Source organism: Streptomyces sp. VRA16 Mangrove soil (genome assembly GCF_017377775.1).
Lineage (GTDB): Bacteria > Actinomycetota > Actinomycetes > Streptomycetales > Streptomycetaceae > Streptomyces.
The window spans coordinates 398052-454528 of sequence record NZ_JAFVLN010000007.1; the positions used below are offsets into that span (position 1 = coordinate 398052).

53 protein-coding genes (2 of these 53 cut by a window edge) are annotated in these 56477 nt (G+C 72.0%); 26 read left to right on the plus strand and 27 right to left on the minus strand.

The annotated features are described in order from the left end of the window. The 6 genes from J3486_RS21705 to J3486_RS21730 form a co-directional block, all read right to left on the minus strand. On the minus strand, window positions 1–451 hold the 5' portion of the coding sequence (locus J3486_RS21705; RefSeq protein WP_207822628.1) for a DUF3180 domain-containing protein. 47 nt of this gene lie to the left of the window's left edge; the window shows 451 of its 498 coding nt (coding positions 1–451); its start codon is at window positions 449–451; its stop codon lies off the left edge, out of view. 83 nt (window positions 452–534) lie between these two features. Continuing rightward, window positions 535–1134 carry a 2-amino-4-hydroxy-6-hydroxymethyldihydropteridine diphosphokinase gene (folK, locus tag J3486_RS21710; protein WP_207822630.1) on the minus strand — a complete coding sequence of 200 codons (600 nt, stop codon included), beginning with the start codon at window positions 1132–1134 and terminating at the stop codon, window positions 535–537. Next, window positions 1131–1490, minus strand: a complete 360-nt coding sequence (gene folB, locus J3486_RS21715; RefSeq protein WP_207822632.1) for a dihydroneopterin aldolase — start codon at window positions 1488–1490, stop codon at window positions 1131–1133. Before folB ends, folK begins: the two co-directional genes overlap by 4 nt. Window positions 1491–1701: 211 nt before the next feature. After that, a complete protein-coding gene (locus tag J3486_RS21720) occupies window positions 1702–2223 on the minus strand; it encodes a nuclear transport factor 2 family protein (RefSeq protein WP_207822634.1) in 522 nt (173 codons plus the stop codon). Then, window positions 2220–3083, minus strand: a complete 864-nt coding sequence (folP, locus tag J3486_RS21725) for a dihydropteroate synthase (protein ID WP_207822635.1) — start codon at window positions 3081–3083, stop codon at window positions 2220–2222. The genes J3486_RS21720 and folP overlap by 4 nt, the downstream gene beginning before the upstream one ends. Before the next feature lie 60 nt (window positions 3084–3143). Then, entirely contained in the window at window positions 3144–4940 is a 1797-nt protein-coding gene (locus J3486_RS21730) for a phosphatidylglycerol lysyltransferase domain-containing protein (protein WP_207822637.1), read from the minus strand. A 230-nt stretch (window positions 4941–5170) separates the two neighbouring features. On the opposite strand from J3486_RS21730, the gene J3486_RS21735 reads away from it, so the two are divergent. Beyond that, window positions 5171–6280 (plus strand): esterase family protein, encoded by a 1110-nt coding sequence (locus tag J3486_RS21735; RefSeq protein WP_207822639.1) that lies wholly within the window; start codon window positions 5171–5173, stop codon window positions 6278–6280. A 15-nt stretch (window positions 6281–6295) separates the two neighbouring features. Here J3486_RS21735 and J3486_RS21740 read toward each other — a convergent pair whose 3' ends face one another. Beyond that, the gene (locus tag J3486_RS21740) at window positions 6296–7459 is read right to left on the minus strand and encodes an ABC transporter ATP-binding protein (protein WP_207822641.1); all 1164 of its coding nucleotides are present in this window, start codon (window positions 7457–7459) and stop codon (window positions 6296–6298) included. Window positions 7460–7655: 196 nt separating this feature from the next. On the opposite strand from J3486_RS21740, the gene J3486_RS21745 reads away from it, so the two are divergent. The 4 genes from J3486_RS21745 (at window position 7656) to J3486_RS21760 (ending at window position 11119) form a co-directional block, all read left to right on the plus strand. After that, window positions 7656–8381: an ABC transporter permease gene (locus J3486_RS21745; protein ID WP_207822643.1), complete on the plus strand. Its 726-nt coding sequence runs from the start codon at window positions 7656–7658 to the stop codon at window positions 8379–8381. Further along, window positions 8378–9046 (plus strand): ABC transporter permease, encoded by a 669-nt coding sequence (locus J3486_RS21750; protein WP_207822645.1) that lies wholly within the window; start codon window positions 8378–8380, stop codon window positions 9044–9046. The genes J3486_RS21745 and J3486_RS21750 overlap by 4 nt, the downstream gene beginning before the upstream one ends. A 75-nt stretch (window positions 9047–9121) precedes the next feature. After that, window positions 9122–10102: an ABC transporter substrate-binding protein gene (locus J3486_RS21755; RefSeq protein WP_207822647.1), complete on the plus strand. Its 981-nt coding sequence runs from the start codon at window positions 9122–9124 to the stop codon at window positions 10100–10102. A 126-nt stretch (window positions 10103–10228) separates the two neighbouring features. Continuing rightward, window positions 10229–11119, plus strand: coding sequence for a hypothetical protein (locus J3486_RS21760; protein ID WP_207822650.1), 891 nt, complete (start codon window positions 10229–10231; stop codon window positions 11117–11119). 95 nt (window positions 11120–11214) lie between these two features. Here J3486_RS21760 and J3486_RS21765 read toward each other — a convergent pair whose 3' ends face one another. Continuing rightward, entirely contained in the window at window positions 11215–12579 is a 1365-nt protein-coding gene (locus J3486_RS21765) for a PH domain-containing protein (RefSeq protein WP_207822652.1), read from the minus strand. After that, on the minus strand, window positions 12576–13088 hold the full coding sequence (locus J3486_RS21770) for a PH domain-containing protein (protein ID WP_207822654.1): 513 nt from the start codon (window positions 13086–13088) through the stop codon (window positions 12576–12578). The genes J3486_RS21765 and J3486_RS21770 overlap by 4 nt, the downstream gene beginning before the upstream one ends. A 31-nt stretch (window positions 13089–13119) precedes the next feature. Here J3486_RS21770 and J3486_RS21775 point away from each other — a divergent pair, with 31 nt between their 5' ends. Further along, complete coding sequence (locus J3486_RS21775) at window positions 13120–14289, plus strand: NADH-quinone oxidoreductase subunit D (RefSeq protein ID WP_207822656.1); 1170 nt, start codon at window positions 13120–13122, stop codon at window positions 14287–14289. Here J3486_RS21775 and J3486_RS21780 read toward each other — a convergent pair. Next, on the minus strand, window positions 14254–15291 hold the full coding sequence (locus J3486_RS21780) for an SAM-dependent methyltransferase (RefSeq protein ID WP_207822658.1): 1038 nt from the start codon (window positions 15289–15291) through the stop codon (window positions 14254–14256). The two genes, J3486_RS21775 and J3486_RS21780, sit on opposite strands and share 36 nt — an antisense overlap. A 174-nt stretch (window positions 15292–15465) precedes the next feature. Here J3486_RS21780 and J3486_RS21785 point away from each other — a divergent pair, with 174 nt between their 5' ends. Together J3486_RS21785 and J3486_RS21790 are read left to right on the plus strand one after the other, a co-directional pair. Next, window positions 15466–16668: a sensor histidine kinase gene (locus tag J3486_RS21785; RefSeq protein ID WP_207822660.1), complete on the plus strand. Its 1203-nt coding sequence runs from the start codon at window positions 15466–15468 to the stop codon at window positions 16666–16668. A 41-nt stretch (window positions 16669–16709) separates the two neighbouring features. Continuing rightward, the gene (locus J3486_RS21790; RefSeq protein ID WP_207822662.1) at window positions 16710–17381 is read left to right on the plus strand and encodes a response regulator transcription factor; all 672 of its coding nucleotides are present in this window, start codon (window positions 16710–16712) and stop codon (window positions 17379–17381) included. Window positions 17382–17388: 7 nt separating this feature from the next. On the opposite strand, the gene J3486_RS21795 is transcribed toward J3486_RS21790, so the two are convergent. Continuing rightward, window positions 17389–18495, minus strand: a complete 1107-nt coding sequence (locus tag J3486_RS21795) for a DUF5937 family protein (RefSeq protein WP_207822665.1) — start codon at window positions 18493–18495, stop codon at window positions 17389–17391. A 228-nt stretch (window positions 18496–18723) separates the two neighbouring features. Between J3486_RS21795 and J3486_RS21800 the strand changes: the two genes are divergently transcribed. Beyond that, on the plus strand, window positions 18724–18963 hold the full coding sequence (locus J3486_RS21800; protein WP_374194753.1) for a hypothetical protein: 240 nt from the start codon (window positions 18724–18726) through the stop codon (window positions 18961–18963). Between the two features lie 10 nt (window positions 18964–18973). Here J3486_RS21800 and J3486_RS21805 read toward each other — a convergent pair whose 3' ends face one another. Further along, entirely contained in the window at window positions 18974–20164 is a 1191-nt protein-coding gene (locus J3486_RS21805; RefSeq protein WP_207822667.1) for a low specificity L-threonine aldolase, read from the minus strand. Between the two features lie 170 nt (window positions 20165–20334). Here J3486_RS21805 and J3486_RS21810 point away from each other — a divergent pair, with 170 nt between their 5' ends. From J3486_RS21810 to J3486_RS21855, 10 genes are all read left to right on the plus strand, one after another. Beyond that, window positions 20335–21273 carry a Rossmann-like and DUF2520 domain-containing protein gene (locus J3486_RS21810; RefSeq protein ID WP_207822669.1) on the plus strand — a complete coding sequence of 313 codons (939 nt, stop codon included), beginning with the start codon at window positions 20335–20337 and terminating at the stop codon, window positions 21271–21273. After that, window positions 21270–22265, plus strand: coding sequence for a pantoate--beta-alanine ligase (gene panC / locus J3486_RS21815; RefSeq protein ID WP_207822671.1), 996 nt, complete (start codon window positions 21270–21272; stop codon window positions 22263–22265). Before J3486_RS21810 ends, panC begins: the two co-directional genes overlap by 4 nt. Continuing rightward, window positions 22262–24052: an L-aspartate oxidase gene (locus tag J3486_RS21820; protein ID WP_207822673.1), complete on the plus strand. Its 1791-nt coding sequence runs from the start codon at window positions 22262–22264 to the stop codon at window positions 24050–24052. The genes panC and J3486_RS21820 overlap by 4 nt, the downstream gene beginning before the upstream one ends. Then, a complete protein-coding gene (gene nadC, locus J3486_RS21825; RefSeq protein WP_207822675.1) occupies window positions 24049–25056 on the plus strand; it encodes a carboxylating nicotinate-nucleotide diphosphorylase in 1008 nt (335 codons plus the stop codon). The genes J3486_RS21820 and nadC overlap by 4 nt, the downstream gene beginning before the upstream one ends. Further along, window positions 25056–25853, plus strand: a complete 798-nt coding sequence (locus tag J3486_RS21830; protein WP_207822677.1) for a type III pantothenate kinase — start codon at window positions 25056–25058, stop codon at window positions 25851–25853. Before nadC ends, J3486_RS21830 begins: the two co-directional genes overlap by 1 nt. A 147-nt stretch (window positions 25854–26000) precedes the next feature. Beyond that, on the plus strand, window positions 26001–26597 hold the full coding sequence (locus J3486_RS21835; RefSeq protein WP_207822681.1) for a hypothetical protein: 597 nt from the start codon (window positions 26001–26003) through the stop codon (window positions 26595–26597). Between the two features lie 13 nt (window positions 26598–26610). Continuing rightward, entirely contained in the window at window positions 26611–26781 is a 171-nt protein-coding gene (locus J3486_RS21840; protein ID WP_207822683.1) for a hypothetical protein, read from the plus strand. 118 nt (window positions 26782–26899) lie between these two features. Beyond that, window positions 26900–27373, plus strand: a complete 474-nt coding sequence (locus tag J3486_RS21845) for a BlaI/MecI/CopY family transcriptional regulator (RefSeq protein ID WP_207822685.1) — start codon at window positions 26900–26902, stop codon at window positions 27371–27373. 9 nt (window positions 27374–27382) lie between these two features. Continuing rightward, window positions 27383–27943, plus strand: a complete 561-nt coding sequence (locus tag J3486_RS21850; RefSeq protein WP_207822687.1) for an amino-acid N-acetyltransferase — start codon at window positions 27383–27385, stop codon at window positions 27941–27943. 275 nt (window positions 27944–28218) lie between these two features. Beyond that, a complete protein-coding gene (locus J3486_RS21855) occupies window positions 28219–28557 on the plus strand; it encodes an Lsr2 family protein (protein ID WP_207822689.1) in 339 nt (112 codons plus the stop codon). On the opposite strand, the gene J3486_RS21860 is transcribed toward J3486_RS21855, so the two are convergent. Then, on the minus strand, window positions 28536–29141 hold the full coding sequence (locus J3486_RS21860) for an SCO3374 family protein (RefSeq protein WP_207822691.1): 606 nt from the start codon (window positions 29139–29141) through the stop codon (window positions 28536–28538). The genes J3486_RS21855 and J3486_RS21860 overlap by 22 nt on opposite strands. A 430-nt stretch (window positions 29142–29571) precedes the next feature. Between J3486_RS21860 and J3486_RS21865 the strand changes: the two genes are divergently transcribed. Further along, window positions 29572–32100, plus strand: a complete 2529-nt coding sequence (locus J3486_RS21865) for an ATP-dependent Clp protease ATP-binding subunit (RefSeq protein WP_207822694.1) — start codon at window positions 29572–29574, stop codon at window positions 32098–32100. Window positions 32101–32215: 115 nt separating this feature from the next. On the opposite strand, the gene J3486_RS21870 is transcribed toward J3486_RS21865, so the two are convergent. From J3486_RS21870 to J3486_RS21880, 3 genes are all read right to left on the minus strand, one after another. Then, the gene (locus J3486_RS21870) at window positions 32216–32851 is read right to left on the minus strand and encodes an HAD family acid phosphatase (protein WP_207822696.1); all 636 of its coding nucleotides are present in this window, start codon (window positions 32849–32851) and stop codon (window positions 32216–32218) included. Window positions 32852–32938: 87 nt separating this feature from the next. Further along, entirely contained in the window at window positions 32939–36139 is a 3201-nt protein-coding gene (locus J3486_RS21875) for an NACHT domain-containing NTPase (protein ID WP_207822698.1), read from the minus strand. Between the two features lie 45 nt (window positions 36140–36184). Beyond that, window positions 36185–39196 carry an NACHT domain-containing NTPase gene (locus tag J3486_RS21880; protein ID WP_207822700.1) on the minus strand — a complete coding sequence of 1004 codons (3012 nt, stop codon included), beginning with the start codon at window positions 39194–39196 and terminating at the stop codon, window positions 36185–36187. A 431-nt stretch (window positions 39197–39627) separates the two neighbouring features. Here J3486_RS21880 and J3486_RS21885 point away from each other — a divergent pair, with 431 nt between their 5' ends. After that, entirely contained in the window at window positions 39628–40278 is a 651-nt protein-coding gene (locus tag J3486_RS21885) for a M23 family metallopeptidase (protein WP_207822701.1), read from the plus strand. 19 nt (window positions 40279–40297) lie between these two features. Here J3486_RS21885 and J3486_RS21890 read toward each other — a convergent pair whose 3' ends face one another. Further along, complete coding sequence (locus J3486_RS21890; RefSeq protein ID WP_207822704.1) at window positions 40298–40885, minus strand: TetR/AcrR family transcriptional regulator; 588 nt, start codon at window positions 40883–40885, stop codon at window positions 40298–40300. A gap of 155 nt (window positions 40886–41040) precedes the next feature. On the opposite strand from J3486_RS21890, the gene J3486_RS21895 reads away from it, so the two are divergent. Continuing rightward, complete coding sequence (locus tag J3486_RS21895; protein WP_207822705.1) at window positions 41041–42627, plus strand: MDR family MFS transporter; 1587 nt, start codon at window positions 41041–41043, stop codon at window positions 42625–42627. A gap of 180 nt (window positions 42628–42807) precedes the next feature. Here J3486_RS21895 and J3486_RS21900 read toward each other — a convergent pair whose 3' ends face one another. Both J3486_RS21900 and J3486_RS21905 read right to left on the minus strand, forming a co-directional pair. After that, entirely contained in the window at window positions 42808–43971 is a 1164-nt protein-coding gene (locus J3486_RS21900; protein WP_207822708.1) for a low temperature requirement protein A, read from the minus strand. A 30-nt stretch (window positions 43972–44001) separates the two neighbouring features. Then, window positions 44002–44745, minus strand: a complete 744-nt coding sequence (locus J3486_RS21905; RefSeq protein WP_207822710.1) for an SDR family oxidoreductase — start codon at window positions 44743–44745, stop codon at window positions 44002–44004. Window positions 44746–44996: 251 nt separating this feature from the next. Here J3486_RS21905 and J3486_RS21910 point away from each other — a divergent pair, with 251 nt between their 5' ends. After that, window positions 44997–45578: a TetR/AcrR family transcriptional regulator gene (locus J3486_RS21910; protein WP_207822711.1), complete on the plus strand. Its 582-nt coding sequence runs from the start codon at window positions 44997–44999 to the stop codon at window positions 45576–45578. Between the two features lie 12 nt (window positions 45579–45590). Here J3486_RS21910 and cseC read toward each other — a convergent pair whose 3' ends face one another. From cseC to J3486_RS21935, 5 genes are all read right to left on the minus strand, one after another. Beyond that, window positions 45591–46973, minus strand: coding sequence for a two-component system sensor histidine kinase CseC (cseC, locus tag J3486_RS21915; protein ID WP_229378350.1), 1383 nt, complete (start codon window positions 46971–46973; stop codon window positions 45591–45593). Between the two features lie 13 nt (window positions 46974–46986). Continuing rightward, a complete protein-coding gene (cseB, locus tag J3486_RS21920) occupies window positions 46987–47721 on the minus strand; it encodes a two-component system response regulator CseB (protein ID WP_207822713.1) in 735 nt (244 codons plus the stop codon). Between the two features lie 36 nt (window positions 47722–47757). Beyond that, window positions 47758–48444 carry a hypothetical protein gene (locus J3486_RS21925; protein ID WP_229378351.1) on the minus strand — a complete coding sequence of 229 codons (687 nt, stop codon included), beginning with the start codon at window positions 48442–48444 and terminating at the stop codon, window positions 47758–47760. Window positions 48445–48479: 35 nt separating this feature from the next. Further along, on the minus strand, window positions 48480–49034 hold the full coding sequence (locus J3486_RS21930) for a SigE family RNA polymerase sigma factor (protein WP_374194755.1): 555 nt from the start codon (window positions 49032–49034) through the stop codon (window positions 48480–48482). A gap of 244 nt (window positions 49035–49278) precedes the next feature. Beyond that, complete coding sequence (locus tag J3486_RS21935) at window positions 49279–50193, minus strand: A/G-specific adenine glycosylase (RefSeq protein ID WP_229378352.1); 915 nt, start codon at window positions 50191–50193, stop codon at window positions 49279–49281. A 460-nt stretch (window positions 50194–50653) separates the two neighbouring features. On the opposite strand from J3486_RS21935, the gene J3486_RS21940 reads away from it, so the two are divergent. Continuing rightward, window positions 50654–52249, plus strand: a complete 1596-nt coding sequence (locus J3486_RS21940) for a sensor histidine kinase (protein ID WP_207822717.1) — start codon at window positions 50654–50656, stop codon at window positions 52247–52249. Further along, a complete protein-coding gene (locus J3486_RS21945; protein ID WP_207822719.1) occupies window positions 52237–52914 on the plus strand; it encodes a response regulator transcription factor in 678 nt (225 codons plus the stop codon). Before J3486_RS21940 ends, J3486_RS21945 begins: the two co-directional genes overlap by 13 nt. Before the next feature lie 60 nt (window positions 52915–52974). Here J3486_RS21945 and J3486_RS21950 read toward each other — a convergent pair whose 3' ends face one another. Further along, window positions 52975–53631 (minus strand): phosphatase PAP2 family protein, encoded by a 657-nt coding sequence (locus J3486_RS21950; protein ID WP_207822721.1) that lies wholly within the window; start codon window positions 53629–53631, stop codon window positions 52975–52977. Between the two features lie 199 nt (window positions 53632–53830). Here J3486_RS21950 and J3486_RS21955 point away from each other — a divergent pair, with 199 nt between their 5' ends. Beyond that, window positions 53831–54649: a hypothetical protein gene (locus tag J3486_RS21955; RefSeq protein ID WP_207822723.1), complete on the plus strand. Its 819-nt coding sequence runs from the start codon at window positions 53831–53833 to the stop codon at window positions 54647–54649. Window positions 54650–54686: 37 nt separating this feature from the next. On the opposite strand, the gene disA is transcribed toward J3486_RS21955, so the two are convergent. Together disA and radA are read right to left on the minus strand one after the other, a co-directional pair. After that, a complete protein-coding gene (disA, locus tag J3486_RS21960; RefSeq protein ID WP_207822726.1) occupies window positions 54687–55811 on the minus strand; it encodes a DNA integrity scanning diadenylate cyclase DisA in 1125 nt (374 codons plus the stop codon). 124 nt (window positions 55812–55935) lie between these two features. Further along, on the minus strand, window positions 55936–56477 hold the end of the coding sequence (gene radA, locus J3486_RS21965) for a DNA repair protein RadA (protein ID WP_207822728.1). Its footprint extends 868 nt past the window's final position; the window shows 542 of its 1410 coding nt (coding positions 869–1410); its start codon lies off the right edge, out of view; the stop codon is at window positions 55936–55938.

The window sequence follows — 56477 nt, forward strand, 5'->3', positions numbered from 1 at the left end:
GGTCGTCCGGGAGCTTGCAGACGCGCTCCAGGAACAGGGCCGCCGTGATGACGGCGATGCCCGCGAGGACCGAGAAACCGGCGTAGATGGCCTGGTCGCGGCGGGCCGGGATGTCGAGCTGTTCGAGCAGGAAGACGCCCGTGCCGCCGTACATGCCCGCGACCAGGGCGGCGACCAGCGCGCTCGCCTGGCCGAAGACGAGGGCGCGGGCCGCCATCATCGGGTCGACGCCCTTGGCGCCGGGGCGGCGCTCGCGCTGGGCGCGCAGCCGGGCGCGGATGGAGAGCGCCGTGGCGAGCAGCACGACGGCGATCACCGCGAGCACGATGGGCGCGGCCAGCGGCACGCTGGGCAGGGTGCCCACCGAGTTCCACAGGCGGGCGCCGGCCCAGGACAGCACTCCCGCGGCCAGGAAGAGGCCGGCCAGAGTCCTGATGCGCAGTTGCTTCATCGCGGTTGCTTCATCCCCGTCGCTCGCCCGTCCTGTGCCGCGCGCTGACTGGCGCACGGCTCTGCCCCTGAGAACCCTAACGATTACTCGGGCAGCCGGAGTTCCAGGTCGGCGCGCGGGGCCACGCCCTCGAGGGTCACGCCGGCGAGCAGCTCGGTGACCGGCCCGCGGCCGGGCAGCTGCGCCTCGGGGTCCACGTCGTGCCAGGGCGCGAGCACGAAGGCGCGCTCGTGGGCCCGGGGGTGGGGGAGGGTCAGGACCGGGTCGTCGGAGACCACGTCCGCGTACGCGACGATGTCGACGTCGATGGTGCGCGGGCCCCAGCGCTCCTCGCGGACGCGGTGGAAGGCCTCCTCGACGGCGTGCGCGCGCTCCAGGAGGGAGGAGGGCGGCAGGGTCGTCTTGAGGACCACCACGGCGTTGAAGTACGAGGGCTGGCTGCCGGGCTCGACGCCCCAGGGCTCCGTCTCGTAGACGGGCGAGACAGCCTTGATGCGGACGCCGGGGGTGTCCTCCAGGGCGTCGATGGCGCCCTGGAGCGTCTCCAGGCGGTTGCCCAGGTTCGAGCCGAGGGAGACCACGGCGACCTTGGGGTTGGAGAGGGTGGTGTCGGCGGCGTCGACCTGCTCCATCACAGCGGTCGGCACCGGCTGAACGGTCGGGTCGAACGGAGTTTTGTTCATACTCGGCTCCGGGTGATGGTGACGGTCACGTCGTCGAAAGGCACGGTGATCGGGGCGTCCGGCTTGTGGACGCAGACCTCGACCTCCTGCACCCCCTCGTGCTTCAGGCAGGCGTCGGCGATGCGCTGGGCGAGCGTCTCGATGAGGTCGACGGGCTCGCCCTCGACGACGGCCACGACCTCCTCCGCCACGATCCCGTAGTGCACGGTCTTCGCCAGGTCGTCGTCGGCAGCCGCCGGTCGGGTGTCGATGCCCAGCACCAGGTCCACGATGAAGGTCTGGCCCTCCTCGCGCTCCTTCTGGAAGACGCCATGGTGCCCGCGGGCCTTAAGGCCGCGCAGCGCGACACGATCCACGCGAATCACTCCTGCAGTCGTCGGTAGGGCCGGTCCCGTCGATGTGCGGTCGACTCACCGGCCTCGATCGAATCTACCTGCGAGCACTGACATCGCTCGCCCGCGGGGGCTATGGACAGAAGGGCTCGAGGCTGGTAGCCGCCCATACCCAGAAGATCGCGAAACCAACCCCTGGGCCGGGATTCCGGCTCTTTCGGGGGCGCCTACCCACTCAGGCGGGTGATCCGTCGTCGTCCGCGCTGCCTTCGAGGCCGGATTCGTCGTCCGACTCCGCGAGGACCGGCGAGGCGTGGTGCGACCAGAGCTTCCAGCCGTCGCGGGTGCGCCGGAACACGTTCGTGGCGACGACGCGCTGGCCGACCAGCGGGCCGAGCTCGTCGCCGGCGTCGGGGGCGGGGCCGCCGCTGAGGATGTTCTCCGTGCACGTCACCAGGGCGGTGTCGCCGACCACGCTGATGTGCAGGTCGGTCAGGAAGAACTGGATGTACTCGGTGTTCGCCATGATCAGCGCGTAACTGCGCAGCACCTCGCCGCGCCCGGTGAGCACCGGCCAGCCGGGGTGGACGCAGCTGATCGAGGTGTCCTCGGCGTCGTCCGGGTCGGCGTCCTCGGCGTAGCTGACGTCCTCGGGGGCCAGCCACAGCGAGGTGAGCTCCTCGAAGTCGCCGCGTTCCTGGGCTTCGTAGAAGGAGCGGTTGACCGCGTCGACGGCCTGGGCGTCGGTGCCGGTCACTGGGCTCCTTCGACGGCGCGGGCGACGCGGACGGCGTCGGCGGTGGCCCGCACCTCGTGGACGCGGACCGCCCAGGCGCCGGCCTGTGCGGCGAGCGCGGAGACGGCGGCGGTGGCGGCGTCGCGCTCGCGGGCGGGCGGCGGCGCGCCCTGGTCGCCGGCGAGTACGTGGCCGAGGAACCGCTTGCGGGAGGCCGCGACCAGGACCGGGTGGCCCAGCGCGCGCAGCTCGTCGAGGTGGGCGAGGAGGGCGAGGTCGTGGTCGGCGTCCTTGGAGAAACCGAGGCCGGGGTCGACGACGATGCGGTCGGGGGCGATGCCGCCCTCGACGACGGCCTGCACGCGCGCGTGCAGTTCCTCGACGACCTCGGTGACGACGTTCTCGTAGGTGCCCCGGACGGCGGAGCCTTCGAGGAGGCCGCGCCAGTGCATGACGACGAAGGGGGCGCCCGCGGCGGCGACGACCGGGACCATCGCGGGGTCGGCGAGGCCGCCGCTGACGTCGTTGACCAGGGCGGCGCCCGCGGCCAGCGACTGCTCGGCGACACAGGCGCGCATGGTGTCGACGGAGACGGTGACGCCCTCGGCGGCCAGGCCGCGGACGACGGGGATGACGCGCTTGAGCTCCTCGTCCTCGTCGACCCGGGTGGCGCCGGGGCGGGTGGACTCGCCGCCGACGTCCACCAGGTCGGCGCCCTGGCCGACCAGGTCGAGGCCGTGTTTGATCGCCGCGGTCGTGTCGAACCAGCGGCCGCCGTCCGAGAAGGAGTCTGGGGTCACATTGACGACTCCCATGACCGCGCAGCGGTCCCATACGGGGAGATGGGATACGTGGCCCCGGCGGACCTGCGACGTGCTCATGGCTTCCAGCCTAGAGCCGATCGGGGAGTGCCCCGTGCCCGGCGGCCCCCGGGCCCCTCGTCAGGCGGCGTGCGCCTCCTCCCGCTCCTGGTGGGTGTGGGCGCAGGGGCGCGGCTCGGGCGCCCGGCGCCGCAGCACGCCCGGCATGCGCATGTTCACGAACCCCTCCGCCTGCAGGGCGGCCCAGCCGATCCGCGGGAGGTCCTTCGAGGAGCGGTAGACCACGAAGCGGGGCTCCCAGCGGGGGCGGAACTTGGCGTTGAACCGGTAGAGCGACTCGATCTGGAACCAGCGCGACAGGAAGACGAGCAGGCCGCGCCAGGCGCGCAGGACCGGGCCCGCGCCGATCTTCTCGCCGCGCGCGAGCGCCGAGCGGAACATCGCGAAGTTCAGTGAGACCCGCTCGATGCCGAGCTGCGGGGCGGCCTGGAGGGCGGCCACGATGAGCAGCTCGTTCATCCCCGGGTCGGCCGAGCGGTCGCGGCGCATCAGGTCGAGGGAGACGCCCGTGCCGCCCCAGGGGACGAAGTGGAGGACGGCTTTCAGGTCTCCGTAGGGGCCCGCTTCGGACGCTTCGCTCTTGTGGGCCGTCGCGATCAGGCACTCCCCGTCGGCGGCGTCCCCGATCCGGCCGAGCGCCATGGAGAAGCCGCGCTCGGTGTCGGTGCCGCGCCAGTCGTCGGCGGCGCGGCGGATGCGGTCGAGCTCGGCGGGGGCGAGGTCACGCACCCGCCTCACCCGTGTCTCGTAACCGAGGCGCTCGATCCTCTTGACCATCTGGCGTACGTTGCGCATCGCACGCCCGGTCAGGGAGAAATCCGCGACGTCCACCACCGCCTCGTCGCCCAGTTCCAGCGCGTCCAGGCCCGTCTCGCGGGTCCACACCTCGCCGCCGGTCTCGGAGCAGCCCATGACGGCCGGGGTCCACGAGTGGGCGCGTGCCTCGTCCATGAAGCGCTCGATGGCGCCGGGCCAGGCCTCCACGTCGCCGATGGGGTCGCCGCCGGCGAGCATCACGCCGGAGACGACGCGGTAGCAGACCGCGGCCTTGCCGCTGGGCGAGAACACCACCCCCTTGTCGCGGCGGAGCGCGAAGTGGCCGAGGGAGTCGCGGGCGCCGTGCTGGGCGAGCAGGGCGCGCAGCCGGGTCTCGTCGTCCTCGGTGAGGCGGGCCGCGGGGTGCTCGGGCCGGAAGGCGAAGTAGACGGTGGTGAGCGTCGTGAGCATGCCGAGGGCGCCGAGCGAGAACGCCACGGTGTACGAGGTGCGGCCGGCGTACTCCAGCGGTCCGTCGATCCCGAACAGGCCGTACAGGACGTGCTGGAGGCGGTCGGCGAGGCTCGGGTCGCCCTGGAGGCGGTGCGGGTGGGCGCTGACGATGGTGAGGCCGATGAGGATGGAACCGGCGCCCATCACCACGAAGTTGGCCAGGGCCCGCCAGCGGCTGCGTGGGTCGGGCAGGGCGTCGAACTGCTCGCGGTGCTTGGCCAGCAGCCACAGGAGCACGAGCGGGATGACGACGCCCACGAGCGAGTGCCGGTACGCGAACTGGGCGCAGGCGCCGAACGGCAGCAGCACCACGGCCGCCCGCCAGGCCCGCCGCTTGCGGCGCCGCAGTCCGTGCGCGAGCAGGAGCAGCAGGACGCCGCTGCTGAGGGCGAGGGCGGCGGCGAAGGGGCCGAGCATGCCGGGGAGGACTTCCGCGAGGGTGTGCATCCGGCTGTGCCGGAACCGCGGGAACACGCCGGCGCAGACGTCCAGGAGCCCGACCAGGATGCAGGCTCTGGCGATCAGGGTCGGTACGGCCTCCGGGCGGGGGCCGCGCAGCACGCGCATCATCCGGCCCGGAACCCCCATCGGTGCTTCTGCATCTTCCCTGACGAACATGGCAATCCCGTAGTTAAGGGAGAAACGTGAACGCGGCGCCAAATCCGGCATCCTGCGACTTGCGCTCTCTAGGACGGCGGGAGAGAGGAGCCGGTTCACTCCCGACCGGAAAACCACCGCAAAGGGTGCGACAAAGGTAGGAACGGCCAGGTGACCCCCGTGTCATCCGTCCTGGCCAACTCGTAGGCAGGAAACGACCGATGGGGCTGACGAGCCATAAAGTCCTCGCACTCGCCGTGCTGTTCGCCGCAGGGCTCTTCCTCGGTACGGTGCTTCTCTGGCCGCGTCTGGCCCATCGGTCCTGGCGGTCGGTCTCGGGGCGGGTGGGCCTGCTGCTCGGCACCCAGCTGGCGATCTTCGCGGCGGTGGGCCTCGCCGTGAACCAGGCCTTCGGCTTCTACGCGACCTGGGCCGACCTCTTCGGCCAGGAGCAGGGCCAGGGTGTGGTCACCGACCACATGGCGGGCGGGAACGCCGGGCCGGTGCAGGTCGTGTCCACCCAGGGGGTGGCCGTGACCGGCGGGGAGCGGCCCGTGGTCGGCGGCCAGATCCAGAAGATCGACATCACGGGGCGTACGTCGCACATCCGGACGCCGGCCTACGTCTATCTGCCGCCGGAGTACTTCCAGCCCCCGTACGCCCGCCGCACGTTCCCGGCGTCAGTCGTCCTGACCGGTTATCCCGGTACGGCGGAGGCGCTCATCAAGGGGCTGCACTATCCGCAGACCGGTCACCGGCTGGCGGCCTCCGGGAGGATGCAGCCGATGATCCTGGTGATGCTGCGGCCGACCGTGGCGCCGCCGCGCGACACCGAGTGCGTGAACGTGCCGGGCGGTCCGCAGACGGAGACGTTCTTCGCCAAGGACCTTCCGGACGAGCTGGGAGCCCACTACCGGACGGCGCGGCAGTGGGGTGTCGTCGGTGACTCGACGGGTGGCTACTGCGCCCTGAAGCTGGCCGTGCACCACCCGTCCGTCTACACGGCGGGGGCCGGCCTCTCGCCGTACTACAGCGCGCCCACCGATCCCACGACCGGTGATCTCTTCCACCAGGAAGCGCGGTTGAAGGAACTGGCCGACCTGAAGTGGTACCTGAACCACATGCCGCCGCCCGCCACCTCGCTCCTGGTCACCAGCAGCAAAGTGGGGGAGCACAACTACAAGGCCACGCTGGCCTTCATCAAGATGGTGAAGCCGCCGACGCGCATGTCGTCGATCATCTTGGCCAGCGGCGGGCACAACTTCAACACGTGGCGGCGCGAGATCCCGGCGACGCTGGAGTGGCTGAGCCAGCGGCTGTCCGACCGGTAGGGCGGCACGCGCGCGTCACGCGAGGTGGGGCGTGACGGTCTCCAGGTCGACCTCTGCGCGGGTGATGTCCTGCGCGTCGGCGGCCGTGGAGCGCCGCAACGCCTCGTGGAGGCGGGCCGGGGTGAGCACGCCCAGGAAGCGGCCTTCGCTGCGCTCGTCGATGACCGCGATCCAGCCCGCGTCGTGCTGCAGCATCGTGGCGAACGCCTGCTTGAGGGAGGCGCCGACGGGCAGCCACGCCTCCATGCGGCGGGCCCGGTCGCTCACGGTGGCGCCCTTCGCGAAGCCCTCGCGCGCGTGCTCGGCGGAGATCCAGCCGTGCAGGTTGTTGTCGTGGTCGAGGACGACGGCCCAGCGGGCGTCGAGTTCCCTGGGCAGCGGGTCGTCGAGGTGGACGACGGGCGGCTGCTCCAGGTCGCCCTCCTCGATGGGGGTGACGGACAGCCGCTTCAGACCCCGGTCGGCGCCGACGAAGTCCGCCACGTAGGGGGTGGCGGGGGCGCCGAGGACGGCGGAGGGGGTGTCGTACTGCTCGATGCGGCCCTGTCCGTAGACGGCGATGCGGTCGCCGAGGCGGACGGCCTCCTCGATGTCGTGCGTGACGAACAGGACGGTCTTGTTGAGGGTCTGCTGCAGGCGCAGGAACTCGGTCTGGAGATGGTCGCGGACCACCGGGTCGACGGCGCCGAACGGCTCGTCCATCAGCAGCACCGGCGGGTCGGCCGCCAACGCCCGGGCCACGCCGACCCGTTGCCGCTGCCCGCCGGAGAGCTGCTCGGGGTAGCGGTCGCCGAAGACCTTCGGGTCCAGGCCCACCAGGTCGAGGAGTTCGGCGGCGCGCTCGCGGGCCTTGGCGCGCTTGGTGCCGAGCAGATGCGGCACGGTCGCCGTGTTGTCGAGGACCGTCTTGTGCGGGAAGAGGCCGACCTGCTGGATCACATAGCCGATGCGGCGCCGCAACTGGACCGGGTCGATGCCGGATATGTCGTCGCCGCCCAGGAGGATCCGGCCCGCGGTGGGTTCGATGAGCCGGTTCACCATCTTCATCGTCGTGGTCTTGCCGCAGCCCGACGGGCCGACGAGCGTGACCAGTTCGCCCTCGTTCACCTCGAAGGAGAGGTCGTCGACGGCAGTGGTGCCGTCCGCGTACTTCTTGCTGACGTGCTCGAACCGGATCATGGGACCCCATTCTGCCGGGGCGGGGCCGTGTGCGGGCCGCCCGTGCACGTCAGTTGTGTGAAGGCGGTGTTGCGGCCCGGGGTCGGGTATCGGCCATTGTCAGTGGTGGCCGCTAGGGTCGTCGACAGTCGAAAACGTACGTGCGCAGGTGCGGACGACTGACATACGTTCGGGGAATCGGGGGAGGCGGGGCGGGGTGAGCGAGCAGAACTGCCTGGTGGCCAATGACTGGGTGTGCGGGGAGTATCTGCGCACCCGCAGCCAGGAACTGATCGACGCGACGGTGCAGCACATAGGCATCACCGTGGCGTCCGTGGCGATCGGCGTGCTGGTCTCCTTCCCGCTGGCGCTGCTCGCGCGGCGCGGAAAGGCGTTCGCGGGCCCGGTCCTCGGCGTGACCACGGTCCTCTACTCGATCCCGTCGCTGGCGATGTTCTCGCTGCTGCTGCCGCTGTTCGGGCTCTCGGTCTCGCTGGTGATCACGGGCCTGGTGCTCTACTCGCTGACGATCCTCGTGCGCAACATAGTGGCGGGCCTGCAGGCCGTGCCGGAGGAGGCCAGAGAGGCCGCGCGCGGGATGGGGTACGGGCCGCTGCGGCTGCTGTGGGAGGTCGAACTGCCACTGGCGCTTCCTGCGTTGCTGGCCGGCGTGCGCATCGCCACGGTCTCCACGGTGGCGCTGACCACGGTCGGCGCGATCGTCGACTACGGCGGCCTGGGCACGCTGATCCTGGACGGCCTCGACAGTGACTTCAAGGCCCAGGTGCTCACGGCCTCCGTGCTGTGCGTGCTGCTCGCGGTCCTCGCGGATCTGCTGCTGCTCGGCGTGCAGCGATGGCTGACGCCGTGGACACGGGCCACCGCCGTCCGCGGGCGGGGCTCTCGAATACGGACGCCGCAGAGCCCGGAGAAGGTCGCATGAACGCGTTGTCGGGGGCCTGGGACTGGCTGGGCACGAGCGCCAACTGGCAGGGCGAGAAGGGGGTGTGGCACCGGCTGTCCGAGCACCTGTACTTCAGCGGGGTCTCCCTCGGCGTCGCCTGTCTGATCGCGCTCCCGCTGGCCCTGTGGCTCGGGCACATCGGCCGGGGCGGCGCGCTCGCGGTCAACCTCTCGAACGTGGGGCGGGCGGTGCCCACGCTGGCCGTCCTGGTGCTGCTCACGCTCACCCCGCTCGGCCGGCACGGCGACGTTCCGACGCTGATCGCGCTGGTGCTGTTCGCGGTGCCGCCGCTGCTGACGAACGCGTACGTGGGCATGCGCGAGGTCGACCGCGCGGTCGTGGAGGCCGCGCGGGGCATGGGGATGAGCGGGGGCCAGGTGTTCCTGCGGGTCGAACTGCCGCTGGCGTACCCGCTGGTGATGACCGGGCTCAGGTCGGCGGCGGTGCAGGTGATCGCGACGGCGACGCTGGCCGCGATGGCGGGCGAGGGCGGGCTCGGGCGGATCATCACCGCCGGGTTCAACCTCCAGGACACGCCGCAGGTGGTCGCGGGTGCCGTGCTCGTGGCCGCGCTCGCGCTGGCCGTGGAGCTGGTGTTCGTGGCGGTGGGGCGGGTGCTCGACCCGATGCGGGGACGGGCGTGACGGATCTTCTCCGGGTGTCTTCCGACGTGTTCGGGCGACCTCGGCCGACAAGCGAGTACTGCGACTAGGAGAGCGATGAACATCAGGACGCACGGCAGGACGCGCCGCATGGCCCTGGCGGCCGTGGCGGTGGGAGCCCTGACCGCGAGTCTCACCGCGTGCGGGGGCGACAGCCTTGAGGGCGGCAAGGGCGACTCGGGCAGCTCGGGCGGCGCCAAGAAGGGGAAGGTCGTCGTCGGCGCCGCCAGTTTCACCGAGGCCAAGGTGATGGGCGAGCTCTACCGGCAGATATTGGACGACGCCGGGTACGACGCGTCGGTCAAGACGGTCGAGAACCGGGAGATCTACGAGCCGCAGCTCGCCAAGGGCGCCATCGATGTGGTGCCCGAATACGCGGCGACGCTCGCGGAATTCCTCAACCTGAAGAAGAACGGCAAGGACGCGAAGGCCGTCGCGTCCAGTGATGTCGACGCGACGATGACCGCACTGCGCAAGCTGGCGGACCCGGAAGGGCTGAAGGTTCTGGACGCCGGCGACGCCGTCGACCAGAACGCGTTCGCGGTGAGCGCGTCCTACGCGAAGAAGCACAACCTCAAGACGCTTTCCGATCTCGGCAAGTCCGGCCAGAAGGTGAAGATCGCGGCCGGTGACGAATGCGAGACGCGGCCGTTCTGCGCCCCGGGTCTGAAGAAGACGTACGGGATCGACGTCACGGGCATCGACCCGAAGGGCGTCGGCACCACCCAGTCCAAGCAGGCCGTCAAGAACGGTCAGGACCAGCTGGTCCTGACGACCACGACCGATGCGACGCTGAAGAACTTCGGCCTCGTTCTCCTGGAGGACGACAAGAAGCTGCAGAATGCGGACAACATCGTTCCGGTCGTGAACGCGAAGGACGCCGGGGACAAGGCGATCGCCGATGTCCTGGACAAGTTGACCAAGACGCTCACCACCGACGACCTCGTCGAGTTGAACCGGAAGGTCGACGCGGAGCGGCAGAAGGAAGCCGACGTGGCGAAGGAGTATCTGGAGTCCAAGGGCCTCATCGGTAAATGATCTTGATTGCCGGGGCGGGACAAGTGGACCGCATTCCGCGTGGGTTCGGAGGTTTCTGTGTCGCCTGAGTCCGGATTTTGTCGGGCGGGGCTTCCTGATTCGCCTACGCGCGGTAAGTTTCTGGCCATGCCACGTGGACGCCACCGCCATTCCCCACCCCTGCACCGTCTGTTGCCCCCCTCGGTGATCGCCGGTGCGCCTCTCGTGTGCGCGGGCGGCGCCTGGCTGTCCGACGATCCGCTGGTGCTGCGCGGCATCGCCGCCGCGGCGGCAGCGGCCGCCGTGGTCGGCGCCGTCGTGATGCGCCGCTGGGACCGGCTCGCGGGCAAGCAGGTCGCCGACCTGACCCGCGGCGCCGCGAGCGAGCGCTGGCGGCATGAGGAGGCCGTGGCGGAGCTGGAGGGCGACCTGGAGGAGTCCCGCGAGCTGCGTACCCGACTGGAGGGCAAGCTGCGCTCCAAGCGGGCCGAACTGGCGGCGCTGCGCAACGAGCACGCGGCGCTGCTGCGCCGCTACGCCACCGCGGAGACCGAGCGGGCCAGCGCCCTGGAAGGCAGGCGACGGCTCGCCATAGAGGCGTCCGCGCCCGCCAAGGCGCTGCCGCCCGCCGCGCCCGCCAAGCCCGCGGCGGCGACCGCCGAGGCGCCGACAGCCCTGCTCTACCAGCGGGCCAACGCCGCGCTCGACCGGCTCGCCCGGAGCGCGGAGCCCGAGCCGCCGCGGCGGTCGCGGGGGCCCGAGGAGGCCGATTCGCAGGGGAAGCTCCCTGCGGCGTCCGGCCTCGTCACCGTGCCGGCCGCCGCGACCGTGGTGCCGGCGGCGCCGATGCGCAAGGCGCTCGTGGGCGGGTTCGACTTCTTCGGCACGGGCGGCTCCGCCGTCGGGCCGGACGAGGATCTGGCCGACGTCGTCGGGGAGGAAGCGCTCGCCGCCGACAAGGAGGTCATCGATCTGACCGCTCACGACGAGACCGAGCAGATCGATGTGGGGCAGCTCAGGTCCGCGATGCAGGCTTGAGACCCGATGTCGTGAGGGCGTCCTGCTCGCCGTGGGGCGCCCTCTGTCGTTCCCGGGTGAGGCGCGGCCCCGAGCGCCTCACGGGGCGGCGCCGCTCACGGAGCGGCGCCGGCGCCCCCGCTCATCCAGCGGTCCGGGCGGGCCCCCTTGCGTCCCGTCCGCGACCGGTCCGCCTGGGCGCGCAGCAGTTCCGCCGCCTCCTGGGCGTCCCGCAGACGGGCCGTCACCGTCTTGTTGGCGCCGGTGTCGAGATGCAGGCCCGCGAGGCCGAGCGAGCGCTCCCAGGGGCCCTGGGTGAGGCGCACGGACTGCACCTTGGCGTGCGGGACGAGGGAGACCTGGCGCTGCAGCAGCCCCTGCCGGGCCGCGAACACCGTCTCCGTGACGGACACCCCGTACGCCTTCCACCACACCGGCACGATCCAGCGGCCGCGCCGCGGCGGCGCCGTGAAGTCGGCGGGCTTGGGCACCGCCACGCCCGGCAGGATCCGCGCGATGACGTCCTCGGCGTGCTCGCGGGGCGCGACGGGCACCAGGACCGAGTTGGCCGAGCCCGCCACGTGCAACTCGACGCGGACCCAGCCGCGCCTCCGCCACAGCAGCGGCTGCACGATCCGCACGGTCTGCACCCGGCCGGGCGGCACCGTCTCGTGCACCCGGTCGAGCAGCCCGTGGTCGATGCGCAGCCCGTCGGGGGACTCACCGACCGTCCAGTCGTACTCCTTGATGAACCGGCCCGCGCTGTTGGTGAACGCCCCGCCCGCCAGCGGCACCGCGACCGCGATCACTGTCCACAGGTTGTGGGTGGCGAACCACAGGAAACCCGGCACGACCAGCGCCGCCACGAGCATCACCCACGGGGCGCCCGTCAGCAGCAGCGCCACCGCGAGCGTGCCGGGGGGCGTGCGCAGGATCTCCCGCGCCGGCGCCTCGCCCACCTCGTGGGCCGATTCCGGGGCGAAACCGGCCGCACGGGCGAGGAGTTCGGCCCGCAGGTCGCGGGCCTCCTTCTCGCCCAGATAGGCGAGTTCGTCCTTCTTGTCGGTGCCGACGACGTCGAGTTTCAGCTTGGCCACGCCCACGAAGCGGGCGAGCAGCGGCTGGGTGACGTCGACGGCCTGGAGGCGGTCGAGCCGGATGTGGGCGGTGCGGCGGAACAACAGGCCCGTACGGATGCGCAGTTCGGTCTCGGTGACCGCGAAGTGGGTGAACCACCAGGTGAGGAACCCGTACAGGGCGGCCGCGGGCACCAGCACGCCGAGCCCGATCGCCAGGGTGGCGCCCGTCAGCTGGGAGAGCTGGCGCTGCGCCTGGTTCATGTCGTGCACGGCCCAGCCGAGCAGCACCGCTATCGGCGCCCACGCGCGGCGCAGCGGCGTGACGGGGTGCAGGCGCCGCTCTCGCAGGCTCGGGGGCGGCTCCTGGTCTCGTACGCCCTCGGGGACGCGGGAGGCCGTCACAGGCCCGCCGATCGGGCTTCGCCGAGCTCGGTGAGACGGTCGCGCAGGCGCTCGGCCTCGGCGGGCGCGAGGCCCGGGATCCTCGCGTCGGTGGCGGCGGCCGCGGTGTGCAGCTGGAGACTGGCCAGGCCGAACTTCCGCTCCAGCGGGCCCGAGGTCACCTCGACCAGCTGCATCCGTCCGTACGGCACGATCGTCTCCTCGCGCCACATCACCCCGCGGCTGATCAGCAGGTCGTCGGCGCGCTCGGCGTACCGCCACGAGCGCCAGTTGCGGCCGAGCATCGGCCAGCCCCAGACCAGCACCGCGAGCGGCAGCAGCGCGAACGCCGCCCACGCGGGCCCTGCGAGGATCGTGAGGAGCAGCGCGACCGCGAGTGTCAGCGGCACCAGCCACAGCACCAGCAGCAGCCGGCGCAGTCTGAGCAGGCCCGGCGGCAGCCCCGTCCACTCCGGCCCCGCGTCCACGGAATCGGCTTCCCCTGTGATCCCCGTCGCCCCTGTTCCCATGAGCTCACCCTATGTACGAGAGACTGTCCCCATGACGTCCACGACGCCCAAGCCGCGCACGACGCGGACGACGGTCGGCATCGGCGGTGCAGCGGAGAGCACCGACATGGTGCTCAACATCGGCCCGCAGCACCCCTCCACCCACGGTGTGCTGCGCCTGCGCCTGGTGCTCGACGGCGAGCGGATCCAGCACGCGGAGCCGGTCATCGGCTACATGCACCGCGGTGCCGAGAAGCTCTTCGAGGCGCGGGACTACCGGCAGATCGTGATGCTCGCCAACCGCCACGACTGGCTGTCCGCGTTCTCCAACGAGCTGGGGGTCGTGCTCGCCGTCGAGCGGATGCTGGGCATGGAGGTCCCCGAGCGCGCCGTCTGGCTGCGCACGCTCCTGGCCGAGCTGAACCGAGTGCTGAACCATCTGATGTTTCTGGGTTCGTACCCGCTCGAACTGGGCGGAATCACTCCGGTCTTCCATGCCTTCCGGGAGCGTGAGGAGCTCCAGAACGTGATGGAGGAGGTCTCCGGCGGACGCATGCACTACATGTTCAACCGCGTCGGCGGCCTCAAGGAGGACCTGCCGCTCGGCTGGACGACCCGCGCGCGCGAGGCCGTCGCCTCCGTGCGCTCCCGCATGGACGTCTACGACAACCTGGTCCTCGGCAACGAGATCTTCCGGGGCCGCACGCGCGGGGTGGGCGTCCTGTCCCCCGAGGCCGCGCACTCCTACGGCGTGAGCGGGCCGATCGCCCGTGCCTCCGGCGTCGACTTCGACCTGCGCCGCGACGAGCCGTACCTGGCCTACGGGGACCTTCAGGACACCCTGAAGGTCGTCACGCGACAAGAAGGCGACTGCCTGGCCCGCTTCGAGGTCCTCCTGGAGCAGACGCACAACGCGCTCGCCCTCGCCGACGCCTGCCTCGACCGGATCGCGCAACTGCCGCCCGGCCCGGTCAACCAGCGTCTGCCGAAGGTCCTCAAGGCGCCCGAGGGCCACACGTACGCGTGGACGGAGAACCCGCTCGGCATCAACGGCTACTACCTCGTCTCCAAGGGCGAGAAGACGCCGTACCGCCTCAAGCTGCGCTCCGCGTCCTACAACAACATCCAGGCGCTGGCCGAACTGCTGCCCGGGACGCTGGTCGCCGACATGGTGGCGATCCTCGGCTCACTGTTCTTCGTGGTCGGGGACATCGACAAGTAGGCCGCGCATCCGCGCCGTCCCCATGGCCACGGGCTCGACCAGCCACCCGAAGTCCCCGAGCCCGCCCCGCGCGGTCAGCTCCGCCGCCTCTCCGGCCCGCGCGAGCGCCCGTACGTAGCCGGCCGGGTCCTGGGACGCCAGCGTCAGCGGCGGGCGGCCCGCGCGGACGCCGAGGGCGTGCAGGGCGGCGCGCTGCGGCACGATCCGGGCCCCGGCAGTCACCGCGCAGGCGTCGAGCGCCACATGGGCCGTGATGTCGCAGGACCCGTCCGGCACGGGCCGCGTCTCCCGGCCCTCCCGGAAGCCCGTGAGCGTGCCGAAGGGCGGCCGCGCCCCGCGCGCGTGGGCGTAGTCCACGGCCACCGCGAGACCACGCTCCAGGGTGCCCACGGCCGCCGCCCACGCCGCGTCGCGCTGCGGACCGACCTCGGCGCGCAGCCCCGGCTCGGGCGGCAGCGGCCACCAGGTCTCCAGCCAGCGCCGCGCGGCCGCGTCCAGCGGCGCGGGGGACAGGGACTCCGTGCCGTCCTGCCGTACGAGGACGAGGCGGGCGGAGCCGTCCGCGTCGGTCTCCACGATGTCGACGGGCACATTGTCGAGCCACTCGTTCGCGAACAGCAGCCCGGTGATCCCGGCGGGCGGCTCGGCGCGCCACTCGATGCGGTGATCGAGACCGGCGGGGCGCCCGGAGGCGATCTCCACCGCGCAGGCACGCACGCGTGCGGCCACGTTCTCCGGCAGCGCCTGGAGGACGAGCGACACCAGTTCGCCGCGCCCCGCCGCCATGTCGACGAACGTCAGCTCGTCCGGCTCGCCGAGCGCCGTGTCCACCCGGCACAGCAGCTCGGCGACGGCCTGCGCGAACAGCGGCGACGCGTGCACCGACGTACGGAAATGACCGGCGGGACCCTCGGGCCCGCGATAGAAGCCACCGGGCCCGTACAGGGCCCGCTCGGTGGCCTCGCGCCAGCCGCGCGGGCCGTCCTCCTGTGCGTTCGTCACGCCTGAAGGCTAGGCCGTGTCCGCGAGCTCCCCGGGGCCTGTCCGGCGGGCGGACCCTGGGGCGGCCCGGTGCGCCGGGCGCACGCGCCTCCACCTTGGGGAGTACGCGCGCCGGGTGCGGATCGGCCCTCCGGTTGACCCCGGCACGCCGCACGGCTGCCTACTCTGGGTTACGTGCAGCGCCTCTACGACTTTCTCCGCAGGCACCCGACATGGGTCGACGGCTTCTGGGCCGTGGTCCTGCTCGGGATGTCCGTGGTGAGCGTCAGCAGCATCAACGGCGCGCCCTCGCGGGGCAACGAGGCGGCGGGCATCGCCTGCGCCCTCCTGCTCAGCGTGGTCGTCACGCTGCGCCGCCGGATGCCCGAGCGGATGCTGGTCCTCGCGATCGTGGCGGGCGTCGCCCAGCTGATCCTCGACGCGGAGACGAGCCCGGCGGACTTCGCGATGCTCGTCATCGTCTACACGTGTGCCGCGGACGGGGCCCGCTGGTCGTCCCGGCTCGCGCTCGGCGCCGGACTGTGCGCGGCGCCGCTCGCGCAGCTGCGGTGGCCCGAGGCGCACGCCAGCGGCGCCGGGCAGATCGCCGTCACGGTCTTCACGATGGTGCCGTTCGCCCTCGCCTGGGTCCTCGGCGACTCGCTGCGCACCCGCCGCGCCTACCTGGCGCAGCTGGAGGAGCGCGCGGCCCGCCTGGAGAAGGAGCGCGAGGCCCAGTCGAAGGTCGCGGTCGCGGCCGAACGGGCACGGATCGCCCGCGAGCTGCACGACGTCGTCGCGCACAACGTGTCGGTGATGGTGGTGCAGGCCGACGGCGCCGCATACGTCCTCGACACCGCCCCCGACCAGGCGAAGAAGGCCCTGGAGACCATCTCGGGCACGGGCCGGCAGGCGCTCGCCGAGATGCGCAGGCTGCTCGGCGTGCTGCGCACCGGGGAGCGCGAGGCGGGCGAGGCGTACGTGCCGCAGCCCGACGTCGAGCAGATCGAGGACCTCGTCGAGCAGGTGCGCACGGCGGGCCTGCCGGTCGACTTCAAGGTGGAGGGCACCCCGCGCCCGCTGCCCAGCGGCGTCGAGCTGACCGCGTACCGCATCGTCCAGGAGGCCCTCACCAACACCCGCAAGCACGGCGGGCCGAACGCGGGCGCGAGCGTCCGCCTCGTCTACTTCGACGACGGGCTCGGCCTGCTCGTCGAGGACGACGGCAAGGGCGCCCCGCACGAGCTCTACGAGGACGGCGGCGCCGACGGCCACGGCCACGGCCTCATCGGGATGCGGGAGCGCGTCGGTATGGTCGGCGGCACGCTGGACGCGGGGCCGCGCCCCGGAGGTGGCTTCCGCATCAGCGCCCTGCTGCCGCTCAAGCCCGCTCATTGACACGTACCAGCCGACACGTACCAGCGAAGGAACGGGAATCGATGTCGATCAAGGTCATGCTCGTCGACGACCAGGTGCTGCTGCGCACCGGCTTCCGGATGGTGCTCGCCGCACAGCCGGACATGGAGGTCGTCGCCGAGGCCGGCGACGGCGTCGAGGCGCTGGAGGTGCTGCGCGCGACCGCGGTTGACGTGGTCCTCATGGATGTACGGATGCCGAAGCTCGACGGCGTCGAGACGACCCGGCGCATCTGCGCCGACCCGAACCCGCCCAAGGTCCTCATCCTGACCACGTTCGACCTCGACGAGTACGCGTTCTCCGGGCTCAAGGCGGGCGCGTCCGGTTTCATGCTCAAGGACGTGCCGCCCGGCGAGCTGCTCACCGCCATCCGCTCCGTGCACAGTGGTGACGCGGTCGTCGCCCCGTCCACCACCCGGCGCCTGCTCGACCGGTTCGCCCCGATGCTGCCCAGCACCTCCAAGGAGCCGCAGCACAAGGAGCTGGAGCGGCTCACCGAGCGCGAGCGCGAGGTCATGGTGCTGGTCGCCCAGGGCCTGTCGAACGGCGAGATCGCGGCCCGCCTCGTGCTGTCCGAGGCCACCGTGAAGACGCACGTGGGCCGCATCCTGACCAAGCTCGGTCTGCGCGACCGCGTCCAGGTCGTCGTGCTCGCCTACGAGACCGGCCTGGTGCGGGCCGGCGGACAGGGCTGAGGCCCCGTCAGCGCAGCACGCCCTCGATGAAGTCCCCGCCGAGGCGCGACACCACGCCCAGATCCAGCTGGTGCTGCACATAGCGGCCTTGGCGGCGGGTCGTGACCAGGCCCGCCTTCTTCAGCACCGACAGGTGCCGGGATATCTCCGGCGCCGTCATGCCGTGCGCGTCGGCCAGCTCGCCCGTCGTGTACGAGCCGCGCGCCAGGTGGCGGCACAGACGCATCCGCACCGGGTGCGCGAGGGCGGACATGCGCAGGGTCAGCTGCTCGACGGAGGGTGGCGCGGCCGGACCCGGCGAGGAGATCGGGTACGTGATCATCGGCTGCCAGCCCTTGCGGTGCAGCACCCACAGGTGCGGCCAGCCCAGGCTGGTCGGCGTCAGGATCAGATGGCCGCCGTCCGTGGCCGTGCGGCCCACGCTGATCTTGTCGACGACGATCGCCCGGCCCGGCTCGTCCAGCGTGACCGAGGGTGAGATCGCCGCGAGCGCGTCCTTGAGCCCCTTGCGGCGCAGCAGATCCGTCTTGAGCCGGGCGTCGGCCGCCACCTGGTGCTGGACGCGCCCCCACACGTCTGCGAAGAACGCCTCGTCGCAGTCCTGCAGCAGCTCGCGGAACCAGGTCCTGATCACGGGCGGGTCGTCCAGCAGACGCTGGGTGAAGCGCACTTGGTGCGTGCCGCGGGCCGCCGCGAGCTCCAGCGCGCGCCGGCGGGCGCCCGGGTCGGCCAGCCGGTTACCCGGCCGCTCCGCGTACTCCGACTGGCAGGTGAACTCCAGGGCGGCGTCCACGAACTGCTCGTCGGAGAGCTTGTCCAGCAGGTCCAGTTCCTCGGCGAGCGTGGCCCCCGGCAGCGTGCTGTGGCCGGCGATCCCGGCGGACGGGGTGAAGACGTCCGAGAACGTCGTCCGCCACAGGAAGTCCGCCTCGCACAGACGGTCCGCGAGGCACGGGTCGAGACCGGCCGAGACGCTCGTCGTCCACCCCTGCAGCCCCGGGTGGTGGGCGGGCTCCGACAGCGCGTGCAGTGCCATGCCCAACTCGGCCAGGGGCGAGGGCACGACATGGATCCGCTCGGCCGGCAGGCCGGTGATGTCGATGCTCACGCTCATGACCCCATGGTGCATGCCCCCACTGACAACCGGGTCGTCGATTGACGGCTCCCGTCAATCGACGTGACCCGGCATCGGCGGCGGCCGCAGTCTCGTAGTCATCGCCCCCTAAGGCCACCGAAAGCCAGTAGAAGCCATGGAAAGCGGCTGAAAATCGCTGAAAGTCGCTGAAAGCATTCGAAGGCAGGCGAAAGGTCTTTTTGCGGGCGCGGAGTGACAATTGAGATGATGAGCGAGGTGGTCACCATGACCGTCACCCAGCAGTACGCCCTCGATCTCTACCGGGCCGCGCAGCGCGGCGAACCGGCCCCGCCCGCCCCCTACCGGCACGAGGCGGCCGTCCTGCGCGAGCTGCGCGACTACCGCCGCTTCCGGGCGGTTGTGGCGGAGCGCCCGGCCCGGGGCCGCATCAGGGCGGCCCTGGCCCGGCGCTTCTCCGCCCGTCGCGGTCACACCGCCGGGTGCTGAGCCCGGTCGCTCACGGCAGCCGCCGTACGAAGTCCGCGACGGCCGCGCGGACGTCGTCGGGGCTCCACTCCAGGCCGGCCGCGGCGACCGTCACCTCGGTGACCGCGCATCCCGGCACCTGACTCGTGGGCCACCAGCGCCCGAACAGCTGGACCTTCGTCTCCTCCGCCTGCGTCAGCGCCGCCTCGGTGAGCACCTCGGCGTCGTAGGGCAGCAGGACCCGGAACTGGTGCGTGTGCGGCTCCTCGGGGTGGACCCGGGCCCATGGGATCCCCGCGTCGGCCAGCCCCTCGCGCAGCGCCGTCGCGACCACGCGCGCGTGCGCCACGTAGTCCGGCAGCCTCGGCAGCTCGTGCTCCAGCCCCGCCAGCGCCGCGATCGCCTGCGGGTACTGGTGGAAGACCTGGCCGCCGTAGCGGTGCCGCCAGGCCCTGGCCTCGTCGACGAACGACTGCGGGCCCGCGAGCGCCGCGCCGCTGAGGCCGCCGAGCGACTTGTAGAACGACACGTACACGCTGTCCGCGAGGTCGGCGATCTCGTGCAGCGGGCGCCCGAAGCGCGTCGTGCACTCCCACAGGCGGGCCCCGTCGAAGTGGATCACCGCTTCACGCGCGCGTGCCGCTTCGCAGACCTCCTCCAGCTCCTCCCACGTGGGCAGCACGTATCCCGCGTCCCTGAGCGGCAGTTCGAGCATCAGCGTCCCGAACGGCTCGTCCAGGCCGTGCACCTCGGCGGCCGTGATCTGGCGCGGCTCGGTCGTCGGGTGCACCGTGCGCAGGCCGGAGACCGTGGTGAGCGCCTCGCGCTCGTGGACCTCGGGGTGGCCCAGCGGGTGCAGGGCCACCGTGGAGTTGCCGGTGCGGCCCGCCCAGCAGCGCAGGGCGACCTGCTGCGCCATGGTGCCGGTGGGGAAGAACGCGGCCGCCTCCTTGCCGAGCAGCCCGGCGACCTTCGCCTCCAGTTCGGCGACGACACCGTCCCCGTAGAGGTCGACGTCGCCCGACAGGTCGGCCACGGTGCCGGCGACCTCGGTCAGGCGCGCCCAGTGCTCGCCGATCGTGGGCACGTGCGGGCCGCGCGCCAGGGTGCGCTCGACGCTCCGCCAGGCCGCGAGCCGCCGCGCGGTCCGCCGCTTCTCGTCGCTCGCGTTCTCGTCGCCCGTGTCGACGGGCCGTTCGCTGTTCTCTTTCGCCGGACTCATGACCGGATCATGTCGCACGAGCCCGCGCCTGCCCGCGCCTGCCCACGGGTGTCTCGTACGCGCGTGCGCTTGCCCACAGCCTGTGGACAGCCGAGGCCCGCCCGCCCAGATAGCGTTAACATGACGAGAAATCGTCCGGTACCCCGAGCGGACTGGAACGGAAGGCCCCCGTGACACCTCCTTCGAACCCGCGGAACGAGCCCGACCCCAAGGACCCCTCCGCCCGGCCCGCCCGCCTCGGCGTCGGTGTCGTCGGCGCGGGCCGGGTGGGCCCCGCCCTCGCCGCGTCCCTGCAGCTCGCCGGACACCGTCCGGTCGCCGTCTCCGGAGTCTCCGACGCGTCCGTGCGGCGCGCCGCCACCATGCTCCCCGACGTCCCCCTCGTGCCGCCCGCCGAGGTCCTCGCGCGCGCCGAGCTCGTGCTCCTGACCGTCCCCGACGACGTCCTGCCGGGCCTCGTCGAGGGCTTCGTCGAGACCGGCTCGATCCGCCCCGGACAGCTGCTCGTGCACACCTCGGGGCGGTACGGCACCAAGGTCCTCGACCCGGCCCTGCGCGCGGGCGCCCTGCCGCTCGCCCTGCACCCCGCGATGACGTTCACCGGCACCGCCGTCGACGTCCAGCGCCTGGCCGGCTGCTCGTTCGGCGTGACCGCCCCCGAGGAGCTGCGGCTCGCCGCCGAGGCCCTGGTCATCGAGATGGGCGGCGAGCCCGAGTGGATCGAGGAGGAGATGCGGCCGCTGTACCACGCGGCCCTCGCCCTCGGCGCGAACCACCTGGTGACCCTGGTCGCCGAGTCCATGGAGCTGCTGCGCGACGCCGGTGTCTCCGCCCCCGACCGGATGCTCGGCCCGCTGCTCGGCGCGGCGCTGGACAACGCGCTCAGGTCGGGCGACGCGGCCCTCACGGGCCCGGTCGCGCGCGGCGACGCGGGCACGGTCGCCGCGCACGTCTCGGAGCTGCGCCGGCACGCGCCGCAGACCGTCGCCGGGTATCTCGCGATGGCCCGCGCCACCGCCGACCGCGCCCTCGCGCACGGGCTGCTCAAGCCGGAGCTCGCCGAGGACCTGCTCGGTGTCCTCGCGACCGGTGCGGAGGAGACCCGATGAGCTCGTCGAACACGCGCCTTCTCCACAAGGGCGAGGAACTGCGCGCACGCACGCGTGCCGGGCAGCGCGTCGTCGTCATGACCATGGGCGCCCTGCACGAGGGCCACGCCACGCTCGTCCGCACCGCCCGCGAGCGCGCGGGCGACGACGGCGAAGTGGTCGTCACCGTCTTCGTGAACCCGCTGCAGTTCGGCGCGGGCGAGGACCTCGACCGCTATCCGCGCACCCTGGAGGCGGACGTCAAGATCGCCGAACAGGCGGGCGCGGACGCCGTGTTCGCGCCGTCCGTCGACGAGGTCTACCCCGGCGGACAGCCCCAGGTCCGGATGTCGGCGGGCCCGATGGGCGAGCGCCTCGAAGGCGCCTCGCGTCCCGGCCACTTCGACGGCATGCTCACCGTCGTCGCCAAGCTGCTGCACCTCACGCGCGCGGACGTCGCCCTCTTCGGGCAGAAGGACGCCCAGCAACTCGCCCTGATCCGGCGGATGGTGCGCGATCTGAACTTCGACGTGGAGATCGTCGCCGTCCCCACGGTCCGCGAGCCGGACGGCCTGGCCCTCTCCTCGCGCAACCGCTACCTGTCGACCGAGGAGCGGCGCAGCGCGCTCGCGCTCTCCCGCGCGCTGTTCGCGGGCCGCGACCGGCACGCCGCCCAGGAAGCCCTGCGCGCGCGGGCCGCCGAGAGCCCCACCACGCGCGCGCGTGCCCGCGCGCTCGACGCCCTGGGCGAGGCCCGCGCCGCCGCCGACGCGCACGCGGTGGCGTCCCCCGGCGGTCCCGCGAGCGTCCTCGCGGCGGCCCGCCAGGTCCTGGACGAGGCCCGCCGCCTGCGTCCCCCGGTCGAGCTCGACTACCTGGCCCTCGTCGACCCGTCCGACTTCGGCGACGTACGAGGCGACTTCGAGGGCGAGGCCGTCCTCGCGGTCGCCGCGCGGGTCGGCACCACCCGGCTGATCGACAATCTGCCCCTGACCTTCGGAGGTCGACTGTGACGAGCACAGGCATACGTCTGCACGCACCAGCCCCCGGCTGGAGCATCGAGGCCGACGTGGTCGTCGTCGGCTCCGGGGTCGCGGGACTGACCGCCGCGCTGCGCTGCGAGGCCGCGGGGCTGCGCACCGTCGTCGTCACCAAGGCCCGCCTCGACGACGGCTCCACGCGCTGGGCCCAGGGCGGCATCGCGGCCGCGCTCGGCGAGGGCGACACCCCCGAGCAGCACCTGGACGACACCCTGGTCGCGGGCGTCGGCCTGTGCGACGAGAACGCCGTGCGCACCCTGGTCACCGAGGGCCCCGGCGCGGTACGCCGCCTCATCGACGCGGGCGCCCGGTTCGACGAGGCCGAGGACGGCTCGCTCGACCTGACCCGCGAGGGCGGCCACCACCGGCGCCGCATCGTGCACGCGGGCGGCGACGCCTCCGGCGCCGAGGTCTCCCGGGCCCTGATCGAGGCGGTACTTGCGCGCAAGAAGGGCGGGCGCGAAGCGCCCTCGGCCGAGGGCGGTGGCGGGCGACGGGCGGGCGGCGTCGAGACCGTCGAGAACGCGCTGGTGCTCGACCTGCTGACGGACGCCGAGGGCCGCACCGCCGGTGTCACCCTGCACGTGATGGGGGAGGGCCAGCACGACGGTGTCGGTGCCGTCCTCGCCCCGGCCGTCGTCCTCGCGACCGGCGGCATGGGCCAGGTCTTCTCGGCGACCACGAACCCGCACGTGTCCACGGGCGACGGCGTCGCCCTCGCCCTGCGCGCCGGCGCCGAGGTCAGTGACCTGGAGTTCGTCCAGTTCCACCCCACCGTGCTCTTCCTGGGCGCGGACGCCGAGGGCCAGCAGCCGCTCGTCTCCGAGGCCGTCCGCGGTGAGGGCGCCCACCTGGTCGACGCGGACGGTGTGCGCTTCATGGTGGGCCAGCACGAACTCGCGGAGCTGGCACCCCGGGACATCGTCGCCAAGGGCATCACGCGCCGCATGCTGGAGCAGGGCGCCGACCACATGTTCCTCGACGCGCGGCACTTCGGCGCCGAGATGTGGGAGAAGCGGTTCCCCACCATCCTCGCCGCCTGCCGCGCCCACGGCATGGACCCGATCACCGAGCCGATCCCGATCGCCCCGGCCGCGCACTACGCCTCCGGAGGGGTGCGCACCGATCTGCACGGCCGCACCACGGTCCCCGGCCTGTACGCGTGCGGCGAGGTCGCCTGCACCGGCGTGCACGGCGCGAACCGGCTCGCCTCCAACTCGCTCCTCGAAGGCCTGGTCTACGCCGAGCGCATCGCGGACGACATCACGCGGGAGCACGCGGAGAACGGCCTGCACGCGCGCGTGCCCGCGCCGGTCGACCACCCCGACACCCCGACCCACCCGCTGCTGCCCGCCGAGGCCCGCTTCGCCATCCAGCGTGTGATGACCGAGGGCGCCGGCGTACTGCGCTCCGCGGACTCCCTCTCCGATGCCGCCGCCCAGCTCGGCCGCATCCACGCCGACGCGGCCAACTCCCTGACGGAGCACGGCAAGACGGCCGTCCCCGGCGTCGACACCTGGGAGGCGACGAACCTCCTGTGCGTGGCCCGCGTCCTGGTCGCCGCCGCCCGCCGCCGCGAGGAGACCCGCGGCTGCCACTGGCGCGAGGACCACACGGACCGGGACGACGCGAACTGGCGCCGCCACATCGTCGTACGCCTCAATCCGGACCGGACTCTGGCCACGTACACCACACAAACAGCAGACTTCCCGGCAACAGCCGTACCGGCTGCAACAGCACAGAACTCTCAGGAGCAGTGACCGACGTGAGCGCCACCCCCGACCTTCCCCTGGCCGACGCCGACAACGGCGGCTGCGGCGACAACTGCGGCTGCGCCCACGGCGACTCGGACGCCGACGCCATGGAGTGCGGCCTCGACCCGTCCCTGGCCAAGCTGCTGCTGGACGCCGGTCTGCACCCGGTCGAGATCGAGGACATCGCCCACATGGCGATCGCCGAGGACCTCGACGGCGGCGTGGACGTCACCACGGTTGCCACGATCCCCGAGGACGCCGTCGCCACCGCCGACTTCACGGCCCGCGAGGCGGGCGTCGTGGCGGGCCTCAGGGTCGCCGAGGCGATCGTCTCCGTCGTGGCGAGCGACGAGTTCGAGGTCGAGCGGCACGTCGAGGACGGCGACCTCGTGGAGGCCGGGCAGAAGCTGCTGTCCGTCACCACCCGCACCCGCGACCTGCTCACCGCCGAGCGCAGCGCGCTCAACCTCCTGTGCCGCCTGTCCGGCATCGCCACGGCCACGCGCGCGTGGGCGGACGCCCTGGAGGGCACCAAGACCGGTACACGGGTCAGGGACACCCGCAAGACCACGCCGGGCCTGCGCTCCCTGGAGAAGTACGCGGTCCGCATGGGCGGCGGCGTCAACCACCGCATGTCCCTGTCGGACGCGGCCCTGGTCAAGGACAACCACGTGGTGGCGGCGGGCGGCGTCGCGGCAGCCTTCCAGGCCGTGCGCGACCGCTTCCCCGGCCTCACGATCGAGGTCGAGGTCGACACCCTGCACCAGCTGCGCGAGGTCCTCGACGCCGGCGCCGACCTGATCCTCCTGGACAACTTCACGCCCGGCGAGACCGAGGAGGCCGTGGCCCTCACCGACGGCCGCGCGCTCCTGGAGTCCTCCGGCCGGCTCACCCTGGAGAACGCCGCGACGTACGCGAGGACCGGCGTCGACTTCCTCGCCGTAGGCGCCCTGACCCACTCCTCGCCGATCCTCGACATCGGCCTCGACCTGCGGGAAGCGGCCGTCTGATGCTTCTGACCATCGACGTGGGCAACACCCACACCGTCCTCGGTCTGTTCGACGGCGAGGAGATCGTCGAGCACTGGCGCATCTCCACCGACGCCCGCCGCACCGCCGACGAACTCGCCGTCCTGCTCCAGGGCCTGATGGGCATGCACCCGCTGCTCGGCGACGAACTCGGCGACGGCATCGACGGCATCGCCATCTGCTCGACCGTCCCCTCGGTCCTGCACGAGCTGCGCGAGGTCACCCGCCGCTACTACGGTGACGTCCCTGCCGTCCTGGTCGAGCCCGGCATCAAGACCGGTGTCCCGATCCTCATGGACAACCCCAAGGAGGTCGGCGCCGACCGCATCATCAACGCGGTCGCGGCCGTCGAGCTGTACGGCGGCCCGGCGATCGTCGTCGACTTCGGTACGGCGACGACGTTCGACGCGGTGTCCGCGCGCGGCGAGTACACCGGCGGCGTGATCGCCCCCGGCATCGAGATCTCCGTCGAGGCCCTCGGCGTCCGCGGCGCGCAGCTCCGCAAGATCGAGCTGGCCAGGCCGCGCAGCGTCATCGGCAAGAACACGGTCGAGGCCATGCAGTCCGGCATCCTCTACGGGTTCGCGGGCCAGGTCGACGGGGTCGTGAACCGGATGGCCAAGGAACTGGCGGACGACCCGGACGACGTCACCGTCATCGCGACGGGCGGGCTCGCGCCCATGGTGCTGGGCGAGGCCACGGTCATCGACGAGCACGAGCCGTGGCTGACGCTGATCGGGCTGCGGCTGGTCTACGAGCGGAACGTGTCTCGTCTCTGAGCCGCGGAATCCCGCGCCGTGGGGGATTCTCCGGCCGGTCGGGCGCGGCTCTCGTCGTGGCGCCCGACGCTCCCGAGCGGAGCGTAAGGCGCGCCCGGGAATTGCCGGTTAAGCCGATTTGTCCGTAATAGGCCGTACCGTCAGCCCATGCCCACGCCCTACGGAAACCGCGGCGGCATGGCGTTCGGTGCAGAAGAGCTGCGTGTGCTCCGACGCGCCCTCGCCCTCGCCCTCCACCCCAGCCCCGCCTCGGACAAGGACGTCCGGGACTGTCTCCGACTCGCGGAGTCCGTCGACGAAGCCACCCAGGAGGCGGCCCGTATGCGGACCTTCCTGCTGGCCGACCTCGACCGCTACCGGGCCGCCCTGCCCGGCTCCGTCACCGGCTATCTGAAGCTCCTGGAGGACGCTCTGGCGGCGGGCCACCGGCCCGGCGCCGACGACCTCGCGGGGCTGCGCGCCCTGCGCGGCAACCCCGCGGCGGCCGTCCTCCTCGACCGCTGCCGTGCCCTGGCCGAACAGGGCGTACGGGAGCGCCTGGAGGCTCGGCACCGGCCGCGCGTCCCGGCCTCCCGGGCCCGTCTCCTCGCCCTGCCCGGCGGCCTCGCGGAGGCCGACCCGCAGCCCGCCGGACCTCGTCCTGCGGCGCCGCAGCGCCCCGCGCCCAAGCCGTCGGAGGTCTTCCCGCCCAAGCGCCGTCCCGCCCAGCCCCCGGCCCCGCCGCAGCAGCTCGCCGCGGGATAGCTAATCTGGGGGCATGGACTATGTCTCCGCGCTCGTGCCCCCGGTAGTGATGGCCGCGTTCTTCATCGGCCTGATCGTGACGATCGTGAAGTCGCAGGGTGGCGACAAGAAGGCCAAGGAGGACGCGGCCGTGGACGCCATCCTGGCGCGCACCGAGGCCACCCGGCAGGCCGACGGCCGCTGACCCCGCGACGACCGAGGGGCGCCCACCGGGCGCCCCTTTTGTCATTGATTGCGACCGTTCGCGATCCCTCGCCACGTCCGCCGCCGAATTACCGACTTCTCCCACTATTGTGCTGCTCGTGCCGCGCCCCTTGGGAGAACTCGAAGACACAGTCATGACACGGGTGTGGAAGTGGAACCGCCCGGTGACGGTGAGAGAAGTGCTGGAGGACCTCCAGCAGGAACGGTCCATCGCCTACACGACGGTCATGACCGTATTGGACAATCTCCATCAGAAGGGCTGGGTGCGCCGGGAAGCGGAAGGCCGGGCTTATCGATATGAGGCCGTCTCTACCCGGGCCGCCTACTCGGCCGCGCTGATGAACGACGCATGGGCGCAGAGCGACAACCCCGCCGCCGCGCTCGTCGCCTTCTTCGGCATGATGTCGTCGCAGCAGCGCGAAGCGCTCAGGGACGCGATGCGCATCGTTCAACCCGAAGCCGCACCAGAACCGGCACCAGAACCGCAGTCGGAACCCGCACCGGAACCCCTCCCCGAAGCGACGCCCGAAGTCGCCCCACCCGGAGAAGCGGCACAGGAGGACGGGCGATAGCGTCCGGTCATGCCAGCAGAGCTCCCCGAAGTCGTCCCGGGCCCCGATTCCAGCACTAAAGCCGTGACCGTGCGCAGGGCGCGCACCGCCGATGTGCCGGCGGTGCGCCGACTCCTCGACGCGTACAGCCGCCAGGGGATCCTGCTCGACAAAGCCACCGTGACGCTTTACGAGGACATCCAGGAGTTCTGGGTCGCCGAACGTGACGACAACGCCGAGGTGGTGGGGTGCGGAGCGCTGCACATCATGTGGGAAGACCTGGCCGAAGTCCGCACTCTCGCGGTGAATCCACAGGTCAAGGGCGCGGGAGTGGGCCATCAGGTCCTGGAGAAGCTGTTGCAGACCGCGCGCTGGATCGGTGTTCGCCGCGTTTTCTGTCTCACCTTCGAAGTCGAGTTCTTCGCCAAGCACGGCTTCGTGGAGATCGGTGAGACTCCTGTCGATACGGTTGACACCGATGTCTACAGCGAGCTGCTGCGTTCCTATGACGAGGGCGTAGCAGAGTTCCTCGGTCTCGAACGAGTGAAACCGAACACCTTGGGCAACAGCCGGATGCTTCTGCATCTGTGATCGTCACCGTTCGGTATTCCGGGGACCTTGCACACACCTTCCGGCATGCACAGACGCCCCGGTTCCCTATGTCCGAAACGCGCATGTTTTCGGTCCGGCTGGGCAGCGTTCAACTCCGGGATCTCTCCCGGATCTCAGCCAGGGGTTTGTGTTTTTCCGGCAAAAGCGGTTTGCTTTCCGACGTACTGCAGTACTGCATATAACAAGGGGACGGCGAAACAGCGGCCGTGGTCGCAGGGGGGCCGGCCCTTCAGATTTCGATGAAAGGAAATCCGGTGGCACAGAAGGTTCAGGTCCTTCTTGTCGATGACCTCGACGGCGGCGAGGCGGACGAGACCGTGACGTTCGCGCTCGACGGCAAGACGTACGAGATCGACCTCACCACCGCCAATGCGGACAAGCTCCGTGGCCTCCTCGACCCGTATGTGAAGGGTGGCCGTCGCACCGGTGGCCGCGCCGCCGGTGGTCGTGGCAAGGCGCGCACCGCGTCGTCGGGTGGCAACCAGGACACCGCGCTGATCCGCGCGTGGGCGAAGGACAACGGCTACGAGGTCAACGACCGCGGCCGCGTCCCCGCCTCCATCAAGGAGGCCTACGAGAAGGCCAACGGCTGACGCGTCGGCGTGTGCTGCGCACGGCGCAGCCGGGCCCGGTGGCAGTGTGTCGCCGCCGTGTCCACGAGTCGTACGAGATCGGGGGCGCCCCCACCGCCCCCCACGACCGACCAGGTCGAGACGGCCGACAGGCTCGTCAGGGCCGGAAGCACCGGCTCCACCTCGCGCCCGGGCTCCGGGGGCCGCACCCAGACCGCGGCCTCCTGCGAGCCGGTCCAGCCGGGCGGCACCGGCGCGTCGATGCTTCCGCCGGTCCCGACGGCGACGAGGTCCAGGGGCAGCGCGCCCCACTCCAGCCAGTCCAGCAGCCCCGGCAGTTCGTCCGCGCTGCCCGCGGCCACCAGGAGCTGCATCGTCTCCCCGTTCAGGGCCACCGGTGACCGGGGATCACATCGGCGCAGCATCGCGAATCCGGCGTCGGCCGGTACTTCCAGGACGTCGAACCGCAGCCCCGTGCGCAGCCGGGCCCCTTCGGGTCCCGCCGCCGTGGCCCAGCCCAGCTCGTCCTCGTACCACTGCTGGACCGACTGGACCGAGGACACGTCCTCGATCGGGCGGCGCGGGGCGGGGAAGGGGGCGACCATGCCAGGAGCAACCGCCGGAGACCCTCCGGGGTTACGCACTGTGTCCTCGCGAATGCGTACCGTGTCCCAAATGGGGGCGTACGGGCGTGTTCGGTGGCGTAAGGATGTTCGCCCGTAGCGGAGGGAACCGGCGCGCGCCGCATGGAGTGTCAGTCCGTGCGGGTAAGACATCCCTAGTGGGAGGGGCGACACGCTCCGGTCGGGCAGTCCGCGTTCGCCATCGGCGTAGTGGCGGTGTGGGTATCTGCCTGGCCTGCGGGAACATCGTCTCGCACCATCGGGTTGGAGCAGATGTCGGCGTTCGGGGCAGGAGGCCATCGACGGGTGTCGGCAGTTGGAATGAGCGGTCCCCGCTTGCGGGACTAAGCTGCGGAAGGACAGGGAGGGGACAGCCCCCTTACTGCCTGACCGCTCTGAGGAGCGATTAACGATGTTCGAGAGGTTCACCGACCGCGCGCGGCGGGTTGTCGTCCTGGCTCAGGAAGAAGCCCGGATGCTCAACCACAACTACATCGGCACCGAGCACATCCTCCTGGGCCTGATCCACGAGGGTGAGGGTGTCGCCGCTAAGGCCCTGGAGAGCCTCGGGATTTCGCTCGAGGCGGTCCGCCAGCAGGTGGAGGAGATCATCGGTCAGGGCCAGCAGGCCCCGTCCGGCCACATCCCCTTCACCCCCCGTGCCAAGAAGGTCCTGGAGCTGTCGCTCCGCGAGGCCCTTCAGCTGGGCCACAACTACATCGGCACGGAGCACATCCTGCTCGGCCTGATCCGTGAGGGCGAGGGCGTCGCCGCCCAGGTCCTGGTCAAGCTGGGCGCAGACCTCAACCGGGTGCGGCAGCAGGTCATCCAGCTGCTCTCCGGCTACCAGGGCAAGGAGACCGCCACCGCCGGCGGTCCTGCCGAGGGCACGCCCTCCACGTCCCTGGTCCTCGACCAGTTCGGCCGCAACCTGACGCAGGCCGCTCGTGAGTCCAAGCTCGACCCGGTCATCGGGCGCGAGAAGGAGATCGAGCGCGTGATGCAGGTCTTGTCGCGCCGTACCAAGAACAACCCGGTCCTGATCGGTGAGCCCGGCGTCGGCAAGACCGCCGTCGTCGAGGGCCTCGCCCAGGCCATCGTCAAGGGCGAGGTGCCCGAGACCCTCAAGGACAAGCACCTCTACACCCTCGACCTCGGTGCGCTGGTCGCCGGTTCCCGCTACCGCGGTGACTTCGAGGAGCGCCTGAAGAAGGTCCTCAAGGAGATCCGCACCCGCGGCGACATCATCCTGTTCATCGACGAGCTGCACACGCTCGTGGGTGCGGGTGCCGCCGAGGGCGCCATCGACGCGGCCTCCATCCTCAAGCCGATGCTGGCCCGTGGTGAGCTCCAGACCATCGGTGCGACGACGCTCGACGAGTACCGCAAGCACCTGGAGAAGGACGCGGCCCTTGAGCGCCGCTTCCAGCCGATCCAGGTCGCGGAGCCGTCGCTGCCGCACACCATCGAGATCCTCAAGGGTCTGCGCGACCGCTACGAGGCCCACCACCGTGTCTCGATCACGGACGAGGCCCTCGTCCAGGCGGCCACGCTGGCCGACCGGTACATCTCGGACCGCTTCCTGCCGGACAAGGCGATCGACCTGATCGACGAGGCCGGTTCCCGGATGCGCATCCGCCGGATGACCGCGCCGCCGGACCTCCGCGAGTTCGACGAGAAGATCGCGGGCGTGCGTCGCGACAAGGAGTCGGCCATCGACTCCCAGGACTTCGAGAAGGCGGCGTCTCTCCGCGACAAGGAGAAGCAGCTGCTGGCGGCGAAGGCCAAGCGCGAGAAGGAGTGGAAGGCCGGCGACATGGACGTCGTCGCCGAGGTCGACGGCGAGCTGATCGCCGAGGTCCTCGCGACCGCGACCGGCATTCCCGTCTTCAAGCTCACCGAGGAAGAGTCCTCGCGACTCCTCCGCATGGAGGACGAGCTCCACAAGCGGGTCATCGGCCAGAAGGACGCCGTCAAGGCGCTCTCGAAGGCGATCCGTCGTACGCGTGCGGGTCTGAAGGACCCGAAGCGTCCGGGTGGTTCGTTCATCTTCGCCGGTCCGTCCGGTGTCGGTAAGACGGAGCTCTCGAAGGCCCTGGCCGAGTTCCTCTTCGGTGACGAGGACGCGCTGATCTCCCTCGACATGTCGGAGTTCAGCGAGAAGCACACGGTCTCGCGTCTCTTCGGTTCGCCCCCCGGCTACGTGGGCTACGAAGAGGGCGGCCAGCTGACCGAGAAGGTGCGCCGCAAGCCGTTCTCCGTCGTCCTCTTCGACGAGGTGGAGAAGGCCCACCCGGACATCTTCAACTCGCTGCTGCAGATCCTGGAGGACGGTCGCCTGACCGACTCCCAGGGCCGCGTCGTGGACTTCAAGAACACGGTCATCATCATGACGACCAACCTTGGAACCCGTGACATCTCGAAGGGCTTCAACCTGGGCTTCGCGGCCACGGGTGACACGAAGACCAACTACGAGCGCATGAAGAACAAGGTGTCGGACGAGCTCAAGCAGCACTTCCGTCCCGAGTTCCTCAACCGTGTCGACGACGTCGTCGTCTTCCCGCAGCTCACGCAGGACGACATCCTCCAGATCGTCGACCTGATGATCTCGAAGGTGGACGAGCGCCTGAAGGACCGGGACATGGGCATCGAGCTCTCCCAGTCCGCCAAGGAGCTCCTCTCCAAGAAGGGTTACGACCCGGTTCTGGGCGCGCGGCCGCTGCGTCGCACGATCCAGCGCGAGGTCGAGGACACCCTCTCGGAGAAGATCCTCTTCGGTGAGCTGCGTCCGGGCCACATCGTGGTCGTCGACACGGAGGGCGAGGGCGAGAACAAGACCTTCACCTTCCGCGGCGAGGAGAAGTCGGCGCTCCCCGACGTCCCGCCGATCGAGCAGGCCGCCGGTGGCGGTGCGGGCCCGAACCTGAGCAAGGAGGCGTGACCCGTCTCCGGGTGAGCCTTTGAGCCGGTGAAAGGGGCCGGTGCTTTTCGAAGCACCGGCCCCTTTCGCGTGCCCGGAAGCGGGCGCGGCTACGCCCTGCGGTTACGCCGTGCGGCTACGACAGCCGGCCGTCGTAGTCCGGCAGCTTGTACGTCTTCTCGGCGTGGCCGCCCGAGAGGTCGGTGGCGCTGTTCCCGACGTTCGCGACGATCGTGTAGCCCTTCGCCTCGATGGCGGCGCGCTGGGCGGTCTTGTACGCGGCGACGTCCTTGAAGAGGTCCAGCAGCCCGCGGACGTAGAGCCCGGAGACGGTGTAGCCGACGTGCTTCAGGTTGTAGTCGGTCACCGGGGCGATGATGCCGGGCCGCGCCGTCACGAAGAACAGGGCGACGCCGTGCTCCTGGGCGTACCGCGCGACCTCCAGGACCGGCTTGTTGGCCGGCTGGGGGTAGCTGAAGCCGAAGTCGGTCTCCAGGGTGGTGTTGTCGACGTCGAGGACGATGGCCTGCTTCTCGCCCGGACCGGCCGCGGCGATGCGGGCCTTGAGATACGGCAGGGCCTCGTCCATCACGGCCTGGCAGTCCCGCTGCCAGGTGGCGTAGTCGACCTCGGCGGTGGTGGCCGAGGCCGCTGCGACGGTGTCCGCGGGGGCGGCCGCCGCGGCTCCGGCGGGCACGGCCAGGGCCATGAGCGCGGCTGCGGAGACGGCGGTGGCGGCCGCGCGGCGCGCCCAGGGGCGTCGTGTGGTCATGGGTGGGGGGTCCTCTCACGGGCCGTACGCGCTGGAGTTGTCGCGGGCATGCTGCTCGGCGCGGGTGGCCGTGCGGGAACCGTGGAGTTACTGGGAAGTAGGGGGAGGTGGCGGGACGGGGCGGGGCGACAGGGTCAGCCGCACGCGGCCGGGCAGGGTGTCCGCGTGGCGCACGGAGGCCGCGTCCGTCACGTAGAGCGTGTGCAGCTCGGGGCAGTCGGCCAGCGGCGCCAGGTCGATGTCGGCGGTGGTCAGCACCGTGAGCGTGCGCAGTGCAGGGAAGAGCGCGGGCACCTGTGCGGTGCCGACCGGGCGGGCGCCGGAGCCGTGGACGAAGACGTCGGTCACCGTGTCCAGGACGGTACCGTCGAGCGCCGCGAGTGCGGCCAGCTCGTCGCCGCTGAGCGTCAGACAGGTCAGCTTCCGCATCCGGGCCAGCACGTCCCGGTCCTCTGTGCCCAGCGGAGTGTCCAGATTCAGGCCGACCTGTTCAAGGTGCGGGAAGTCCAGCAGAGCGGCGAGGCCCCGCACGTTCACCGGCGGGAACACGCACTCCAAGGGGGCGTCCCTGGAGAGGTCGGCGAGGTCCGCGGCGGCCCTGAGGGTGCGCAGGTTCACGACCTTCAGGGCGGTGAGGGTGCGCAGGGGCGCCGGGTCGTCGACGAGCGGGAGCTGGGCGACGAAGAGGTTCTCCAGGGGCAGGCCGCCCAGCGGGGCCAGGGACGGCACCGACGGGCACCGGTAGAGCGACAGCTCGCGCAGGTCGGGGAGGCGGCGCACGAAGTCGAGCCCGTCGAGCACCGCGTTCTCCCCGAGTCGCAGGCGCCGTACGGAGAACGTCGCCAGGTGCTCCAGGAGCTGTCCGCCCGTGAAGTCGCCGACGCAATCCAGGTTGCTGTGGCCGCCGAGGCGGCGCAGCGCGGCGAGTTCGGCCGTGGACTGCACGGTGAGAGGGATGCCGAAGTCGCCGCGCAGGCCGTCGACGATCCGGTCGGCGTATTCGTCCGTGTCGAACCGGCTCCAGTGCTGGCCCAGCTGGAACCGCACACCGGCGTCGTCGCTGCCCCGGTACCGGATCAGGCAGGGCAGCGCCGCGTCGCCGCCGATGAGCCCCGCGGTCTGGACGACGTACTGGGCGCAGAGCGGATCGGTCAGTTCGTCGGGGCCCGGCAGCAGTTCCAGCACGATCGGGCCGAGGTCCGCCAGCTCCCGGGCCTCGCGGAAGTCGCGCGGCGGGATGAGGGCGGTGGCCCGCTCCTCGACTTCCGTCCGCACCCGCGGGTCCAGCTTCGCCGCGTGCTCCAGGCAGGCCATCGACAGCAGGTGGAGCCGCTTGCGGTGCTCGGGCTCCGCGTCGCCGCGGGCCGTGAGGCCGCGCAGCAGCCGGGCCCGCTCGTCGGGGCGGGCGTGGGCGACCGCCATGCGCAGGACGTCCTCCCACTGGTCGAGGTGGGCGTGGCGCAGCAGCAGGTCGAAGTCGCGCTCCTCCACGGCCGCTCGCGCGCCCAGGTGGTCCTGGAAGGTGCGGTGGACGAAGTCGACGGACCCGGGAGCCGGTTCGCGCAGCACGCCCGAGCGGACCAGCAGGTGCCGAAGGACGGTGTCGGCGGTGCCCTGTTCGGCGACGCCGGGCATCGCCGGCAGCAGCCGCTCCAGCTGGGTGAGGGCGTCCGCCCGGTCCATCTCCGAGCGGCCGTTGCGGATCAGCCAGTACGCCAGCTTCTGGAGCAGCTCGGTCTGGGACTCCGCGTCGAGGTCGAGGCCGGCTCCCGGCATGTCCCGCTCACGGTCGCGGCGCTCCAGGAGCATCGAGAGCGCGGCGTCGTACAGGGCCTTGCGGCCGCGCGGCAGGAAGCCGCGGCGCTCGCGGTGCAGGGCGCAGATCAGGGCGCACATCAGCGGGTTGGTGGCGAGCCGGCCCAGATCCTGCTTGGTGCGTATCGCGTCCAGGAGGGCGGCGGCGAGGTCCGGTTCGGCGCCCGCGGCCTCGTGCCAGCGGCCGACGAACACGGCGACGTTCTCGCGGCTCATCGGGGACAGCGTCAGCTCGGTGAAGTCCTCGGTGCCGAGCCAGTCCTGGCGTACGGCGGAGGGGCGCGAGGTGACCAGGCAGAGGTTGTCCGGGTACGCGGACAACAGGTCGGTGAGCCAGGCGCGGGCGCGCTCGCGCTCCTGCTCGGGCACCTCGTCGATGCCGTCGACCAGGAGCAGCGCGCGGCCCGCCGCCAGCACCCGGTCCGCCCAGCCGCCCGGCTGGCCGCCGGTGAGCGGGGAGCCGATGGCGCGCAGGAAGTCGGCGGGGACGGGCAGCTCGGCGCCCTTGCGGGTCAGGGTGCGCAGCGGCAGGACGAACGGAACGCGCCCGATGAGATGGGCGAGGTCGCCGGTGAGGCGGCTCTGCCGGGCCGTGGTCACCGCGAGCCACTGCACGAGCGTCGTCTTGCCCGAGCCCGCGGTGCCGCGCAGCAGGACGCGGGTGTGGCCGGACAGCGCCTGCTCGACCGGGCGGCCGAGCGCCGGGGCCCACGAGGGGGTCGGCAGCGCCGCGAGGTCGTCGGCGTAGGAGTGCTCGGGGCCGCGGGTGGCCTGGAGGCTGAGATAGGCCGTGTCCAGCGGCCACTGCCGGGTCTCGTGGAGATCGATGCCGTAGATGGTGAGGCTGCTGTGCTTCTTGGCGAGATGGGCCGCGTACCGCGCCTCGAAGTCGGCGTCCCCGACGGGCTGGGAGCCGAGCCGCTCGATGAGCAGGTCCGTGCGCTCGATCAGTTCGCGCAGCCTTCTGCTCTGCTCGACCAGCGTGCGGGCCACGAAGGGCGAGCGCTGCGTGAAGAAGTGCAGGATGTTGACGCAGGCGCTGTCCAGGAGCTGCCCGTACAGCGCCGTGGCCTCCTGGCTGAGGAAGCGTGTCAGGCGTGGCCCGCCGGCCTGTTCGTACAGCCGCAGGGCCAGGGCCTCGGGGCCCAGGTCGACGGCCTGTACGTCGTCCAGCTCCAGGTCGCCGAGCGAGCACAGGGTCATGTCGAGGGCGTCGGCGACGGCCTCCAGTTCCTCGTCCACGAGCGACTCTGGGAGGGACCGCCCGGCGCGCTCCACCAGTTCCCTTACGAGACGGCGCAGCTGTTCGGGGCCGAGGGTGCGCCGCTCGCCCTTGAAGCTGACCAGCGCGGACAGCCGTACGGGCTGATCGGTGAGGGCCGCGCCGGGCCCCGGCTGGGTGAACAGCTTGCGGATGAGAGGGGCGACGGCGCTCGACGCGACACGGACCCCCACCGTTCCCGGATCGACCATGGCGCGAGCCTACGGCCAACCGCCGCGGGAGGGACGGGAGTTGGATCAACGGGGAGGGAAGGTGACGTCCGCGTCGGGGAAGAGGCGGCGGTAGGCGGCGGGGTCCTGGTCGGCGGTGCGGCCGGGGAAGATCTCGACCGTGCGGACGGCCGGGAACAGCGCGGCGTGGGCCGCGAACTGGTCCGGTCCGCCCGGCAGATGCAGGCCGAGCCCGGTGATCCCGGGCAGTTCGGGCAGGGGTGGCGGCGGAAGGACGTCACCGGCGAGGAAGAGGCTGGTGAGCGTGGGGTGGGCGGCGATCTCCGCCCAGTCGGCGGCCTCCAGGGTGCCCGCGCTCGAACTCACGCTGAGATAGGTGAGCCCGCCGAGGCCGGACAGGCCGCGCAGCCCGGTGGCCGTGATGGCGTCGCGGGTGAGGTAGAGGTTCCGGAGCCGGTCCGAGCGGGGGAGGCCGTCCGTGAGCGCCGTGCCGGTCAGCGGCTGGCTGACGGTCAGGGAGGTCAGCCCGGTCAGCTCGGGCAGGCCGCGGACGTGCGGCTGCCGGGTGATGCCCAGGTGCCCCAGGTCCGTGCGGGCCAGCGGCGTGAGGTCCGTGATGCCGGGGCAGTCGATCAGGGAGAGGGTCCGCAGCGCGGGCAGGTCGTCCAGCGGGCGCAGCCCGTGCACCCGCGGGTTGTCGGTGAGGATGAGGGAGACGAGCCGGTCGGGATCCGTACCGGCGAGGATCTCCTCCCACGTGTACGGGCCCAGCAGATCGAGCCGTTGCCACGGCGGCATCGTGCGGGCCGCCGCCCACTGCTCCCGGGTCCGCACGGTCAGGTCGAGGCGGTCGCGGTCCAGGTGGGCCAGGACCTCGTCGGCGTACTCCTGTGCGTCGAAACGGTGCCAGGTGCCGACCAGCTGCCGGCGGACGGGAAGCGAGCCGTGGCCGCGGAACCTCTTCAGGACGGGCAGCGCCCCCTCGCGTCCGAGCAGCGACGCCGTCACCGTCACCGCGTGCGCCTCGGCGTCCGTCAGACCGTCCGGGCCCGGCAGCAGTTCGAGCAGCAGGGGGCCCGCGAGCGCCAGGCGCTCCGCCTCGGAGACGGTGCGCGGCGGGATCAGGGCCGCGGCCGTCGCCCGTACCTCCTCGGCGACCTCCTGGTCGACGGCCGCCGCGTCCTGGAGGCAGGCCAGCGCGAGCAGCGCGAGACGGGGGCGGCCGGGGGCGAGCAGGCCGCGCAGCAGCCGGGTGCGTTCCCGGGTGCGGGCGTGGGCGACGGCCATCCGCAGCACGTCCTCCCACTGGGTGTCGTCGGCGTGCCCGAGCAGGACGTCGAGGTGGCCCTCCTCGACGGCGTACCGGGCGGCGAGATGGTCGAGGAAGGTGCGGTGGGCGAAGTCGACCAGCCGGGGTGCCGGGCTGCGCAGGACGCCGCTGCGCAGCAGGAGGTGGCGCAGGATCGCCGGGGCGTCGCCCTGGGCGGCCGCGGCGGGGACGGAGGGCAGGGCGCGCTCCAGGAGGGCGAGGGCGGTCTCCTCGTCCATCTCGGTGCGGCCCGCGAGGACCAGGGAGTAGGCCAGACGCTGGAGGAGTTCGAGCTGGTCGTCGGTCTCCAGCTCGATGCCGTCCAGGCCGGCCATGCCGCGCTGCCGATCCCGCTCGGTGAGGATCATCTGGAGCGCGGCGTCGTAGAGGGCCTTGCGGCGGGGCGGGAGGTAGCCGCGGCGGGCCCGGTGCAGGGCGCAGATCAGGCCGCACATCAGAGGGTTGGTGGCCAGCGCGGCCAGGTCCGGCTTGGCGCGCAGGGCGTCGAGGAGGGGCTCCTCGTGCTCGGGGGCGCCGGCGGCGGTGTGCCAGCGGCGCACGAAGGCGGTGACCCGGCCGCGGTCCATGGGGGCGAGCGTGAGTTCGCCGAAGCCGTCGGCGGCGAGCCAGCCGGGGCGCACCGCGGTGGGGCGGGCCGTGAGCAGCCAGCGGTTGCCCGGGTAGGCGCGGACCAGGGCGAGCAGCCAGTCACGGACCCGGACGCGGTCGCCGGAGGGCACTTCGTCGAGGCCGTCGACCAGGACGAGGGCGCGGCCGTCGGTGAGGACGCGCTCGGCCCAGCCGTCGGGCGGGGTGTGCGGGCAGTCGGTGGCGGCCAGGAACTCGGCGGGGGCCGGCAGCCGGGCGGCGCGGATCAGGGTGCGCAGCGGCAGCACATAGGGGACACGGTCCTCGGTGGTGACGGCCAGCCACTGGACCAGGGTCGTCTTGCCGGAGCCGGCCTCGCCGCGCAGCAGCACGCGGTCGTGCGCGGCGAGCGATTCCTCGGCGGTGAGCCGTGGCGTGCCGCTTTGCGCTGCGTCGGGCAGCGGCTCGGGCTCGTCGTCGGCGCGGGCCTCCAGACTGAGGTAGGCGAGGTCGAGCGGCCAGGTCTCGTCGCTGTCCCGGAGGTCGAGGCCGAAGATCATCAGCCGGTTGTGGCGGCCGGTGAGATGGGCCCGGTAGCGGGTCTCGAAGGCCCGGTCGTGGCTGTGTGCGGGGGCCGTGCGGGCGATCACCTCGTCGATCTTGGCGATCAGCTCGGCCTGGCCGCGGCTCTGCTCGACCAGCGTCCTGGCCACGAAGGTGGAGCGCTGGGTGAAGAACTGGAGGATGTGCAGGCAGGCCCACTCGGTGGCGGAGTCCACGAAGTAACCGGCGTCGGCGGACAGGCCGGGGGCAGGAGCGGCGGCCCTGAGCCGACGGGCCAGGTCCCGGTGGCCCAGGCGCACGGCCTGGACGTCGTCCATCGTGAGGTCGCCGAGGGCCAGCAGGGTCCGGGTCAGCGCGTCGCCGACCGCGGTCGTCTCGTCCAGCGGGAACGGGGGCGTACCCGAGCTGGTCACGGAGCCGGCCACCAGGCGGCCGACGAGGAGGCGGACGTCCTTCTCCGCCAGCGTCGCCTTCTCGCCCCGGAACGTGACCAGGCCGGAGATCCGTACGGGGCTGCGGGTGAGACCGGCCCCGGGCCCCTCCTGAACCAGCAGTTTCCTGAGTACCGGGCCGATCACGGCCGACGCCATACGTGTGCCGAGGACAGCGGGATCCATGCCCCGGGAGCGTAGCCCCGATCACACTCCCCGGGGGTTGGATCTTGGCCTTCGGTGACATGCCGCACAGGGCCTTGAGGGGGTACTAGGGGCGGTAGTGGACCGGCGGGGGTGCGGGGCGGTTGTTACACGGTCTATGGGTTTTGGTTAATTGTCCGTTTTGGGGGAGGGGTGGGCTGGCGGTGGCCGTGCGGCCTGGGGGTGCGTCCGTGAAGAGGGTTTAAACCCGAGATCGGCTGATAAATCGGACGAATCCCGGGCGCGGTGCGGCGCCTGTCAAGCGATCAACGTTTTGTGGCAGCGGTACGAGCGCGCGTAGTAGATCAGGGTTTTGGGCGCGGCCGAGGGAGCGCGTTACACAGGGATGGCCGACCCGGTGGCACCGCGAAGTGCGCCGGGTCCCGTCATGTCCCCGAAGTTAGGTCCCCTCCATGTCGCAGCGCGCCAAGTCCCACCGTTCCGGTACGTCGATGTCCCGCCGCCGTGCCGCCGTCGTGGCCGCCGGTCTCGGCGTGACGGCGATGCTGGGCACCGGGGCCGCGTCCGCCGCCACGGGGAGCTCCGCTCTGCCGGGCTCGGCCGCCGCGTCCGTCCAGGCTCAGGCCACCGCGCAGGCCAAGGCCGCGTCCACCGCGCAGCAGGCCGCCGCCAAGAAGGCCGCCTCCTGGATCGACCCGGTCGCGCACTACACGCTCTCCGCCGGCTACGCGCAGGGCGGCAGCATGTGGTCCACCGGCAAGCACTCCGGCCAGGACTTCGCCGTGCCGATCGGCACCAACGTCATGGCCGTGCACGGCGGCACCGTCGTCAAGGCCGGTCCGAACGGCGCCGGCGACGGCCCGGCGTACGGCAACGCGGTCGTCATCAAGCACAGCGACGGCACGTACTCCCAGTACGCGCACCTGTCCCGGATCGACGTCCAGGTCGGCCAGACCGTGGCCACGGGCCAGCACATCGCGCTGTCCGGCAACACCGGCAACTCCAGCGGCCCGCACCTGCACTTCGAGATCCGTACGACCCCGAACTACGGGTCCGCCGTGAACCCCGTCTCCTACCTGCGCTCGCAGGGTGTGACCGTGTGACCCGGTGACCGGGTGGGGCTCAGCCCTCGTGGGCCTGGGTGACCAGGTCCGTGGCGACCTCGAGGATGGCGAGACGCTTCTCCTCGAGGTCGCCTTCGACGTCTCTGAGGACGAACATCCCGGCGTGCATGGAGAACAGAGCGCTGAAGCAGCGCACGCGGTTGCTGAGCGAGACCTCCTCGGGCAGCAGCTCGTGGAGCAGGGCGTGCATCCGGTCCTTGAAGTTCTCGCCGATGCTCAGCTCGCGCATCTGCGCCTGGTTCTCCTGCATGAAGCGGAAGAGCGGGGCGGCCCCGGTCAGCGCCTTGCCGTAGCGGGTGAGGATCTCCCGCTTGGTCTCCAGGGAGACGGGGTGCGGCTGCTCGCCGGCCCAGGTGATCAACTCGTCGATCGGTGTCATCAGGTCGCTGAAGAGGCTGACGACGATGTCTTCCTTGGTCTTGAAGTGGTAGTAGAGCGCGGCCTTCGTGACGCCCAGGCGCTCGGCGATCTCCCGCAGCGAGGTCTTCTCGTAACCCTGCTCGGCGATGAGTTCGAGGGTCACGTCCTGGATGCGCTGACGGGTGTCCCCGCGACGCTGCTGCGGCTTGTTGCTGCTCGTGACCATCGTGTGCCCCTTGCTCGCATTCCCCCGGAAGTTCCCTTGGAAGCTCCCTTGGAAGTTCCCTTGGAAGAAAACTTACTTGACGCCCGGCTAGTTACCGCCCTACGGTCCCATTGTAGGAACTAGCCGGGCGGCAAGTAAGTAGGAGCGTGGGGGAAATGGCACAGACAGCGAAGGCGACCAGCGGGGAGCAGGTGAAGCAGCCCCAGCCGCGCAGCGTGCGCGTCGTGCTGATGGCGCTGATGATCGCCATGCTGCTCGCCATGCTCGACAACATGATCGTCGGCACCGCGATGCCCACGATCGTCGGCGAACTGGGCGGGCTCGCGCATCTGTCCTGGGTCGTCACCGCGTACACGCTCGCCACCGCGGCCTCCACGCCCATCTGGGGCAAGGTCGGCGACATGTACGGCAGGAAGGGCGCCTTCCTGACCTCCATCGTCATCTTCCTGATCGGCTCCGCGCTCAGCGGCATGGCCCAGGACATGAACCAGCTGATCGGCTTCCGTGCCGTCCAGGGTCTGGGCGCCGGCGGTCTGATGGTCGGCGTCATGGCCATCATCGGCGACCTCATACCGCCGCGGGAGCGCGGCAAGTACCAGGGCATGATGGCCGGCGTCATGGCGCTCGCCATGATCGGCGGCCCGCTGGTCGGCGGCACCATCACCGACCACCTCGGCTGGCGCTGGGCGTTCTACATCAACCTGCCGATCGGCGCCGTCGCGCTGATCATGATCACCATCGTGCTGCACCTGCCGAAGAAGCGGTCCAGCGGGTCCATCGACTATCTCGGCGCCGCGCTGCTCACCGTCGGCATCACCTCGATCGTGCTGGTGACGACCTGGGGCGGCAGCCAGTACGCCTGGGGCTCCGCCGTGATCATGGAGCTGATCGCGCTCGGCGTCGCCGCGCTCGTCGGATTCGTGTTCTCGCAGACCAGGGCCCGTGAGCCGATCGTCCCGCTGCACATCTTCCGCAGCCGCAACTTCACGCTGATGTCGATCATCGGCTTCCTCACCGGCTTCGTGATGTTCGGCGCGGTGCTCTTCCTGCCGCTGTACCAGCAGTCCGTGCAGGGCGCGTCCGCGACCAACTCCGGTCTGCTGCTCCTGCCGATGCTGCTGTCGATGATGGTCGTCTCGCTGATCGCGGGCCGGGTCACCACCAACACCGGCAAGTACAAGGTCTTCCCGCTGGTCGGCAGCGTGCTGGTGATCGCCGGTCTGTACCTGCTGTCGACGATGGACGTCGACACGACGCGGTTCACGTCCGGCGTCTACATGGCCGTGCTCGGCGCCGGTATGGGCTGCCTGATGCAGATCACCATGCTGGTCGCGCAGAACAGCGTCGAGATGAAGGACATGGGCGTCGCGTCCTCGTCCACCACGCTGTTCCGCACGCTCGGCTCGTCGTTCGGTGTCGCCATCATGGGCGCGCTGTTCAACAACAAGGTCACCCACATCATGGCCGAGAAGGCCGGTGCCCTGGGCGGCAAGGCCACCGAGCAGTCGGCGCAGCTGGACGCCGCCGCCATGGCGAAGCTGCCGGCGCCGGTGCGGGAGGCGTACGAGTACGCGGTCTCGTCCGGTACGCACGCCGCGTTCCTGCTCGGGTCGATCGTGGCGGTGGGCGCGCTGATCGCCGCCGTGTTCGTCAAGGAGGTCGCGCTGCGGGGGGCTGCGCCGGCTCCCAAGGACGCGGAGGCCGCGCCGCAGAGCGATGCGGCTGTGGTGGAGTCGGTCTGACGGGGCTGCGCCTCGTCCGCCCGTCCTGGGCGGTGGTTCGTCGAGCGGTCCTCGGTGCCTTGGGTGCCGGGGGCCGCTCTTTTTGGCTGCGGCTTCGGTGGGGGCTGGGCGCGCCCACGCGGCGGAGCCGCATATCGATACGGGCCCGCGCCCCTTGATGCGCACCTTCGGTGCGGCATCTCAGGCCATGCGGCGTTTGTGGCCGGGCGCCTCCGCCAGTACCGACGCCGCGAGCAGGGCCGCCGAGGCTGCCAGTGTTCCCGCCACCGGCAGGTGCGGGGCCAGGGGGAGGAGGAGCAGGACGGCCGCCGCCGTCAGCAGCCGGACCACGACCACTGATTCCCGTACGCCCGTGAAGGACGCCCTGATCAGGGCCGTCGCCGTGAGGAAGAGAGCGGTGCCGCCCAGGACGCAGGCGGCCAGGGGCGCGCCCAGGTGGCCCTCGCCGGTCGCCACCGCCGCGCCGACCGCCCCGCCCGTGACGGCCAGGCCCAGCTGGACCGGCAGATGGCCGAGGACGTAGATGTGCAGATGGCGGCCGGCCCGGGCGAGCTCCTCGTGGGCGCCGGGGCGGGTGCTCGACGCGCTGAAGTACGACCACCACAGCCCGGCCGAGAGGGCGAACGCGGCGGCGCCGGGCAGCACCGCGGCGCTCGCGGTGTGCGCCTTGACCAGCCCGTTGGTGAAGCCGAGCACGCTCTCGCCGATGACGATGATGGTGAACAGGCCGAACCGCTCGCGCAGATGCTCCGCGTCGCCCGGGGTGTCCGAGAGGCGCCGCCCCGCGAGCAGCGGCAGCGCCAGCTCCAGGGCCATCGCGGCGCCCCAGCCGACGTACCGGGCGGGCGGGTCGAGCGCGAGGGTCGACGTCAGCCAGATCGCCGCGGTGAGCGAGGACCCGGTCACGTACGACGTCACGATGCGGCGCAGCCGCGGCTCGCGGCGCAGGTCCCAGACGTAGAGCGCGGCGACCCCGGCCCGTGCGCACAGGTACGAGACGACGAAACCGGTGTCCGCGCCGCGGCCGTGGCCGACGCCGCCGAGGTAGACCGCCATCCCGGCCACGGCGGCGAGCCCCGCCGTGGCGATCAGCCGCTGGCCGGTCTCGTCACGGTCGGCGCGGTTGGCCCGGACCGTGTACAGCACCCACGTCCACCACAGCGGGACGAACAGCGCCGCGGCGGCGGCCACCGCGGCGGCGCCCGGGTGCCCGCCGATGCGGTGGGTGGCCTGGCCGACCGCGGCCACGAACACCAGGTCGCCGAAGAGCTCGAACCAGGTGGCGCGGCGCGGCAACTCCGCCAGGACGGGCGCCTGTTGGACCTCGGGCTCGGTCGCTGTCATGGGCGTGAGGCTAACCCGTACGGTGCCGGTTCAGCGGCCGGTCGGCAGGTTCGCCCCGCCGGTGCAGTCCAGCACCACACCCGTGATGAAGCCGTTCACGGCAAGGGAGTTGATGGCCTGCGCCACCTCCCCGGGGCTGCCGACGCGGCCCACCGGGGTGGTCGCGGCCAGTCCGTCGAAGAGCTCCTTGCGCTGCTCGGCCGGAACCCGGTGCCACCACGGGGTGTCGATGACGCCGGGCGAGACCGCGTTGATCCGGCGCGGGGCCAGCTCGACGGCGAGCGGCGGGATCATCGCCTCCAGGGCGCCGTTGATCGCGGCCAGACCCGCGGTGCCGGGGAAGGCGGACCGGGCCGAGGCCGCGGTGATCAGGGTGACCGAGGCGCGCTCGGTCAGGTGCGGCAACGCCGCCTTCAGGATGCGCAGTTGGGGCCAGAACTTGGCGTCGAAGCCGTGCGCCAGGTCGGCGAGGTCCAGCTCGGCGAACGGTCCCGCGCCCGCCGCGCCGCTGACCGCGATCACGAGGTGGTCCACAGGTGCGGTGCCGGCGAAGAAGGCGTCGATGTCGGCCTGGTCGGTGGCGTCCATCCGGTACGGGGTGGTCTTGCCGCCGATCCGGGCGGCCGCCTCGTCGAGCTTCGCCCGGTCGCGGCCGGTGATGGTGACCTCGGCGCCCTGCGCGGCGAACAGTGCGGCGGTGGCCTCGCCGATGCCGGAGCTGCCGCCCATGACGACGGTGTGGGTGGGTGTGCCGAAGGGTGTTGCAGCAGTCATGGTGACCCTGTCCTCGTGTTCCTTGACGTGCCCTGACGTTCCCTGATGTTTTCTGACGTGCTCTGACGTGCTCTGACGTGCTCTGACGTGCTTTGACCTGCTCTGACGTGCGCTGACGTGCTCTGGTTCTTTGCCGAGACTGATGGTCTCGATAAGATGAGTGTTGCCGAGACCGGTAGTCTCGTCAAGTGGGGGCCCGGTAGGACCCGGTAGGACCCCGTAGGAATCGGCAAGCAGGAAGGGAGAGTGGAATGAACTCTGAGCGGGCCCACACCGGCCGCCGCCGCAACGAGGAGGCGCGCCGCGCCGTCCTCGACGCCGCCCTGCGGCTGCTCGCGGACGCGGACGGGGCGGCGGTGAGCGTGGACGCCATCGCCAAGGAGGCCGGCGTCGGCAAGCAGACGCTGTACCGGTGGTGGCCGTCGAAGGGGGCAGTGCTCCTCGACGCGCTCACCGAGCGGGCCGAGACGGACGTGCCCGTGCCCGCGGCGGGCGCGCTCCGCGACGACCTGCGGGCGGTGGTCGCCGCGACGTTCGCCGGGGCGCAGCGCAGCCCGGTCGCCCCGGCCCTGCGCACCCTCGTACGGGAGGCCGCGCACGACCCGCATCTCGCCGATCTGATGCGGGAGTTCACGGGCGCCAGACGGGCCGCCCTGCGCGAGGTCTTGGAGCGCGGGCGCGAGCGCGGTGAGCTGCCGCGGGACAGCGACATCGACCTGATGGTGGATCAGGTCTACGGGGTTTTCTGGTACCGCTTCCTGCTCGGGCACGCCCCGCTGGGCGAGGTGGAAGCGGTGCGGCTGGCCGACTCCCTGATCAGGCAGGTGAGTTGATCTCCCCGGGGCTTACTTGAGGCCGGGCAGCCGCACCATCGGGAAGCTCCCGGTGTTCGTCGGCGCGTGCTCGGGCAGCCACAGCACCGCCACCGCGCCCTCCGCCGGCGTACCGGGCTCCGCACCCGGCGGGCGTACGTTGCGGAACGTGAGCCGGGCGCCGAGCACCTGGGCCTGCCCGGCCGCGATCGTCAGACCGAGGCCGTGGCCGTGGCCCGCGCGGTCTGCCGCGCCGGTGCGGAACCGGCTCGGGCCCTCCTCCAGAAGATCCTCCGGGAACCCGGGCCCGTGGTCGCGGACCCGGATCACCCGGCCCTCGACGCTGACCTCGATGGGCGGGCGGGCGTGCTTCGCCGCGTTGGCCAGCAGGTTGAACAGGATGCGCTCCAGGCGGCGCGGGTCCGTGGTCACCTCGGACTCGTGGATGACCTGCACCGTGACGCCCTCGGACGCCTTGGCCGCGATCCGGCGCTCCACGAACTCGCCCAGCATGATGTCCTGCAGCTCGGCCCGCTCCGCCGCGCTGTCGAGCCGGGCCACTTCGAGGACGTCCTCGACGAGCGTGCGCATCGCCTGCGCCCGGTCCTTGACCAGCTCGCTGGGGCGCCCCGGCGGCAGCAGCTCGGCGGCGGTGAGCAGCCCAGTGACCGGGGTGCGCAGCTCGTGCGCGATGTCCGCGGTCACCCGGCGCTCGGCCTCCAGGCGCTGCTTGAGCGCGTCGGCCATCGCGTCGACGGCCTGCGCCAGATCGTCGGTCTCGTCCCGCACGACCCCGCCGATGGCGTCCCGGACCCGGACGTCCGTCTTCCCCTGGGCGACCTCGCGGGCCGCCGCGGCCGCCTTGCGCAGCCGCCGCGAGAGCTGGCCGCCGATGAGCACACCGAGCGCGCTGCCGCCGAAGACGACCGCGATGGAGCCGATGATCAGCGCCTGGTCGAGGTCCTTCATCACGGTCGCGCTGCGGTCGGTGAACCGGGTGTGCACCGAGAGGATGTCGCCGTTCGGCAGCGGCACCGCGGCCCAGATGTCGGGCACGCCGCCGGACGGCTCGGACACGAAGGTGGCGCGCCGGCCGTCGAGCACCCTGGCGCGCAGCTCGGCGGGGAGCGTCGGATCGTTCACCTTGAAGCCGATCGGCAGATTGCCGCCGCGCGCCTCGTACTGGCGCTGCACGAACTGGATCCGCTCGTCCTGCACGTCCCGGGCGTTGTCCAGCATCGAGACCCGTGCCGCGTTGTGCACGACCAGGCTGAGCGCGATCGCGACGAGCGCGCCGACCAGCGCGATGGCCACGCTGATCTTCCAGCGCACCCCGCTGCGCAGACTGCGCCGCAGCCGCCGCGGCAGCAGATGCCGCAGCCGCGCGGTCCCGGCCGTCTCGGCGGGCCCCCTCATATCCCCTGTCCCATCAGGCCTTCAGTTTGTAGCCGAAGCCGCGGACCGTCTCGATCCGGTCCTGGCCGATCTTGGTACGCAGCCGCTGCACATGGACGTCGACGACGCGGGTGTCCCCGCCCCAGCCGTAGTCCCACACGCGCTCCAGGAGCTTGTCGCGGGAGAGGACCGTGCCGGGCGTCGAGGAGAACTCCAGGAGCAGCCGCATCTCGGTGGGCGTCAGCGCCACCGGGTCGCCGCCCTTGGTCACCTCCATGCCCTCCGTGTCGATCTCCAGGTCGCCGAAGCGCAGGACGCCGGAGGAACCGGCGCCCGGCTCCTCGGCGGAGACGGCGCCCGCGCCGCCCGCCGCCGGACCGCCCGCGTGCCCGAAGCGGCGCAGCACGGCCCGGATCCGGGCCACGAGCACGGCCCCGTCGAACGGCTTGGTCACGTAGTCGTCGGCCCCGGCCTCCAGGCCGAGCACGACGTCGATGGAGTCCGCGCGCGCGGAGAGCATGATCACCGGGACGGTCGACTCGTCACGGATCCGGCGGCACAGCGAGACCCCGTCGAGCCCCGGCACCATCACGTCGAGCAGCGCGATGTCCGGCCGGTCGGCCCGGAACGCCTCCAGGCCCTTGAGCCCGTCCGGCATGGCGGTGACCACGAAGCCGTCGCGCTCCAGGGCGAGCTGGGTGGCCTCGCGGATGACGTCGTCGTCCTCGACGAACAGGACGTGGGTCTGCTCGCCCTTGCGCTCACCCATGTGGTGCTCTCCCATTCCGTTCCCGGGGGTCGGTGGTCAGCCGTCCCCCGACGGGGACGGTGACGGCCCGTCCACCGCGTGGCTGTAGTCGTTGTGCGTGCGCTCCACCTCGGTGAAGCGGCCGCCACTCCAGTGGTACGTGAGTATCTCCTCGCCCGACGGTGACGCGACCGAGTCGCCCTTCTCGTACACCTGCTTGGTGACTACGAGATCACCCCGGTCGATCTCCGCGTACACCGGGGGTTCCTCGGCCTGGAAGACATTCTTGTACGTGCCGTTCTCGTCGCGGTACACGTACGTACCGATGCCGACGGCGTCGCCGCAGGTCATCACGTTGACCACGATGTCGTCCGAGGATCCGCCCGTCAGGTTCCCGTAGCTCACGTCCACCGGGTACTCCTTGGCGACGCACGGCTTGAGGTCCCGCTTGATGTCGGCGCTGACCTTCGGGTCGGCCTTCACCAGGCGCACCCCGTTCACCGAAGTGGGGGACGGGGAGGGCGCCGCGGACGCCGAGGCGCTGTCCGGGGCCGGGCTCACGGTGGCGGCCGGCGCGGTCGAGCCGACCGGGTCGGTACGGGCGGGCCCCTCGTCACGGGTACCGGTGCCGCCCGCCGAGCAGGCCGCGAGCGCCCCGGCGAAAAGCCCGACGGCGGCGAGCCCGGCGATCACCGAACTCCCCGCCTTCACCACCCGCCGCGCTCTGCGCAGGGTCTTCGTCAAGGCTCCACGGAGCCTGATCCCAGAGGCACGTATGCCTAGGCCGCGCAACGCTCCCGCTCCTCACGACGGTCGAGCGCGCCCGCCACCAGTTCCTCACGGTCCCGGTTCTCCAGCTCTTCGCGGAGCCGGGCCAGAGCCCGGTGCAGGGTGCTCTTCACGGTTCCGGCCGACATTCCGAGTGCGGCGGCCGTCTCCTCTGTGGACATCTGCTCCCAGTGTCGCAGCACCACGACGCTGCGCTGCTTCGGAGCCAGCACCTTCATGACGTCCATCAACAGGGCCCGGTCCGCATGCTGTTCGGTGGAGTCGTCCACCGACGACTCCGGAAGCTGCTCGGTCGGGACCTCCTCCAGCTTCCTGGCCCGCCACCACTCGGTCCGCGTGTTGATCATGACGCGACGCAGATAGGCGTCGGCCAGGCGCTTGTCGGCTATGCCCTCCCAGCGGCCGTACGTCCGCACGAGAGCCGTCTGGAGCAGGTCCTGGGCGTCGACGGGGTCCGGCACCAGGCGCCGGGCGCTGCGCAGCAGAGCGTCCTGCCGCGTCCTGACGTACTCCTCGAACTCGAGCACCTCACCGCCGTGCGTCATACCCTGCGCCATGACGAACCGCCTCCCGTTCCCACTTGCTCCCCGTGTCCGCACTGGTCGTGTGCGGTGGTGAGGAAGAAGCTACGGAGGCGTTGTCACGGCACTGTCCGTTCCAGCCTTCGGGGAACGCACGGCTGTCCGTCGGTTGTGTAACGGCCCCGAGGATCGCCTGAGGATTTCGTGACGGCCCAGGGGCGGCCCCGGGGTGGTCCAGGGGCGGTTCCGGGCCGGGCCCGGAACCGGATCAGCTCATCGGCAGCCGGTACAGACCGCCCGCGAGCGGCTCCACCAGACCGTCACTGACCAGGCCGTCCAGCGCCCTGGCCCGCTGCACCGGCTCGTCCCAGACCCGGTCGAGCGCGGCCTGCGGAACCGGAGCGATGGCCTCCCGCAACACGGCGAGCAGCTTGCCGCGCACCTGGCGGTCCGTACCGGCGTACGTCTGTCCGCGGCGCGGCGGGCCCTCGTGCGCGGGCTTCCCCGCGAGCCGCCACGCGCACATCGCGGCGATCGGGCAGCGGTGGCACTCCTCGCCCTTGGCGGTGCACACCAGGGCGCCCAACTCCATGGACGCGGCGGCCCACTTCGCGGCGGTCCCGTCCTCGTCCGGCAGCAGCGCGCGGGCCAGCTTCCGCTCGGCGGCGGTGGTGGCGTTCGGCGGGTACTGCACGCCGGTCACGGCGCGCGCGAAGACCCGCCGTACGTTCGTGTCGAGCACCGCGTGCCGCTGCCCGTACGCGAACGAGGCGACGGCCGCGGCCGTGTACTCCCCGATGCCCGGCAGCGCGAGCAACTGGGCGTGGCCCGTCGGTACGTCGCCGCCGTGCCGCTCCGTTATGGCGACGGCCGCGCCGTGCAGGCGCAGCGCGCGCCGCGGGTAGCCGAGCCGACCCCAGGCGCGGACGGCTTCGCCGGGGGCCTCCTGGGCCAGGTCGGCGGGCCGGGGCCAGCGCGCGAGCCACTGCTCGTAGACGGGCAGGACCCGGTTCACCGGGGTCTGCTGCAGCATGAACTCGCTGACCATCACGCCCCACGGGCCTGCCTCGGGGCGGCGCCAGGGCAGGTCACGGGCGTGTTCGGAGAACCAGTCGATGACGGGTTCGTGAAGATCGGTCCGCTCGGCGGGTGCGTTCTCGGGGGTCTTCGTGGGCGCAGTCATGGCACTCCCGATCCTGCCATGGGGGAGGCCCGGGGTGGGTGCGGGCGCCCCGGATGGGGGCGCGGAGCCGTGTCGCCGCGCGACCCCGGGCCATCCGCCGCGTGCCGCCCGCCACGGCCGCCTTGGGCAATCTGCCGCCATGGGCGGCAGGGTGGGCAAGGCGGCACCCCGGCGCGGGGTGAGCGTTCCCAGCGGCGTCCAGCTCGGTCCCGGTCGCGGTGTTGCCGGGTGCGGCTCCGGTGGGGGCTGGTCGCGCAGTTCCCCGCGCCCCTGACGGGGCACGACCACCGCCGGTCGCGCCCACGCGGGAGCCGCACAGCGATGCCGCCCCGCGCCCCGCCCGCCGGTCGCGCCCACGCGGCGGAGCCGCACCGGCGCACGGCCACCGCCAGTCGTGCCGGCCCGGCCCCTGACGATCGGCAGAGGTGCCGGCGGACCCGGCGCTTGTACCGTCGATGGAGTGAATCCCCGACGCCGAACCGCCCTCATCGCGGACCTGTCGCTCTGGGCGGTCCTGGTGCTGCCGGTGCTCGCCGTGGAGCGACTGCGGCTGAGCGAGCCCGCGAGCGTCCGCCAGGAGCTGGCCGGCCTCGCGGTGCTCGGCGCCGCCACGGCGCTGCACCGAAGGCTGCCCGCCGCGGCGTTCCTGGTCGCCGCGGCGCCGGGCATCGCCGTCGCCTCGTCCCTGTTCACGCTCTCCTACGGTTGCGCGCTCGCCGTCTTCGCCTACTTGATGGGCGTCAGGTCGGCCGCCGTGCGCCCCGCGCTGACCGCCTTCGCCGTGCTCGCCGCCCTCGGCACCGGCAAGATCGCGCTGCGTCAGGTGGACCCCGCGGCGGAGTGGCTGGTGCTGATGGGGACGCTGCTGTTCGGTGCCGTGTTCCCGTGGCTCGCGGGCCGGTACTGGCGCCAGCGCGGCGAGCTGACCGCGGCCGGCTGGGCCCGAGCCGCGCAGCTGGAGCGCGAGCACCTGATCGTCGCGGACCGCGCCCGCCTGCGCGAACGGGCCCGGATCGCGCAGGACATGCACGACTCCCTCGGCCACGAGCTGAGCCTGATCGCGCTGCGCGCAGGCGCCCTCCAGGTCACCCCGGGCCTCGCCGACGAACACCGCACGGCCGCCGCCGAACTGCGCGCCGCCGCCTCCGACGCCACCGACCGGCTGCACGGCATCATCGGCCTGCTGCGCGAGGAGGACGACGAGCCCGCGCCGCTCGCCCCGCCCGGCGAGACCGTGGCGGACCTCGTCGAGCGGGCGGCGGACTCGGGCCTCCCGGTCCGCCTCCTGAGCACGGCGGCCACCGTCACCGACCGCACCGCCCACCGCGTCGTCCAGGAAGCCCTCACCAACGCCGCCAAGTACGCGCCGGACGCCCCCGTCACCGTGGCGGCGCGACAGGAGGCGACGGCCACCGTCGTCACCGTCACCAACGCCCGCCCGGACCGCACCCCGACCGCCGGCGGCACCGGCACCGGGCTGCTCGGCCTGCGCGCCCGGATCACCGCGCTCGGCGGCGACTTCGACGCGGGCCCGCACGAAGGCGGCTTCCGGGTCACGGCCCGGATCCCCGCCCCGGGAGCCCCCGGTGCCCCCGGCGCCGCGCCGGCCACCCGCCCGCCCCGCCGCACCGAGGAGTTCGCCCGGGCCCGCCGCACCGCCCGGCGCCGCGTGGGCCTGGCGTTCGGCGTCGCGGCGGCCGCGGGAACCGTACTGATCGGCGGGGCGTTCACCTGGTACGCGTACAGCAAGACGCACGCCGTCCTCACCCCGCGGGCGTACGCACAGCTGCGCGTCGGCACCCCCCTGGCCGACGCCGCGTCCGTGCTGCCCGAGCGCGAGATCACCGACCCGCCCGCCGACCGCGCCCCCACCGCGCCGCCCGCGCACGCGGAGTGCCGCTACTACCGGGCGAGTGGTGAACTGTTCGTGCCGGTCCAGCACTTCAGGCTCTGCTTCACGGACGGCGGGAACCACGAGCTGGTCGACAAGGCCGTGATCCCGCGCGCGGGCACCGCCGAACAAGTGCAGGAGGAGGAGCGCGAATGGGCGCGCTGAACCCGCAGGGCGCGGCCATCCGCGTACTGCTCGCCGACGACGAGGCGATGATCCGGGCCGGGGTCGGCGCGATCCTCGCGGCGGGCGCCGGCTTCGAGGTCGTCGCGGAGGCCGCCGACGGCCGTGAGGCGGTCGCCCTCGCCCGGGCGCACCGCCCGGACGTGGCCCTGCTCGACATCCGCATGCCCCGCCTGGACGGCCTGGCGGCGGCGGAGGAGATCACGGCGACGGTGCCCGGCACGGCCGTCGCGATGCTGACGACGTTCTCCGAGGACGCGTACGTGGCCCGGGCCCTCGGCGGCGGCGCCACCGGCTTCCTGCTGAAGTCCGGCGACCCGCACGAGCTGATGGCGGGGGTGCGGGCGGTGGCGGACGGCGCCGCGTTCCTGTCGCCGAAGGTGGCCCGGCACGTCATCGACGGCCTGGGCGGCGGCCGGCTGGCCCGCGAGGCGTCCGCCCGGCAGCGGGTGGCGGCGCTCACCCCGCGCGAGCGCGAGGTCCTCGGCCTGGTCGGCGCGGGCCTGTCGAATCCGGAGATCGCCCAGCGCCTGCACCTGGTGGAAGGGACCGTGAAGGCGTACGTCAGCGCGGTCCTGGACCGCCTGGAGGTCAAGAACCGTGTCCAGGCGGCGATCGTGGCGTACGAAGCGGGCCTGCTGACATGACGCCACTCATCAGAAGTGACGCCACGTCAGGGCCCGCTCGTCGTACGTGAGCTCCTGGAGTCAGCGGCGGTGCGCCCCGCGCCGCGGCGCCCCGCCGGACGCCCCGGCACCGGCGGGACCCGGTCCGGCGAACCAGCGCGCGAGCCCGTTCCCCGATCCGCGCATCGTCTCGGTCAGCCGTGTCCCCGGACGCGTGCACAGGCGGACGACGAGGAAGGCGACCAGCGTGCCGAGCGCGAAGCCGGCCAGTACGTCGTGCGGGTAGTGCACGCCCACGAAGACCCGCGAGAACCCCATCAGAAACGCCATCGGGATCGTCAGCCAGCCGATCTTCGGCCAGGCGAGCGCGAGCCCCACGGCTGCCGCGGCGGCGATCGTGGAGTGGTTGGACGGGAACGACCAGTCCCCGTACGCGGGGCAGTCGATCAGCGGCGCCATCGCCCCGCTCACGGCCCTGCACGGCCGGTCCTCGTCGATCCCCGACTTGACCAGCTCGCTGCACACGTAGGCCACGGCCGTGGCGAGCGGAGCGAGCACCGCGACGGCGAAGGCCCGGGGGTCACCGCGCCGCGCCCGCCACCAGGCGACGACGAAGAGCACGGCGAACACCAGCAGCCCCAGTTCGGTCCACACCTCCATGAGGTGCTGGAACCACGAAGGAGTGTCGTGGCCGAACTGAAGGATGTCGCGATAGAGATCGGAGTCAATGGTTCCCATGGTGACGGACAGTACGCAATACCCGGGGCGGGCCACATCCCGCGATGGTCGCGGCCCGCACCTGACGATCGTCAGGGGTCGCGTGTGGGCCCTTGTACGGCCTTTGCGACGTGGGGCGTGATGATGATCCGGAAAACTTGCCGTGCGGTGCGGCGGGTGGACACCGGACAACGGCCCGATCTCTCGTAAGGTTTGAGCCGTGGGATCTCTGCGCAATCCGATCGGGCCGCTTCCCTCCTCCATCTACTGGCGCCGGAGGGTTGTTCTGGCGTCCGTTGTGGCGCTCCTCGCGCTGCTGATCGTATGGATCGTCACCTCGGGCGGCGGGGGCGGGAACAACGGCGCCGGGGGTGCGAACGGCAAGCACCCGACGCAGTCCATCACGCCCGGACCTTCCGGCACGGGCCCCGCGATCAGCGAACACCCCGGCGGACGTGACACATCGGGCGGTTCGGGCTCGGGCGACGGGTCGGGGGACGGCTCGGGCGACTCCGGTTCGGGTGGTTCCGAGGGCTCCGGCGGCTCGGACGACTCGGCGGGCGGCGACGGCGCGGACGGCGGCGGCAGCGGCGGCACGTCGTCGGGCGACCAGGTCCCGGCCGGTTCCAGCCTGCCCGACTGCACGGCGGGCGGCGTGACGCTGTCGGTGCGCAGCCTCCACAACTCCTACGCGCCCGGCGAGAAGCCGAAGATCGAGCTGACCGCCAAGAACTCCACCGACAAGTCCTGCAAGGTCGACCTCGGCCCGCGCACGGCGGTCGTGACGATCACCAAGGCGGACGGCGACAAGGAGTTCTGGTCGTCGAAGGACTGCCCGGCGGGCTCCGGCGCGCTGCTGCTGCGCGTCCCCGCGGGCGGCAAGGTCACGCACACGCTGACCTGGGACCGCCGCCCGAGCGCCCCGCAGTGCGCGACGCCGTCGGCCGGTTCGGCGACGGCGGGTACGTATCTGGTGGAGGCCAAGGCGTCCCAGCTGTCGGATGCGACGCCGACGTCGTTCGTCCTCAAGGCCGACTGACGCACGAGACGGTGCGGCCCCTCCCGCGGAGGGGCCGTCAGACGTAGCGCTCCAGGATCGACGACTCGGCGAGCCGTGACAGGCCCTCGCGCACGCTGCGGGCCCGTGCCTCGCCGACCCCGTCCACCGTCTGCAGGTCGTCCACGCTGGCCGCGAGCAGCTTCTGCAGCCCGCCGAAGTGCTCCACGAGCCGGTCGATGATGGCGCCGGGAAGCCGCGGCACCTTCGCGAGCAGCCGGAAGCCGCGCGGCGAGACCGCCGAGTCCAGCGACTCGGGCGATCCGGTGTAGCCCAACGCCCGCGCCACGATCGGCAGTTCGAGCAGCTCGCCCTGGTGCAGGGAGTCCAGCTCGGACATCGCCTCGTCGACCGTGCGGGAGCGCTTGGCGGTCGGCTCGGGCACGTAGTCCCGTACGACGAGCTCGCGCTCGGGCTCGACGCCCGCGATCAGCTCGTCGAGCTGGAGGGCCAGGAGCCGTCCGTCGGTGCCCAACTCGACGACGTACTCGGCGATTTCGGTGGCGATACGGCGCACCATCTCCAGGCGCTGGGCGACCGCCGTGACGTCCCGGACGGTGACCAGGTCCTCGATCTCCAGGGCGGAGAGCGTGCCCGCGACCTCGTCGAGCCGGAGCTTGTAGCGCTCCAGGGTCGCCAGGGCCTGGTTGGCGCGGGACAGGATCGCCGCCGAGTCCTCCAGGACGCGGCGCTGTCCGTCCACGTACAGGGCGATCAGCCGCATCGACTGCGAGACGGAGACGACGGGGAAGTTGACCTGCTTGCTGACCCGGTCCGCCGTGCGGTGCCGGGTGCCCGTCTCCTCCGTGGGGATCGTCGGGTCCGGCACCAGCTGGACGCCGGCCCGCAGGATCTTGCTGAGGTCCGAGGAGACCACGATGCCGCCGTCGAGCTTGCACAGCTCGCGCAGGCGCGTGGCGCTGAACTCCACGTCGAGGACGAATCCGCCGGTGCACATCGACTCGACCGTCTTGTCGGAGCCGAGGACGATGAGTCCTCCCGTGTTGCCACGGAGGATGCGCTCCAGGCCGTCGCGCAGGGCCGTACCGGGCGCCACCGCGCTCAGTGAGGCGCGCATCAGACCGTCCGCACCGGAACTCCCGGCGGATTTGCCGGGAGCTGCCGCCCGGTCGTTGGCTGCCACTGCACTCCTCCGGATCGCAGGCTTTTGGGATGCCCCAGGAGGATGCTGAGGCTCTGCGCCTTCGACCGACACGTGCGGCACGTGGGATACGCGTTCGTACGCACGGGCGAGACCAGGGCAAAGTCTACCGGCGGTCCTCCGTCTCCCGTGGGGCCTCTCGCTGACGGCCCCTCGGCAGCACCCGCAGAGCGTCCCCTATATCGGCGACTTCCAGGACCTTCATACCGGGCGGGACCTTGCCCGGATCGCCCGGTACGAGGGCGTGTGTGAAGCCGAGCCGGTGCGCCTCCGCGAGCCGGCGCTGCACGCCCGTGACCCGTCTGACCTCGCCCGCCAGGCCCACTTCTCCGATCGCCACCAGGTTCTTGGGCAGCGGGGTGTCGCTCGCGGCGGAGGCCAGGGCGAGCGCGATGGCGAGGTCGGCCGCGGGCTCGGAGAGCTTCACGCCGCCGACCGTCGCGGAGTAGATGTCCCTTTTGCCCAAGGCGCTGATCCTGCCCCGCTGTTCGAGCACCGCCAGCATCATCGAGACGCGGGAGGTCTCCAGGCCCGATGTCGTGCGCCGGGGGGAGGGGATCTGGGAGTCGACGGTGAGCGCCTGCACCTCGGCGACCAGGGGGCGGCGGCCCTCCAGGGTGACCGTCAGACAGGTGCCGGGGACCGGCT

Bases quoted from the DNA above. Each gene is read 5' to 3' on its own strand.
- folK (WP_207822630.1), bottom strand. From the start codon at position 1,134: ATGAACAAAACTCCGTTCGACCCGACCGTTCAGCCGGTGCCGACCGCT.
- folP (WP_207822635.1), bottom strand. From the start codon at position 3,083: ATGAGCACGTCGCAGGTCCGCCGGGGCCACGTATCCCATCTCCCCGTA.
- J3486_RS21730 (WP_207822637.1), bottom strand. From the start codon at position 4,940: ATGGGGGTTCCGGGCCGGATGATGCGCGTGCTGCGCGGCCCCCGCCCG.
- J3486_RS21735 (WP_207822639.1), top strand. From the start codon at position 5,171: ATGGGGCTGACGAGCCATAAAGTCCTCGCACTCGCCGTGCTGTTCGCC.
- J3486_RS21740 (WP_207822641.1), bottom strand. From the start codon at position 7,459: ATGATCCGGTTCGAGCACGTCAGCAAGAAGTACGCGGACGGCACCACT.
- J3486_RS21750 (WP_207822645.1), top strand. From the start codon at position 8,378: ATGAACGCGTTGTCGGGGGCCTGGGACTGGCTGGGCACGAGCGCCAAC.
- J3486_RS21755 (WP_207822647.1), top strand. From the start codon at position 9,122: ATGAACATCAGGACGCACGGCAGGACGCGCCGCATGGCCCTGGCGGCC.
- J3486_RS21760 (WP_207822650.1), top strand. From the start codon at position 10,229: ATGCCACGTGGACGCCACCGCCATTCCCCACCCCTGCACCGTCTGTTG.
- J3486_RS21770 (WP_207822654.1), bottom strand. From the start codon at position 13,088: ATGGGAACAGGGGCGACGGGGATCACAGGGGAAGCCGATTCCGTGGAC.
- J3486_RS21775 (WP_207822656.1), top strand. From the start codon at position 13,120: ATGACGTCCACGACGCCCAAGCCGCGCACGACGCGGACGACGGTCGGC.
- J3486_RS21790 (WP_207822662.1), top strand. From the start codon at position 16,710: ATGTCGATCAAGGTCATGCTCGTCGACGACCAGGTGCTGCTGCGCACC.
- J3486_RS21795 (WP_207822665.1), bottom strand. From the start codon at position 18,495: ATGAGCGTGAGCATCGACATCACCGGCCTGCCGGCCGAGCGGATCCAT.
- J3486_RS21800 (WP_374194753.1), top strand. From the start codon at position 18,724: ATGAGCGAGGTGGTCACCATGACCGTCACCCAGCAGTACGCCCTCGAT.
- J3486_RS21805 (WP_207822667.1), bottom strand. From the start codon at position 20,164: ATGAGTCCGGCGAAAGAGAACAGCGAACGGCCCGTCGACACGGGCGAC.
- panC (WP_207822671.1), top strand. From the start codon at position 21,270: ATGAGCTCGTCGAACACGCGCCTTCTCCACAAGGGCGAGGAACTGCGC.
- J3486_RS21830 (WP_207822677.1), top strand. From the start codon at position 25,056: ATGCTTCTGACCATCGACGTGGGCAACACCCACACCGTCCTCGGTCTG.
- J3486_RS21835 (WP_207822681.1), top strand. From the start codon at position 26,001: ATGCCCACGCCCTACGGAAACCGCGGCGGCATGGCGTTCGGTGCAGAA.
- J3486_RS21840 (WP_207822683.1), top strand. From the start codon at position 26,611: ATGGACTATGTCTCCGCGCTCGTGCCCCCGGTAGTGATGGCCGCGTTC.
- J3486_RS21850 (WP_207822687.1), top strand. From the start codon at position 27,383: ATGCCAGCAGAGCTCCCCGAAGTCGTCCCGGGCCCCGATTCCAGCACT.
- J3486_RS21860 (WP_207822691.1), bottom strand. From the start codon at position 29,141: ATGGTCGCCCCCTTCCCCGCCCCGCGCCGCCCGATCGAGGACGTGTCC.
- J3486_RS21865 (WP_207822694.1), top strand. From the start codon at position 29,572: ATGTTCGAGAGGTTCACCGACCGCGCGCGGCGGGTTGTCGTCCTGGCT.
- J3486_RS21870 (WP_207822696.1), bottom strand. From the start codon at position 32,851: ATGACCACACGACGCCCCTGGGCGCGCCGCGCGGCCGCCACCGCCGTC.
- J3486_RS21875 (WP_207822698.1), bottom strand. From the start codon at position 36,139: ATGGTCGATCCGGGAACGGTGGGGGTCCGTGTCGCGTCGAGCGCCGTC.
- J3486_RS21880 (WP_207822700.1), bottom strand. From the start codon at position 39,196: ATGGATCCCGCTGTCCTCGGCACACGTATGGCGTCGGCCGTGATCGGC.
- J3486_RS21885 (WP_207822701.1), top strand. From the start codon at position 39,628: ATGTCGCAGCGCGCCAAGTCCCACCGTTCCGGTACGTCGATGTCCCGC.
- J3486_RS21890 (WP_207822704.1), bottom strand. From the start codon at position 40,885: ATGGTCACGAGCAGCAACAAGCCGCAGCAGCGTCGCGGGGACACCCGT.
- J3486_RS21895 (WP_207822705.1), top strand. From the start codon at position 41,041: ATGGCACAGACAGCGAAGGCGACCAGCGGGGAGCAGGTGAAGCAGCCC.
- J3486_RS21900 (WP_207822708.1), bottom strand. From the start codon at position 43,971: ATGACAGCGACCGAGCCCGAGGTCCAACAGGCGCCCGTCCTGGCGGAG.
- J3486_RS21905 (WP_207822710.1), bottom strand. From the start codon at position 44,745: ATGACTGCTGCAACACCCTTCGGCACACCCACCCACACCGTCGTCATG.
- J3486_RS21910 (WP_207822711.1), top strand. From the start codon at position 44,997: ATGAACTCTGAGCGGGCCCACACCGGCCGCCGCCGCAACGAGGAGGCG.
- cseC (WP_229378350.1), bottom strand. From the start codon at position 46,973: ATGAGGGGGCCCGCCGAGACGGCCGGGACCGCGCGGCTGCGGCATCTG.
- cseB (WP_207822713.1), bottom strand. From the start codon at position 47,721: ATGGGTGAGCGCAAGGGCGAGCAGACCCACGTCCTGTTCGTCGAGGAC.
- J3486_RS21930 (WP_374194755.1), bottom strand. From the start codon at position 49,034: ATGACGCACGGCGGTGAGGTGCTCGAGTTCGAGGAGTACGTCAGGACG.
- J3486_RS21935 (WP_229378352.1), bottom strand. From the start codon at position 50,193: ATGACTGCGCCCACGAAGACCCCCGAGAACGCACCCGCCGAGCGGACC.
- J3486_RS21945 (WP_207822719.1), top strand. From the start codon at position 52,237: ATGGGCGCGCTGAACCCGCAGGGCGCGGCCATCCGCGTACTGCTCGCC.
- J3486_RS21950 (WP_207822721.1), bottom strand. From the start codon at position 53,631: ATGGGAACCATTGACTCCGATCTCTATCGCGACATCCTTCAGTTCGGC.